The organism is Rheinheimera soli, from assembly GCF_021290985.1.
In the GTDB taxonomy this organism is placed as follows: domain Bacteria; phylum Pseudomonadota; class Gammaproteobacteria; order Enterobacterales; family Alteromonadaceae; genus Pararheinheimera; species Pararheinheimera soli.
Map to the genome: position 1 here is coordinate 57,672 of NZ_JAJOYU010000014.1, position 56,903 is coordinate 114,574.

At 46.5% G+C, this 56,903-nt stretch carries 54 protein-coding genes and 1 pseudogene (1 of these 55 only partly in view); 26 read left to right on the forward strand and 29 right to left on the reverse strand.

Annotated elements, in window-relative coordinates; all coding sequences use genetic code 11:
- Positions 1-425, forward strand: the 3' end of a protein-coding gene (locus LSG37_RS11405; protein WP_233079995.1) for a sigma-54-dependent transcriptional regulator. Its footprint begins 979 nt before the window's first position; only the last 425 of its 1,404 coding nucleotides appear in the window; its start codon lies off the left edge, out of view; its stop codon occupies positions 423-425.
- A 46-nt stretch (positions 426-471) separates the two neighbouring features.
- Positions 472-861 carry a hypothetical protein gene (locus LSG37_RS11410; RefSeq protein ID WP_233079996.1) on the forward strand — a complete coding sequence of 130 codons (390 nt, stop codon included), beginning with the start codon at positions 472-474 and terminating at the stop codon, positions 859-861.
- Between the two features lie 12 nt (positions 862-873).
- On the opposite strand, the gene LSG37_RS11415 is transcribed toward LSG37_RS11410, so the two are convergent.
- From LSG37_RS11415 to LSG37_RS11430, 4 genes are all read right to left on the reverse strand, one after another.
- Entirely contained in the window at positions 874-1,461 is a 588-nt protein-coding gene (locus tag LSG37_RS11415; protein WP_233079997.1) for a YkgJ family cysteine cluster protein, read from the reverse strand.
- 127 nt (positions 1,462-1,588) lie between these two features.
- Positions 1,589-4,471 (reverse strand): EAL domain-containing protein, encoded by a 2,883-nt coding sequence (locus tag LSG37_RS11420; protein WP_233079998.1) that lies wholly within the window; start codon positions 4,469-4,471, stop codon positions 1,589-1,591.
- Positions 4,468-4,779: a DUF3630 family protein gene (locus LSG37_RS11425; protein WP_233079999.1), complete on the reverse strand. Its 312-nt coding sequence runs from the start codon at positions 4,777-4,779 to the stop codon at positions 4,468-4,470. Before LSG37_RS11425 ends, LSG37_RS11420 begins: the two co-directional genes overlap by 4 nt.
- A gap of 10 nt (positions 4,780-4,789) precedes the next feature.
- Complete coding sequence (locus LSG37_RS11430; RefSeq protein ID WP_233080000.1) at positions 4,790-6,238, reverse strand: protein adenylyltransferase SelO; 1,449 nt, start codon at positions 6,236-6,238, stop codon at positions 4,790-4,792.
- Positions 6,239-6,427: 189 nt separating this feature from the next.
- Here LSG37_RS11430 and LSG37_RS11435 point away from each other — a divergent pair, with 189 nt between their 5' ends.
- Positions 6,428-6,736 (forward strand): c-type cytochrome, encoded by a 309-nt coding sequence (locus LSG37_RS11435; protein WP_233080001.1) that lies wholly within the window; start codon positions 6,428-6,430, stop codon positions 6,734-6,736.
- A gap of 51 nt (positions 6,737-6,787) precedes the next feature.
- Here LSG37_RS11435 and LSG37_RS11440 read toward each other — a convergent pair whose 3' ends face one another.
- Positions 6,788-7,045, reverse strand: coding sequence for a hypothetical protein (locus LSG37_RS11440; RefSeq protein ID WP_233080002.1), 258 nt, complete (start codon positions 7,043-7,045; stop codon positions 6,788-6,790).
- Positions 7,046-7,133: 88 nt separating this feature from the next.
- Positions 7,134-8,948, reverse strand: coding sequence for a DNA helicase RecQ (gene recQ / locus LSG37_RS11445; RefSeq protein ID WP_233080003.1), 1,815 nt, complete (start codon positions 8,946-8,948; stop codon positions 7,134-7,136).
- Positions 8,949-9,062: 114 nt separating this feature from the next.
- Here recQ and LSG37_RS11450 point away from each other — a divergent pair, with 114 nt between their 5' ends.
- Together LSG37_RS11450 and rarD are read left to right on the forward strand one after the other, a co-directional pair.
- Positions 9,063-9,515, forward strand: a complete 453-nt coding sequence (locus tag LSG37_RS11450; protein ID WP_233080004.1) for a thioesterase family protein — start codon at positions 9,063-9,065, stop codon at positions 9,513-9,515.
- A 128-nt stretch (positions 9,516-9,643) separates the two neighbouring features.
- Entirely contained in the window at positions 9,644-10,549 is a 906-nt protein-coding gene (gene rarD, locus LSG37_RS11455; protein WP_233080005.1) for an EamA family transporter RarD, read from the forward strand.
- A 110-nt stretch (positions 10,550-10,659) separates the two neighbouring features.
- On the opposite strand, the gene LSG37_RS11460 is transcribed toward rarD, so the two are convergent.
- The 9 genes from LSG37_RS11460 to gmk all read right to left on the reverse strand — a co-directional run bounded on the left by LSG37_RS11460 (position 10,660) and on the right by gmk (position 19,220).
- The gene (locus tag LSG37_RS11460; protein WP_233080006.1) at positions 10,660-11,073 is read right to left on the reverse strand and encodes a VOC family protein; all 414 of its coding nucleotides are present in this window, start codon (positions 11,071-11,073) and stop codon (positions 10,660-10,662) included.
- Between the two features lie 15 nt (positions 11,074-11,088).
- Complete coding sequence (locus tag LSG37_RS11465) at positions 11,089-11,763, reverse strand: hypothetical protein (RefSeq protein WP_233080007.1); 675 nt, start codon at positions 11,761-11,763, stop codon at positions 11,089-11,091.
- A 142-nt stretch (positions 11,764-11,905) separates the two neighbouring features.
- Positions 11,906-13,987 (reverse strand): ATP-dependent DNA helicase RecG, encoded by a 2,082-nt coding sequence (recG, locus tag LSG37_RS11470; RefSeq protein ID WP_233080008.1) that lies wholly within the window; start codon positions 13,985-13,987, stop codon positions 11,906-11,908.
- A gap of 65 nt (positions 13,988-14,052) precedes the next feature.
- Positions 14,053-14,799: a substrate-binding periplasmic protein gene (locus LSG37_RS11475; protein WP_233080009.1), complete on the reverse strand. Its 747-nt coding sequence runs from the start codon at positions 14,797-14,799 to the stop codon at positions 14,053-14,055.
- Positions 14,799-15,515, reverse strand: coding sequence for a substrate-binding periplasmic protein (locus LSG37_RS11480; RefSeq protein WP_269836566.1), 717 nt, complete (start codon positions 15,513-15,515; stop codon positions 14,799-14,801). Before LSG37_RS11480 ends, LSG37_RS11475 begins: the two co-directional genes overlap by 1 nt.
- Before the next feature lie 119 nt (positions 15,516-15,634).
- On the reverse strand, positions 15,635-16,027 hold the full coding sequence (locus LSG37_RS11485; RefSeq protein ID WP_233080011.1) for a RidA family protein: 393 nt from the start codon (positions 16,025-16,027) through the stop codon (positions 15,635-15,637).
- A 5-nt stretch (positions 16,028-16,032) separates the two neighbouring features.
- Positions 16,033-18,156 carry a bifunctional GTP diphosphokinase/guanosine-3',5'-bis pyrophosphate 3'-pyrophosphohydrolase gene (gene spoT, locus LSG37_RS11490; protein ID WP_233080012.1) on the reverse strand — a complete coding sequence of 708 codons (2,124 nt, stop codon included), beginning with the start codon at positions 18,154-18,156 and terminating at the stop codon, positions 16,033-16,035.
- A gap of 107 nt (positions 18,157-18,263) precedes the next feature.
- Positions 18,264-18,539, reverse strand: coding sequence for a DNA-directed RNA polymerase subunit omega (gene rpoZ, locus LSG37_RS11495; RefSeq protein ID WP_008900729.1), 276 nt, complete (start codon positions 18,537-18,539; stop codon positions 18,264-18,266).
- A gap of 48 nt (positions 18,540-18,587) precedes the next feature.
- Complete coding sequence (gene gmk / locus LSG37_RS11500; RefSeq protein WP_233080013.1) at positions 18,588-19,220, reverse strand: guanylate kinase; 633 nt, start codon at positions 19,218-19,220, stop codon at positions 18,588-18,590.
- Between the two features lie 193 nt (positions 19,221-19,413).
- On the opposite strand from gmk, the gene LSG37_RS11505 reads away from it, so the two are divergent.
- The gene (locus tag LSG37_RS11505) at positions 19,414-20,427 is read left to right on the forward strand and encodes an aldo/keto reductase (RefSeq protein ID WP_233080014.1); all 1,014 of its coding nucleotides are present in this window, start codon (positions 19,414-19,416) and stop codon (positions 20,425-20,427) included.
- 88 nt (positions 20,428-20,515) lie between these two features.
- Here LSG37_RS11505 and LSG37_RS11510 read toward each other — a convergent pair whose 3' ends face one another.
- The 3 genes from LSG37_RS11510 to LSG37_RS11520 all read right to left on the reverse strand — a co-directional run bounded on the left by LSG37_RS11510 (position 20,516) and on the right by LSG37_RS11520 (position 22,509).
- Positions 20,516-20,992 (reverse strand): PaaI family thioesterase, encoded by a 477-nt coding sequence (locus tag LSG37_RS11510; protein WP_233080015.1) that lies wholly within the window; start codon positions 20,990-20,992, stop codon positions 20,516-20,518.
- Positions 20,993-21,028: 36 nt separating this feature from the next.
- A complete protein-coding gene (locus LSG37_RS11515; protein ID WP_233080016.1) occupies positions 21,029-21,538 on the reverse strand; it encodes a hypothetical protein in 510 nt (169 codons plus the stop codon).
- Between the two features lie 62 nt (positions 21,539-21,600).
- A complete protein-coding gene (locus LSG37_RS11520; RefSeq protein ID WP_233080017.1) occupies positions 21,601-22,509 on the reverse strand; it encodes a LysR family transcriptional regulator in 909 nt (302 codons plus the stop codon).
- A gap of 136 nt (positions 22,510-22,645) precedes the next feature.
- Between LSG37_RS11520 and LSG37_RS11525 the strand changes: the two genes are divergently transcribed.
- The 6 genes from LSG37_RS11525 to LSG37_RS11550 all read left to right on the forward strand — a co-directional run bounded on the left by LSG37_RS11525 (position 22,646) and on the right by LSG37_RS11550 (position 31,778).
- Positions 22,646-23,383, forward strand: a complete 738-nt coding sequence (locus tag LSG37_RS11525) for an SDR family oxidoreductase (protein WP_233080018.1) — start codon at positions 22,646-22,648, stop codon at positions 23,381-23,383.
- 25 nt (positions 23,384-23,408) lie between these two features.
- Positions 23,409-23,933, forward strand: coding sequence for a DoxX family protein (locus LSG37_RS11530; protein ID WP_233080019.1), 525 nt, complete (start codon positions 23,409-23,411; stop codon positions 23,931-23,933).
- A gap of 40 nt (positions 23,934-23,973) precedes the next feature.
- Positions 23,974-24,453: a DUF1097 domain-containing protein gene (locus LSG37_RS11535; RefSeq protein WP_233080020.1), complete on the forward strand. Its 480-nt coding sequence runs from the start codon at positions 23,974-23,976 to the stop codon at positions 24,451-24,453.
- A 244-nt stretch (positions 24,454-24,697) separates the two neighbouring features.
- Positions 24,698-25,807 (forward strand): efflux RND transporter periplasmic adaptor subunit, encoded by a 1,110-nt coding sequence (locus tag LSG37_RS11540; RefSeq protein WP_233080021.1) that lies wholly within the window; start codon positions 24,698-24,700, stop codon positions 25,805-25,807.
- A gap of 2 nt (positions 25,808-25,809) precedes the next feature.
- Complete coding sequence (locus LSG37_RS11545) at positions 25,810-28,875, forward strand: multidrug efflux RND transporter permease subunit (RefSeq protein WP_233080022.1); 3,066 nt, start codon at positions 25,810-25,812, stop codon at positions 28,873-28,875.
- Positions 28,876-29,315: 440 nt separating this feature from the next.
- Complete coding sequence (locus LSG37_RS11550) at positions 29,316-31,778, forward strand: TonB-dependent receptor (RefSeq protein ID WP_233080023.1); 2,463 nt, start codon at positions 29,316-29,318, stop codon at positions 31,776-31,778.
- A gap of 463 nt (positions 31,779-32,241) precedes the next feature.
- Here LSG37_RS11550 and gntR read toward each other — a convergent pair whose 3' ends face one another.
- Positions 32,242-33,243: an HTH-type transcriptional regulator GntR gene (gene gntR, locus LSG37_RS11555; protein WP_233080024.1), complete on the reverse strand. Its 1,002-nt coding sequence runs from the start codon at positions 33,241-33,243 to the stop codon at positions 32,242-32,244.
- Between the two features lie 124 nt (positions 33,244-33,367).
- Between gntR and LSG37_RS11560 the strand changes: the two genes are divergently transcribed.
- From LSG37_RS11560 to LSG37_RS11580, 5 genes are all read left to right on the forward strand, one after another.
- On the forward strand, positions 33,368-33,952 hold the full coding sequence (locus LSG37_RS11560) for a gluconokinase (protein WP_233080025.1): 585 nt from the start codon (positions 33,368-33,370) through the stop codon (positions 33,950-33,952).
- Positions 33,953-34,038: 86 nt separating this feature from the next.
- The gene (locus LSG37_RS11565; RefSeq protein ID WP_233080026.1) at positions 34,039-35,436 is read left to right on the forward strand and encodes an MFS transporter; all 1,398 of its coding nucleotides are present in this window, start codon (positions 34,039-34,041) and stop codon (positions 35,434-35,436) included.
- 2 nt (positions 35,437-35,438) lie between these two features.
- Entirely contained in the window at positions 35,439-37,835 is a 2,397-nt protein-coding gene (locus tag LSG37_RS11570; protein WP_233080027.1) for a GH36-type glycosyl hydrolase domain-containing protein, read from the forward strand.
- A complete protein-coding gene (locus tag LSG37_RS11575) occupies positions 37,832-38,824 on the forward strand; it encodes a Gfo/Idh/MocA family protein (RefSeq protein WP_233080028.1) in 993 nt (330 codons plus the stop codon). The genes LSG37_RS11570 and LSG37_RS11575 overlap by 4 nt, the downstream gene beginning before the upstream one ends.
- 273 nt (positions 38,825-39,097) lie before the next feature.
- Positions 39,098-42,241 (forward strand): DEAD/DEAH box helicase, encoded by a 3,144-nt coding sequence (locus tag LSG37_RS11580; RefSeq protein WP_233080029.1) that lies wholly within the window; start codon positions 39,098-39,100, stop codon positions 42,239-42,241.
- A gap of 269 nt (positions 42,242-42,510) precedes the next feature.
- On the opposite strand, the gene LSG37_RS11585 is transcribed toward LSG37_RS11580, so the two are convergent.
- Entirely contained in the window at positions 42,511-43,932 is a 1,422-nt protein-coding gene (locus LSG37_RS11585; protein ID WP_233080030.1) for a Fic family protein, read from the reverse strand.
- A gap of 412 nt (positions 43,933-44,344) precedes the next feature.
- Complete coding sequence (locus LSG37_RS11590; RefSeq protein WP_233080031.1) at positions 44,345-44,521, reverse strand: acetyltransferase; 177 nt, start codon at positions 44,519-44,521, stop codon at positions 44,345-44,347.
- Positions 44,522-44,698: 177 nt separating this feature from the next.
- Between LSG37_RS11590 and LSG37_RS11595 the strand changes: the two genes are divergently transcribed.
- The 3 genes from LSG37_RS11595 to LSG37_RS11605 are packed head-to-tail and all read left to right on the forward strand — an operon-like array spanning position 44,699 to position 48,474.
- Positions 44,699-45,115, forward strand: coding sequence for an S-adenosylhomocysteine hydrolase (locus tag LSG37_RS11595; RefSeq protein ID WP_233080032.1), 417 nt, complete (start codon positions 44,699-44,701; stop codon positions 45,113-45,115).
- Positions 45,112-46,047 (forward strand): nucleotidyl transferase AbiEii/AbiGii toxin family protein, encoded by a 936-nt coding sequence (locus LSG37_RS11600; protein WP_233080033.1) that lies wholly within the window; start codon positions 45,112-45,114, stop codon positions 46,045-46,047. The genes LSG37_RS11595 and LSG37_RS11600 overlap by 4 nt, the downstream gene beginning before the upstream one ends.
- Positions 46,048-46,089: 42 nt before the next feature.
- A complete protein-coding gene (locus LSG37_RS11605) occupies positions 46,090-48,474 on the forward strand; it encodes a TOTE conflict system archaeo-eukaryotic primase domain-containing protein (protein WP_233080034.1) in 2,385 nt (794 codons plus the stop codon).
- On the opposite strand, the pseudogene LSG37_RS21405 reads toward LSG37_RS11605, so the two are convergent.
- The 5 genes and pseudogenes from LSG37_RS21405 to LSG37_RS11625 all read right to left on the reverse strand — a co-directional run.
- Positions 48,471-48,785, reverse strand: a pseudogene (locus LSG37_RS21405) (Fic family protein); the annotation flags it as partial. The gene LSG37_RS11605 and the pseudogene LSG37_RS21405 overlap by 4 nt on opposite strands.
- A gap of 105 nt (positions 48,786-48,890) precedes the next feature.
- The gene (locus LSG37_RS11610; RefSeq protein WP_233080035.1) at positions 48,891-49,064 is read right to left on the reverse strand and encodes a hypothetical protein; all 174 of its coding nucleotides are present in this window, start codon (positions 49,062-49,064) and stop codon (positions 48,891-48,893) included.
- Positions 49,054-49,212, reverse strand: a complete 159-nt coding sequence (locus LSG37_RS11615) for a hypothetical protein (RefSeq protein WP_233080036.1) — start codon at positions 49,210-49,212, stop codon at positions 49,054-49,056. The genes LSG37_RS11610 and LSG37_RS11615 overlap by 11 nt, the downstream gene beginning before the upstream one ends.
- A gap of 209 nt (positions 49,213-49,421) precedes the next feature.
- Positions 49,422-49,826: a DUF6088 family protein gene (locus LSG37_RS11620; protein ID WP_233080037.1), complete on the reverse strand. Its 405-nt coding sequence runs from the start codon at positions 49,824-49,826 to the stop codon at positions 49,422-49,424.
- 350 nt (positions 49,827-50,176) lie between these two features.
- The gene (locus LSG37_RS11625) at positions 50,177-51,037 is read right to left on the reverse strand and encodes a YicC/YloC family endoribonuclease (protein ID WP_008899995.1); all 861 of its coding nucleotides are present in this window, start codon (positions 51,035-51,037) and stop codon (positions 50,177-50,179) included.
- A gap of 367 nt (positions 51,038-51,404) precedes the next feature.
- On the opposite strand from LSG37_RS11625, the gene rph reads away from it, so the two are divergent.
- From rph to LSG37_RS11640, 3 genes are read left to right on the forward strand one after another with little or no spacing between them, the layout of a single operon-like run.
- Positions 51,405-52,118: a ribonuclease PH gene (gene rph / locus LSG37_RS11630; RefSeq protein ID WP_127019779.1), complete on the forward strand. Its 714-nt coding sequence runs from the start codon at positions 51,405-51,407 to the stop codon at positions 52,116-52,118.
- A gap of 33 nt (positions 52,119-52,151) precedes the next feature.
- Complete coding sequence (gene pyrE, locus LSG37_RS11635) at positions 52,152-52,796, forward strand: orotate phosphoribosyltransferase (RefSeq protein WP_127019781.1); 645 nt, start codon at positions 52,152-52,154, stop codon at positions 52,794-52,796.
- 17 nt (positions 52,797-52,813) lie between these two features.
- The gene (locus tag LSG37_RS11640) at positions 52,814-53,185 is read left to right on the forward strand and encodes a diacylglycerol kinase (RefSeq protein ID WP_046518825.1); all 372 of its coding nucleotides are present in this window, start codon (positions 52,814-52,816) and stop codon (positions 53,183-53,185) included.
- A gap of 72 nt (positions 53,186-53,257) precedes the next feature.
- Here the strand turns inward: LSG37_RS11640 and slmA are convergent, their stop codons facing one another.
- From slmA to coaBC, 3 genes are read right to left on the reverse strand one after another with little or no spacing between them, the layout of a single operon-like run.
- Positions 53,258-53,851, reverse strand: coding sequence for a nucleoid occlusion factor SlmA (slmA, locus tag LSG37_RS11645; protein ID WP_233080038.1), 594 nt, complete (start codon positions 53,849-53,851; stop codon positions 53,258-53,260).
- An 18-nt stretch (positions 53,852-53,869) separates the two neighbouring features.
- Entirely contained in the window at positions 53,870-54,328 is a 459-nt protein-coding gene (gene dut / locus LSG37_RS11650) for a dUTP diphosphatase (protein ID WP_233080039.1), read from the reverse strand.
- Entirely contained in the window at positions 54,312-55,535 is a 1,224-nt protein-coding gene (coaBC, locus tag LSG37_RS11655) for a bifunctional phosphopantothenoylcysteine decarboxylase/phosphopantothenate--cysteine ligase CoaBC (RefSeq protein ID WP_233080040.1), read from the reverse strand. Before coaBC ends, dut begins: the two co-directional genes overlap by 17 nt.
- Positions 55,536-55,617: 82 nt before the next feature.
- Here coaBC and radC point away from each other — a divergent pair, with 82 nt between their 5' ends.
- The 3 genes from radC to rpmG all read left to right on the forward strand — a co-directional run bounded on the left by radC (position 55,618) and on the right by rpmG (position 56,862).
- Positions 55,618-56,292, forward strand: a complete 675-nt coding sequence (radC, locus tag LSG37_RS11660) for a RadC family protein (RefSeq protein WP_233080041.1) — start codon at positions 55,618-55,620, stop codon at positions 56,290-56,292.
- Between the two features lie 166 nt (positions 56,293-56,458).
- The gene (gene rpmB, locus LSG37_RS11665) at positions 56,459-56,695 is read left to right on the forward strand and encodes a 50S ribosomal protein L28 (RefSeq protein ID WP_008899984.1); all 237 of its coding nucleotides are present in this window, start codon (positions 56,459-56,461) and stop codon (positions 56,693-56,695) included.
- A gap of 11 nt (positions 56,696-56,706) precedes the next feature.
- Positions 56,707-56,862 (forward strand): 50S ribosomal protein L33, encoded by a 156-nt coding sequence (gene rpmG, locus LSG37_RS11670; RefSeq protein WP_008219722.1) that lies wholly within the window; start codon positions 56,707-56,709, stop codon positions 56,860-56,862.
- Positions 56,863-56,903: the final 41 nt, after the last annotated feature.

The following is a 56,903-nucleotide window of genomic DNA, read 5'->3' on the forward strand; positions in this document are numbered from 1 at the left end:
ATATTCCTTTGCTGATCCAGTTTTTTCTGGAGCAACTTAGCCAGCAGTATGGCCAGAAGTTGCAATTGGAATCGGCGGCTATCAGCTGGTTTTTACAAAAACACTGGCCGGGTAATGTGCGGGAATTAAAGAATACGCTGGAAAGTGTCGCTGCTATAGCCCAACAAGGGGTGATCCGGGTTGCAGATATTCAACTGCTGCATCTGGAGCATCAAAGCACGCCAACAGACAGCGAACTCTTGCCAGGATCGGATTTAAGTAGTCTGGATGAACAGGTCAAAGCATTGGAGATCCGTTTAATTCAGCAGGCCATGGCCCAACATAAAGGCAATAAGAGTCAGGCGTCACGTGTTTTAGGTATTTCCCGTCAGGGCTTACTAAAAAAAATTGAGCGTTACGGCCTGACAGATTTGGGTGATGACTAACCCATCCTGTCTATACTGACTTAGTTAGTCAAAAGGAGTACCAGCTATGACCGATTTTATTGCCCATGGTAAATTCAGCGTCACACCTCAAGGCGAAGTTTTATTGTGTGAAATTCAGGGCGCCTGGAACAAAGAGGGTTCAGAGCAACTTATTGAGGATCTGAAAGCCCAGGTACAAGGATTTTCCGGTAAAAAATGGGCCAGGGTTATGGATATGCAAGGTTGGGAGCTGGCAACACCTGATGCGATCAGTGAGATGACAGCCTTCAGCGCCTGGGAAGATCAACACGGCTGCGTGCTGCGCTGTTTTATCGGTTTAAATACAGTTCAGCAACAGTTGCTGGAAATGAAATACCAGCACTCACATAAACCCCAACATTTTAGCCACACAGATACAGCGTTAAGCTACGCCAAACAATTTTTGCAGCGGCTTTAATCAACTGGTTAATCAGCCTGCCATGTCGGCATACCAGGCTTTGGTCAGTACTTTTTCCAGAGCTGCAGCGGCAGCTTCTTTAATTGGCATATTCTGTTTACTGAGTTCGTAGTCCAACTGAGCAATTTGGGCTTTATGATTCATCATCATAGGCGGAATTACACTGGTCAGGCTTTGTTCTGCTGCAATAACGGCAGCAGGTTCATCGGCACGTATCACTTTGCAAATCGACAGTAAGACTTCACCTTCACGGCCACGGTAACCTGCTGCACCAAACATGCGGCACACTGCAGGGCGATAGGGGTAAACACCACACTGACCACTTTTACGATCTTCTGAAGAGGCCTGATAAAAGAAACAGCTATCCAGCTCATGGTGTTGTAGGGCTTCGAGTGTACTTTCAGCTGTGCCTTGTTCGTACAAATGAAGCGCCAAAGGCAACATTTCAAGTACTGAGGCTTCAATGCCCGGATGCAGACAACATTCACCACAGCCACTACGGCAAAACAGCTTGCGATCGTTCTGGTAACTACTATAAGTATGAGCAATTTCGTCGTTGAGGATCATTAACGTCGAGGCTGTGTCGCGCAGCTGCTGCATAGGTTCTCCGAACAAACAGCAAAACCCCATCTGGGGCGGGGCGCTATTGTAATGACAGCGATTGAGACTCAGCAATAGGGCGCAAAAAATATACTTTGGCTGCTGAAAATGGGGGTAGTTGCCGGTTTTATTCCTGTTGATAAAGAGGGCGGGGTTTGGCTATGCCGTAGCCTTGAGCGAAGTCGATCCCCATCTCTGTCAGCTTGTGACAAATCTCCATGTTTTCAACGTATTCGGCTACGGTTTGGATTTTCATCGCCCTGGCTATATCGTGAATAGACTGCACTATGGCGCAATCAAATGGGTCGATCAGCAAGTCGCGGACAAAGCTGCCGTCAATTTTGACAAAGTCGATAGGGAAGTTTTTCAGATAACCATAGGAAGAAAACCCACTGCCAAAGTCATCCAAAGCAAACTTGCAGCCTAAAGTGCGGAAATGGGAGATAAAATCCAGCGTTTGATGCACATTTAAAATCGCCATACTTTCAGTGATTTCAAAACACACTTTGGCAAAAGGAATTCGGTATTCACGAAACAATGAGGCGACATAAGCTTTAAATAACGGATCTGTTAATGAAGCGCCGGATAAATTGATATTGGCTAAACTCAGTTCTGCCAGATGAGCAGGTTGTTGTGCCAGCCAACGGAAGTAGTTGCGGATCACCCAACGGTCTATTTGTGGCATCAAACCATAACGTTCTGCTGAGCTTAAGAAGCTGCCCGGTGCTATCAACCCTTGATCCGGCAAAGATAAACGCAATAATAGCTCATAATGCAAACCCGGCTGAGTCTGCTGTATTGCGGCTATAGGCTGCATAAAGAGCACAAAATTATCTTGTTCCAGTGCCTGACGTAAGGTTTTTAACCACTGAATTTCGGACTGATGCCGTTGCAGCTCTTCATCATCGGCGTTAAACATATGAATACGATTACGGCCCTTTTCTTTGGCGACAAAACAGGCGGAGTCGGCTTGTTTTAACCAATGTTCAGTACTCTTATTGCCGTCTGAATTTTCCGCCAGACCAATACTGACGCTGATACTGAACACGCTGTCCTGCCAGATAAAACGAAACTCTTTGACTGTGTCCAACAACTGACGGGCAATAGCAAAAGCCTCATTGCTGCTCAGATCGGGCAGCAAGACCACAAATTCGTCACTTTCCAGCCGGGCTAAAATACCTCTGTTATCCAGCACTCTTTGCATTTGATTACTGATTTGGCATAACAAGGCATCACCTGCTCTGTGGTCACAGGTGGTATTGATCAGTTTAAACTGGTCTATATCCAGATAAAGCAAAGTGGCTTTGTGCTCAGATCGCAACGCCAATTCCAGCTGCTCAATAAAATAATGCCGGTTGTATAAAGACGTCAGCGGGTCGTGGGTGGCCAGATAAGCCAGCTGTTCGGTATTTTGTTTATGGGCTGTGATATCGACTATAGAGCCATGCACATAAGCACTTTGCACGCCGTCCCCTTCTGCCAGCCTGGCCGACATTAAAGCCCAAAATGCTGAACCATCAGAACGCAAACCTCTGATTTCAAAATTCTTATTGTCACCCAACTGCAGTTGTTTCAGCATCTGCACTCTGTCTTCCGGATTGGCGTAATAACGCGCCATACTGGATTTCGCCACATCCTGCTGCATTTGCTGCAAATTTTGATAACCCAGCATAGTCAGTAATGCCTGATTGGCTGTAATTAATTGGCCCTGCAAAGTGCTGGTAAACATACCTTCAACAGCATTGTGATAAATATCGTAATACTGCTGCAAATGCGCATTCGCCAGGCGCTGATGATCCTGACTTTGTTGTTGAGTGCCTTTGATATTTTGCATCAAGCTGAAGCTCATCAGCGCCATGCTGCCCATCACAGCCATCAATAGCAGGTATTGCCAGGCCTGAGCTGTGGGTAAATAACCAATTTGCGATAAAGCCAGTACAACGATGCAACCAAAGAAAAATGCCCAGCCTAAGGCAAAAGTTTTGGCGGTGCGGTCGCCTTTAATGGCGTGCATCAAGGCAAACAGGGTGTTTACACCTAAACATAAAGTGGTGACTACCAATAAGCCCCAGAATCGTAATTGGTTATTGGCGTACAGTGGGCTAAAGAGTAATAACAAGGCGCTGATTAAACACAAATAAAAGCCAAAACGCCCCAGTATTCCGCCTTGCTGTTTACGGACATGCCAGCTAAACAGTGTCAGGCAAGTGTAGGTTGCCCCGGCGGCCACATACAAAATGGCCTGATTAATTTCCGGATAGTCGGGCCAAAGCATCGCAAAGGCCAGGCCATTTAAAATAGCCAGCACCAGAGCGCAGTTGATAAAAAAGCCTGAATAATACAAATAGAGCCGCTGTTGCACTGAAAAAAACAAAAACAGGTTATAGATCGCCATCAGCAATAAAACACCACATAGCAGGCCATCCAGAATGTTTTTATACAACTGGTCCAATACAAAGTTGTTGTGTTGCCATAAGGTCAACTGCACTGGCGCAACTGCTGCATCCTGAACTTTGATAAAGAGGTCAAGTTCCTGGCCTGGTTCAAAGTTGATTGGAAATGCGAAACTTCGATACGCCAGAGCGCGTTGATAAAAAGGCACCGAAGCACCAGTGCTGCTTAACAGCTGCAGATCATTTTTTTCCCTGTTGTAGCTGTACACCTGCACCAGATCGGCCAGCGGAAAGTCATAATGCAGTACAGTCTGAATAGGGGTTTGGCCTTTGTAGTGTAAACGGGCAAATAACCACAAGGACTGATCTACACTTTGCAGCGACTTTTTGTATTCTGTCACCAGACGAAAGGCATGGTGCCGCTCAGGATCAAAGATCAGCTCTTCCAGCGGCAAGGCTTTGTGGCTTTGTTGAAAATACAACGAAGGCCCTAATTCCTGACGGCTAAGCTGTTTATCAAAGTGATTCACCTGAGCATGAAAAGCAAAAACATTGCTGCAAAACACCAGCAGCATCAGCCACCATAGCTTTAATACATGCTGCAGTTTTGCCTTCATCCGATCCTCAAATTACTGAATTCTTTTGCTAATTCTGACAGTAACATAGCGCTGCCCGCACTGTCAGCCGTCACCCAAAAACTTTCGCTGTAGTCTTCATAACAAAAAGTAAAAGGGTGATCCGCGAAACTAAAACCCAGCTCCACCCTGTCTGCGCCGTAAGATAAAGTGCCGGTTCGGATTGAGCTTTGTGCAAACCATAGCTTGCACTGCTGCACTTGTTCAAACCGCATCGGCCATAAAGGGGTCAGCAGCAGCTGTTTTGGCTCAACTTGGACAATAAAACTGTTTATAGCACTTTGGTTCATAAGGCTTCCGTTAACTGCTGCAGGAGATATCCATTCCTTTGCCCCAATCTGGTGGCGGGGCGGCAAAGGCTTCTTTGCCTGGTTGTGGCTGGTAAGGATTCTGCAGTACCTGCATCAGTTCATGTAAAGGTGCTGTGTTCCCTTGTTCTGCAGCTTCAATGGCTTGTTGAGCTAAGTAGTTTCTCAATATATACAATGGGTTGACGCTATTCATCAGGTTTTTACGTTCAAGTTGTGTGCCTGGCTCCAGCATCAGACGAGCACGATACAATTCTGCCCATTGGTCAAAAGCGGCGAGATCCAGCATATGATCCCGCACAGAAGAACCTGTTGCGTCATCCGCAAAATCAGCCAGACGGCGGAAACTTAAACTGTAGTCTTGTTGCTGTTGCTGCAATATAGCCAGCCATTGGCCTATTAAAGCGCGGTCTGTTGGCTGTTGTGTGCTAAGACCCAGCTTCTTGCCCATCAATGTCATGTAGTGATCCACCAAGGTCGGTTCATACAAGCCAAGTGCCGAGCGTAAATCTTCGACTTCAATCAAAGGGGACAACGCATGCGCCAGCGCATTGAGATTCCACAACCCTATACCTGGTTGTTCATCAAAGGCATAACGGCCACTGTGATCCGAATGATTGCAGATATAACCCGGCTGATAATCATCTAAAAAAGCATAAGGGCCGTAATCAAAGCTAATCCCTAAAATCGACATATTGTCTGTGTTCATCACACCATGATTAAAACCTACGGCCTGCCACTGGCTAATCAGTTCTGCGGTACGCACTACGACTTGTTGCAACATAGCCAAAGCGGGATTTGCGGCATTCAGGCAGTCGGGGAAATGCTGCTGCACTGTAAAATCGACCAGCCGTTGTAGCTGGTTCTTATCGCCAGTGTAAAAACAATGTTCAAAGTGACCAAAACGGATATGGCTTGGGCAAACGCGGATCACCATAGCCCCTTGCTCTATAGTTTCGCGTTGCACCGGCTCGGTGCTTCCGACCAGACTTAATGCTCTGCTGGTAGCTATACCTAAATGATGCATAGCTTCGGAGGCTAAAAACTCACGGATGCTGGAGCGTAATACAGCACGACCATCACCAAAACGTGAATAAGGGGTGCGGCCAGCCCCTTTCAAATGTAAATCGTAACGCAGGCCATCGCGGCCCTGAATATCCCCCAACAGCAAACCACGACCATCGCCTAGTTCTGGGTTGTATTGACCAAACTGGTGGCCCGCGTACTTTTGCGCTACTGGCTTGCTGCCGGCAAACAGCTTTTTACCACTTAAATAGTCAGCGGCATCTGTTTGGCTAAAAAACGCGGTGGGGAGTTGCAACAAAGCTGCTGTATCAGCACTAAAGGCTAAAAGTTTGGGCTCTGCAAATGGAGTCACAGCGACAGCGCTGACTAAATCAGGCAAATGCGTAGCATAAGTGGAACTTAAAATAAGTGACATAACCAATCCCAAAACTGCGATGGCCTATTGTGGTTGCTGTATCTGCTTAGCTCAAGCGCTTTCTGGTGTTGAGGCTGCACTTTGGATGTATTTTGCGCTCTGACTTGTATAAACAAGTGCTTAGGTCTTTAATGGACAAAAGATCTAAAAAAATAAACCCAAAGTCCATATTTAGGGAGAATACCAATAATGCGATTTATGCCGTTGATAGTATTAGTTTTAATCGGGTTCTCTGTACCAGCTATGGCACAAGACCCTGTCGCTGGAAAAACCAAAGCTGCGGTCTGCGCTGCTTGCCATGGTGCAGAAGGGGTGTCTGTTATTCCGGATTACCCGAACTTAGCAGGGCAAAAAGTGAAGTATCTGGAGAGCTCTATTAAAGCTTACCGTGATGGTCAGCGTAAACATGCGGTGATGTCGCCTATGGCGGCAGGTTTGTCTGATGCGGATATTTTGGATTTAGCGGCCTATTTTGCGGCCTTGCCTGCAAATAAATAGTGATGGGTTGTAACAGGGCGGCCGCTGGAAGCTGCCGCCAAATGCGGAAAATCAGTTTTTATCTGCGGGCTCTTCTGGGGAAACCAGCCACTGCAAACCCACATTTAAAACGCCGTTTATTACATCTGGCAGCAAAGAAGAATCCGGCTTTTGGTGTTGCTGTTCTGCATTTTGGCGATTGGTTGCTGCATTGGAAGTGGCACCTTCGATAAAGTCTTCAGCCACACGCTGGTGATTGTAGCTACTGCATCCAGTCATTAATGCTGCACTTGCCAGAATGGCAATAAAACCAAATCCATGTTTTTGCATAAGCTTTTCCTTTACTGCTTGGTGATGGGTCTAAAGCTGCAGTTGAGGCGACAGGTTAATCTGAATGCTTTTTAGTGTCAATGTAACGTTAATCACCTGCTAAATAATCGCTGATTAAATCAAGGAAATCTGCGCCATAGCGGCCCAGTTTAGTCTGGCCTACACCGCTGATGGCTAAGAACTCCACGCTATTGGTGGGGCAGGCTTGCGCCATTTCTATCAGCGTTGCGTCTGAGAACACCACAAAAGGTGGCACGTCGTCGCGTTCAGCTATGGCTTTACGCAGCACTTTTAAGCGGGCGAACAGCTTACGGTCATAGTTTTGTGGCGCTGTGGTTTTGCTACTGCTGCTTGCTTTGGTTTGCACCAGGCGTGGCACAGCCAGTTGCAGGCTTTGTTCGGCCCGGAGTACAGCCCGTGCAGCTTCCTGTAGTTTTAATACCGAGTGCTGGCTGATGTCCTGCTGCAATAAACCACAATGCACCAACTGGCGCAAAATACTCAGCCAATAATCGTGTGACTGATCTTTGCCTATGGCAAAGGTGGATAACTTATCGTGACCCAGTTCGTGAATGCGGCTGGTTTGGCTGCCACGTAATACGTCGATGACATGGTTCATGCCAAAACTTTGGTTCACTCTGTAGACACAGGACAAGGCTTTTCGCGCCAGTTCAGTGGCATCAAACTGTTTGGGTGGGTCTATACAGATATCGCAGTTGCCACAAGGTTTCTGACTGGATTCACCAAAATAGTTCAGCAGCACTAGACGCCGGCAGGTTTGAGCCTGAGCAAAAGCTGCCATCTGGTTAAAGCGCTGCAACGCGACTTCGGTTCTGCTGTTGTTTTCGTCTTTTTCTATCCAGCTGCGCATCCGGGCTATATCGGCGGGGTCGACCAGCATTAAAGCTTCAGCGGGCACACCGTCACGGCCGGCGCGGCCTGTTTCCTGATAATAAGCTTCTATGGTGCGGGGTAATTCAAAGTGGATCACAAACCGAATATTGGATTTATTGACGCCCATACCAAAAGCTACAGTGGCGATAATCAGCTGAATTTGGTCTTTTTTAAAGGCTTCCTGCACCGAGTTGCGTTGCTCGTTAGTTAAGCCAGCGTGATAAGCCGCCACCTGAAAACCTTTGCCCGCCAGTTGTTCGGTCAGCTCGTCGACTTTGCGACGTGAAGCACAATAAATAATGCCACTTTGTTGTTCCTGCAGTTTCAGGTAATTCACCACCTGTTCCAGCGGGCGGAATTTTTCCTGCACTGTGTAGCGGATATTAGGCCGGTCAAAGCTGCCGACTGAGACATAAGGTTGTTGCAAGTTCAACTGACGGCTGATGTCTTTTTGCGTGGCTGGATCGGCTGTGGCTGTCAGAGCCATCATAGGCACATGCGGGAAATACTGCTTGAGCTGCGCCAGTTCAGTGTAATGAGGCCTGAAGTCGTGACCCCACTGCGAAATACAGTGCGCTTCGTCTATGGCAAACAAACTAACACCCACTTCCGCCAGGCGCGACATAAAATCAGCTTGCAACAAACGCTCTGGCGCCAGATACAGCAGTTTGAGTTGCTGATTGCGTAAACGCCGGATCACATCCTGAATTTCTTCTCTGCTTTGGCTGCTGTTTATAAACTCAGCGGCAATACCGTTGGCCTGCAACGCGTCGACCTGATCTTTCATCAGCGACATTAAAGGCGAGACCACCACGGTGACATAAGGCAGCAGCAGAGCAGGTAACTGATAACACAGTGATTTTCCGCCACCTGTTGGCATCAGGACAAAAGTGTCCTGACCACTCAGGCAAGCCTGGATCACCTCCAGTTGTCCATGACGGAACTGACTGTAACCAAAAGCTTGTTTTAAGGTGTCGAACAATAGTTGTGGCAAAGGACAAGGCTGCATTATGAAAAATCTGGCGCATTGTAATCAAAAGCAGCGGAACTGTCTTGGGCATTGTGTCATTGGCTCTGCTGGGATAGATTGTTCACTGCTCCTACCAGTAAAGTTGAGAACCTTATGCACGCCGATCAGTTACTGCCTTTTATCGCCAATACCTTTGACCAGATGCCTTTTAACCGTTTGTTATGTTTAAAAGTCACCCGTTTTGATGAACAACAAGCAGAAGTGCGTTTTGACTGGGCAGGTCAGCTGGTGGGGAACCCGGTGCAGCAGATTTTACATGGTGGTGTGATAGCTTCTGTGCTTGATGTGGTCGGAGGCCTGATGGCCGTGTCCAGCGCTTTAAGCCGTTTCGGTGATATAGCAGACGCTGAACTGGCGGAAAAACTCGGCAAAATGAGCACCATAGATATTCGTACTGACTATTTACGTCCTGGTCGTGGTCAGCAGTTTATTGCGACAGCACAAGTGATCCGCACTGGCAATAAGGTCTGTGTTTGCCGCATGGAGTTACACAACGAACAAGGTATTCATATTGCCTTGGGTACTGGTACTTATTTAGTCGGTTGATCCGCTTTTAGCCAGATTTATCTGATATTGCGCCAGTTTTAATACCGTTGTCTTACCTTTGTGACACTGGTCACGTACAATGCGCGCCTTAAGTCGACAGAGGTCGGCGGCTGCAGGTGGTGGTAACTATGTCGTTAAGTCCGGCGCAAAAAATAGGTGGTGCCTTTGCCGCCAGTGCTTATACCTTGTGGGGTATAGCTCCGCTTTATTTTAAACAAATTGATTTTGTACCTGCGCAGGAAATTCTGATCCACAGAGTCGTCTGGTCTTTTGTGTTGCTGATGCTGATTGTATTTGCGATGCAGCAATGGAGCAAAGTGCAGCAGATTTTAAGCCAACCTAAAATGGTATTGGCTTTGTTGGGCACCTCGCTGATTTTAGGCGGCAACTGGGGTTTGTTTATCTGGGCTGTGAATAATCATCATATGCTGGATGCCAGTTTAGGCTATTACATCAACCCTTTATTGAATGTGCTGCTGGGTATGTTTTTTCTCGGCGAGCGTTTGCGTAAGTTTCAGTGGCTTGCTTTATCGCTGGCTGCAACAGGTGTGTTGATCCAGTTGGTTACTTTTGGTTCTGTACCCTGGATAGCATTAACGCTGGCCTGTACTTTTGCTCTTTATGGTTTATTCCGGAAAAAGCTGGCTATTGATGCCATTACCGGACTCTTTATTGAATCCCTGCTGTTATTGCCTTTGGCCTTGTATTACTGGTGGCAGTTTGCAGACAGCAGCGCAGCTGATTTCAGTCAAAACAGCTGGAGTTTAAATCTGTGGCTGATGGCTGCAGGTTTTGTCACTACAGTGCCTTTGCTGTTTTTTATTGCTGGTGCAAAACGCTTACAGTTATCGACCATGGGCTTTTTCCAGTATATAGGCCCTAGTTTTATGTTTGTATTTGGGGTCTGGTTGTACAACGAAACCTTAACCACAGCAAAGCTGGTAACCTTTGGTTTTATCTGGCTGGCACTGCTTGTTTATTCACTGGATGCTTATTTGGCGTTACGGAAAAAACCAGCAGTTCAGGTCCTTTAAATTACCCAAATTAATTAAAGCAGCAGCTAGGCGACAAGCGATGGCGACCCCAAGAGCATAGTGGTCTTATGCGACTGGGGCGACAGAGAGTAGTCAACAACGCTGCGGGTTTAAGTAAGAAGGGTGGGTGGCCCTTTAATTTCGACTGTATTGCCTTCAGGGTCCTGAATATAAATCGACGGGCCCTGACCTTCAGCGCCATAACGCGATTCAACAGGGCCTGTGGTCACGCCTTTGCCTTGAAAATATAACTGCAAAGCTTTGGGTTCAAAAGGCTCAATGCGTAAACATAAGTGATCCATGTTGTGCCCTTCGAGGCCTGGTGCCTTGCCACCTTGTTGCCCCAAAGCTTGATCCACTGGTACTAAATCAATCAGGCTAGTGCCGGCCCTTAATTGATACAAACCTAAATCGGTTTCTTCGCGCTCTAAGCTACAACCCAGCACTTGCTGATAAAACTCCAGCATCAGTTGCAGGTTCTTCACCCGCAATACCACGTGGTCAATCTGAATTATTCGGAACATTGTTGCTTCATTTCATCAGCCTTGTGGATGGAAGATTAACAGAGCTGCTATACGAGCCGCCAGTTCAAGCTGGGTTTGGGCCGTTAAACCCGGTCTGAGCCAAACCCTGCCGTTTTCTAACACTTCAACCTGTGCTATGGCTCCTTGTTCATCGGTCAGCAAGTAGCCTGCAGGTGCCAGTGTTGGGTAAGCCGTTTCTGCCAGAATATGCAGTGATCGAATTTTGATCGAACGGTCTGATAACTGACTATAGCCTACAAATTGGTTATCCCATTCCGGGTTCAGGTAGAAAGTTAAATCTGCTATTCCTTTAATGCCACAAGCCATAGCAGGTTTCTGCCCTCTGTTGGATCGTGCGGGCCAGCGAGCCATCGTTGTTAATTGACTACGATCCACACATTCCAGATATTGCCACTGCTGACCATCTGTGACTGTTAACTTGTAGGCTGATAGTTGAGGATCTGAGGGTAAACCTAACAGTGCTAAACCAAAACCAGAGACGGGATTTTTACTTGGGTTTGTTGTATGCCATGGGCCAAAGCTTAATGAACTGTCCCACTGCCTGGCTGCTGTGGAGGTCACCTGATAAGGATCTACTTGTTGAAATGCTTTAATGCTGTCGATTTGCTTCGCATGGAGAGTGAAAATTGTCGCTAAAGCAAGAATGGTGATTGCGCCGGATAGCCGCATTTTGGGTTCCTTCTGTGAGGTTTCGTCAAATAGCTGTTGTCCCTGTGCTCAAAGTATTCATCCTGATTATTTAGCATCCTAAGTATAGGCGACACAAATCAGCCGTTTCTGTAACCCAAAGTAGAAAATTGTCATGAAAATGTCAGGCTTGAGCGTAGATCTCTTTAAAACCTAACCAGCGGCGAATTAAAGGCGGGCAGTTTTGGTTGTATTGCTGCCACAGAAGCGCAGCGGTTTGTTGAGCCGCCGGAATGAGCTGTGCATCCCGGCTTAAATCCGCAATGCGGTAGCTGATTTGGCCTGTTTGCTTGGTGCCAAGCAGTTCACCCGGGCCTCTAATTTCCAAATCACGTTGCGCTATGACAAAACCATCATTGCTTTCCCTAAGCACAGCTAAACGAGCCTGAGCTGTGGGCGACAAGGGTGCGTGATACAAAAGCACACAATGAGATACTGCGCTGCCACGACCAACCCGGCCACGCAACTGATGCAACTGAGCCAAACCCAAGCGTTCCGGGTTTTCAATAATCATTAAACTGGCGTTAGGGACATCAACCCCGACTTCAATCACAGTAGTTGCGACTAATAAATCCAGCTCACCGGCTTTAAAAGCCGCCATCACTTGTTGTTTTTCCGCAGCTTTTAAGCGGCCATGCACTAAACCTATCCGCAAATCCGGTAAAGCGGCAGTCAGTTCGACCGCCGTCATTTCTGCCGCCTGGCATTGCAGCTGCTCTGACTCTTCAATCAAAGTGCAAACCCAATAGGCTTGCCTGCCCTGATTCTGCACCACCTGACGTACCCGCTCTGTGACTTCGCCACGCCGGCTATCTGGCAAGACTACAGTGGTGACCGGAGTTCGACCTGGCGGCAGTTCGTCGATCACAGAGGTATCTAAATCGGCATAGGCTGTCATGGCTAAAGTGCGGGGTATAGGTGTGGCTGTCATCACCAGTTGATGGGGGTAAAAGCCAGTATCGGCGCCTTTTTCACGCAACTCCAGCCGTTGGTGCACACCAAATCTGTGCTGCTCGTCGATAATCACTAAAGCTAGTTGTTGAAACTGCACTTGTTGCTGAAACAACGCATGAGTGCCGATCACCATTTTCGCTTCACCAGTTTGAATCGCATTCAACTGTAACTGCTTTTGTTTGGCGGAAGCTTTACCTGCTAGCCAGGCAATCTGATATCCCAAAGGCTCGAGCCAGGCTTTAAAAGTGTTGGCGTGCTGTTCTGCTAACAGCTCTGTTGGCGCCATCAAGGCCACCTGAGATCCACGGCTTAAAACAGTTAAAGCTGATAAAGCAGCAACTAGCGTTTTACCAGAGCCGACATCCCCTTGTACTAAACGCAACATGGGTTCGGTCTGCGCTAAATCATGACGGATTTCATTGATCACCCGCTGCTGCGCGCCAGTTGGAGCAAAAGGCAAAGCCGCTAAAAACTCTTGGTTCTGAGTTTCATCCACTATAAAACTGCGACTTTGCTGCACACGGCATTGCTGGCGTAATTGCAGCATCGACAGTTGCTGCGCGACCAGCTCTTCAAAAATAAGCCGCTGCTGTGCCGGATGTTGGCCTTGTTCCAGCAGCTGCAAGGACGCATCTGGTGGTGGCCTGTGCAGATAAAACAGCGCATCAGACAAAGACCAGCTGTTTTGGTCGAGCACTGGTGCTAAGTATTCGGTGGGACTGCTGCGCTGCAGTAATTGCAAAGCGGCGTCAGTTAAATTACGCCAGCTGTTTTGTTTTAAACCTTCAGTGCTTGGGTAAACAGGGGTCAGGGTTTCAGCCACATCCTGATCAAAGCCGTCTTTTAAAACTTTGTATTCCGGATGCATCATTTCAAAACCACGCATGCCCCGTTTCACTTCACCAAAGACTCTTAAGGTGACGCCTGGAGTGACGGCATTCTTTTGTGCTGCGTTAAAGTGGAAAAAGCGCAAGGTTAAGTGGCCTGAACCATCGCGGATAGACACCAGCCAGCTGCGTCTTTTACCGAAGGTAATTTCGCTGCTGATCACTTCACCTTGCACTGTCGCCGTTTGTTGTGGCCATAAGTCGGCGATGGGGTAGAGACGGGTACGATCTTCGTAACGTAAAGGCAGATGGAACAACAAATCCTGCACGCTCTGAATGCCCAGCTTATGCAGCAGTTCACTGACTTTGGCGCCAACACCTTTCAACTGGCTGATTGAGATGCTATCCAGTGCTGTTACTGTCAAAAGGAAGACCAGGTTAAGTGGCTGATAACAGACAGTTTACCTTGTGATTCCCCAGCAAGGTAGCTTTAGTCTTTTGTTAAGTGGCTATTGTGGTGAAAATGTTCAATTAAGCCGTCTTTAACCATGCTTTGCAGCGCTGTTTCGATCTGCTGTTTCTGATCGTCAGAGACAGTTTTTTTGGACAATCCGAGATAAACAAATCGGTCGGTGGCCGGTGTAAACTGCAGCACCGCGGGTTGAAACTTGTTTTTGTAGCGAGGATTCGAGTCGATGACGTTGAGTGCCTGTTGGGCTGGAGCAATCAGCGCCCCAATACGGCCTGTCAACAACATAGCAAAACCTATATCCAGACTACTGACTTCAACCTGATTCTGCACTGTCAGTTTTCCAAGCAAAGCTGCATTGTAAACATAGCCCCGTACCATTCCTAATGGCAGATTGCTTAGTTCAGTCCAGCTATTGAGCTGGACCGCGCCTTTACGTTGATACAGCACTTCCACTCTGGCTTTGTCGTAAGGCAACAGATACATAAATTCTGCTCTGGCAGCTGAGTAGTTCAGGCTTGTCATCAAATCACTTTTACCTTGTTTCAGATTCTGCAGGCAACGAGGAAAGGGTGTGTTGGTGCTAAATGTCAGTGTAAAACCTGCGCGCTTTGACAGCTCTTGCATCAGCTCCACAGTGGGACCATGAGGCTGACCGTTATCTGGATAAAAATGCCGGTGTGGGAAGTGATCAAGACACCATTCCAGCGTTGAAGATGAGGCAAACCCGCTCAGTAGGCTGATACAACAGAGCAGGATAAACTTCATTAGGGTTTCACTGCAGATGGATCGGCCAGATAGGTAGGGCCGTGTTTTAATGGGTCAAAGGCATAGAGTTTTTTCACAGTACCATCCGCTACCATAGACTGCACCGCTTGTTCGATGCGACTTTTCAAATCCAGATGTCTGCTCTTTTTAGACAAGCCAATATTGATATAGCGTTTTTCGACCACTGAAAAATCAACAGGAGCTCGTTTGAACTGGTAGTGAAGTTCAGGTTTGTCTGAAATGACATCTAAAGAACTTTGAGTTGGAACGACCAATGAGTCCACTCGGCCACGTTGCAGCATTTCAAAACCTGTTTCTATGCTATCGATTTCAACATGACGCTTTGAGGTTTTGATCAGTTGCATCAAGGTTGGGTGGTAGGTGTAGTTACGCACTGTCGCTAGTGTTAAAGCTGCCAGCTGACTAAAGTTAGTAATGGAGCGTTGGTCGCCAGCTTTTAAATACAGGGATTCCGGAATGCGTTCGTTATAAGGCATCAGATAAATAAATTCAGCCCGCTCGTCAGTGAAATTCAGATTACTCATTAAATCCGCTTCACCAGTTTGCATCTGACGCAAACAACGAGCCGAAGGCGTCTTAGGGCTGAATTGCAACTGAAAACCAGCGCGTTTAGCCAGTTCCTGCATTAAATCTACAGAAGGGCCGTACGGAGCTTTGCCTGTTTCATAGGAATGAAAACGCGAGAAATGATCCAGACACTAGGTCAGTACTGGTGTCTCTGCAGCAGCTGTAATACGAGGTAGTATCAGCAGCAAAACACAACACAGGATCTTATTCACTCAGTTCGCCTTACAGGACCTAAGCAGCGCTTGCTCTAGTTAGTAGAAGGGACTTCCATCACGCCATCAATCTCAACCTGAGCACCACGAGGTAAAGCGCTGACCTGAACTGCAGCTCGAGCCGGATAAGGGGCACTGAAGTGTTTGCTCATGATTTCATTGACGGTCGCGAAGTTGGATAAGTCAGTCAGGAAAATATTCACTTTGACCATATCATTTAAACTGCCGCCAGCTGCGTGGCAAACTGCAGCCAGGTTCTCAAACACCTGCTGGGTTTGTTCAGCGAAATTTTCAGACACCATTTGCATAGTCTCTGGCACTAAAGGGATCTGACCAGATAAGTACACAGTGGTGCCAATTTTGACGGCCTGACTGTAAGTACCAATAGCGGCAGGGGCTTTATCTGTACTGATGATCACTTTTGACATAAAAATTATTTCCTTCTGTAAACTTTAAGTACTTCAGGCAGAACACGAATTTTGCGCATGACGTTGGCTAAATTAATACGGTCACGCACAGACAAGGTGATTTTAATCACGTATTCGCCTGTGTCTCTGTCGTCGGTCGACAAGTCCTGAATATTGGAATCCTGTGACGCTATCACAGTCGTTAGTTTGGCCAACACACCAGGTTGGTTGACAATAAAGACCCGGATATCACATAAAAACTGTTTATCGCCGGTTTTATCCCATTTCACCGGGAAGTACTTACCCGGCTCTTTTTCCCAGCCACGAATATTACGGCATTCCACACGATGCACGTTCAGGCCTTTGCCTGGTGTCGCGTTGGCGGCAATTTCGTCACCCGGAATAGGGCGGCAACATTTGGCGAAGGTGAGTAACATACCTTCAGAGCCAATAATAAAAGCTTTGGTTTTTTGATTGGCAGGGTTTTCTGCTGGCAAAGCTTCTTCGCCAGAATCAAAACCACCCATTAAACGACGGGCTACAGCTATAGGCAACTGATTGCCTAAACCAATTTCAACCAGCAGCTCATCCAGCGACTTTTGCGTGGTGCTTTGCAGTACCTGCTCTATACGTTCTGGCGGAATAGCCTCAAGTTTTACATCACCCAAAGCTGAGGTCAGTAAACGCCGGCCCAAACCTACAGCTTCACTCAATTGCTGTTTTTTCAGATAGTTACGAATACCTAGAATAGCCCGGCTGGTGACCACATGGTTTAGCCAGTTAGCATTAGGTTTACCACCAGGGCTGGTAATGATTTCTACCGTCTGGCCTGTTTCTAAAGGTTTGTTCAGTGGGTAAGGTTTACGATCGACCCTTGCGCCCACACATCTGTTGCCTATGTCGGTATGCACTGTGTAGGCAAAATCGACTGCATTGGCGCCAATAGGTAATTCAACAATCTGACCTTTGGGGCTGAATACATACAACTCATCCGGATAGAGCTCAGATTTAACGTTTTCAACAAATTCGTAGGTGTTGCCCGAGCTTTGTTGCAGCTCAAGTAAACTTTGCATCCAGCGCTGGGCACGGATTTGTGCCGTGGTATTTTTGTTTTCGCCTGCACCTTTGTACGACCAGTGCGCTGCAATACCTTTATCGGCCATTTCATCCATTTCACGGGTGCGCATCTGAATTTCCACCGGAATACCGTGTGGACCAATCAGGGAGGTATGCAAAGACTGATAACCGTTTTGTTTTGGAATGGCGATATAGTCTTTAAAGCGGCTTTCAATAGGCTTAAACAGGTTATGTACTACACCTAAAACGCGGTAGCAGTTGTCGATGCTGTTAATCAGCACCCGGAAACCGTAAATATCCATCACATCGTTAAACATCAGCTCTTTGCTTTTCATCTTGCGATAGATGCTATACAGATGTTTTTCACGGCCTGCCACTTCAGCTTCAATACCTGCGGCTTTAATACGCTGTTCGATTTCCGACTGAATGCGTTCAATAATTTCTTTGCGGTTACCGCGAGCCTGTTTGACTGCAGTTTCCAAAGCCCGATAACGCATTGGGTATAAAGCGCGGAAGCCCCAGTTTTCCAACTCGTTTTTAATATTATGAATACCCAAACGGTTGGCGATAGGGGCATAGAGTTCTAAAGTTTCACGGGCAATACGACGGCGTTTTTCTGGTTTGAGAGCACCTATGGTGCGCATATTATGAGTGCGGTCGGCCAGTTTAATTAAAATAACGCGGATATCCTGCGTCATCGCCATAAACATTTTTTGCAGGTTAGTAACTTCGAACTCTTTGATATCTTTAAATTTAACTTTATCGAGTTTACTGACACCCTGCACCAGCTCGGCCACAGTTTCACCAAACAGACGGGTTAAATCTTCTTTGCTGACCGGCGTGTCTTCAATGACATCATGCAGTAACGCTGCCATTAAGGTTTCATAATCCATGCGCATTTCGGCGAGGATACTAGCAACTGCAACAGGATGAGTAATATAAGGTTCGCCACTGGAGCGAATTTGTGGCGCGTGCGCGTCGCGGGCTACAACATAAGCCTGTTGTACCAGAACGACCTGCTCAGCTGGCAGGTAAGCACTGATTTGATTTTTCAGGCCTTCAAACAGATACATCCGAAACTCCCCAATACGCACAACGCTTTGGCGTGTTCCTTTGAATATACGTGGATTTCGAGTTATTGCCAACGGCCGGATACCGTTGGCAGAGGGTGCAGCTCAGATTATTCGTCAGAACCGATAATTGCAGCGACGGCAGCCATTTCTGACGCTTCTTGCTGTAACTGTTCACGACGTTCTTGCTGGTCCAGAATACCGTTGGTGATAAAACCTTTTTCGATTTCACGTAAGGCAACCACAGTAGACTTATCGTTTTCCGGGTCAACCATTGGCTCTTTGCCTTCAACAGCTAACTGACGGGCACGACGTGAGGCCACCAGAATTAAATCAAAGCGGTTACCAATTTTATTTACTGCATCTTCAACTGTTACGCGAGCCATCTGCCACTCCGGTTAATCTGGGTCTGAATAAAGACCGCATAGTCTACTCTATTTCGTTTCGTTCGCCAACAGGCCAGAAATTAACTTCTGTTGCCGTATCGCCTGCTTTTGCTGTTTTAAGCGCTGAGTTTGAATAATGCCGGAAAATTGCTGCAGCGCCAGTTCCAAATCGTCATTCACCACCCAATAATCGTATTCATCGGCATGGCTGATTTCATCACGGGCTTTGGCCATACGGCCTGCAATGACTTCTGCACTATCCTGACCCCGTTGATTCAGCCGTTGCTCTAAAGCTTCAACGCTTGGCGGCAGAATAAAAATGCTGGTGACAAAAGGCAGTTGCTGTTTGATTTGGCGGGCACCTTGCCAGTCGATATCTAAAAACACATCTATACCCTGCGCCAGTTTATCAGCCAGGGCGGCTTTGGATGTGCCGTAATAATTGCCAAAAACTTCAGCCCATTCAATAAACTGCTGTTGTGCAATCAGCTGCTTAAAGGCTGGAATATCAGTGAAATGGTATTGCACGCCATTGCTTTCGCCAGGGCGTGGTGAGCGGGTGGTATGAGATACACTCAACTGCATATCGGCATGTTGCTTTAACAGAGCATTGATCAGCGTGGATTTTCCCGCTCCGCTTGGCGCTGAAATAATAAATAAGTTACCTAATAAGTCCTGCATGCCTGCCACCTTCTACAATCAAAAGGCGATTTTAGCCGCATCACTGCTGCGCTGCCAACAGCTGATAGGTTTTTTCACTGTGATCGTGCCCGACGATTATCATCAATAGGTCATAGTTGTGCTGGCATACTGCCTGTATTGAATTTTAATTGTTCAAAGAGATTGAGTCTGTTCGAAGACAAAGGAGCAAAAAATGGCACTAAAAGATATTCTTCCAGGCAAGCTTGGTTTTGGTACAGCGCCGCTGGGTAACATGTTCCGCGATATTCCTGAGCAGGAAGCGCGGGCTACTGTAGATGCAGCCTGGAATGACGGCATCCGTTATTTTGATAACGCACCTTTTTATGGCGCAGGTCTGGCAGAACTTCGTATGGGCGATGCGCTGGCAGACAAGCCGCGGCAGGACTATGTGATTAGCACCAAAGTGGGCCGGCTGGTGCTGGATGAAGTTGAAGATATCAGCGCCCGTGATTTAGGTGAAAAAGGCGAAGTCTTTAAATATGGCCGGCCCAATAAAATCGTTAACGACTATTCAGCAGATGCCACAATGCGCTCTATTGAAGACAGTCTGAAAAGGCTGAAAACCGATCATATTGAAATTGTCTGGGTGCATGATGTAGCACAGGATTTTTTTGGTGATGAGTGGCTTGGCATGTTTGAAAGTGCGCGCAAAGGCGCCTTTAAAACGCTGGATAAACTGCGTGATGAAGGGGTGATTAAAGCCTGGGGTTTAGGCGTTAATAAAGTCGAGCCTATAGAGCTGCTGATGGATTTGGAAGAACCTCGTCCTGATGGTTTTTTACTGGCTGGACGTTACACCTTGCTGGACCATGAAAGGGCCTTACAGCGGGTGATGCCAAAAGTCACAGAACGTGGTTTGGGTATAGTAGTAGGTGGTCCTTACAGCTCTGGCGCTTTAGTCGGCGGCCCGAACTTTGAATACGCACCGGCTTCGAAGGCTATCTTAAACAAAGTGGCGAAGATCAAAGTATTGGCAGACAGATACGGCATCAGTATGAAAGCTGCTGGTTTACAATTTGCTTTGGCTAACCCAGCTGTTGCAGCTGTGATCCCTGGCGCCAGTAAACCAGGTCGTATTGTTGAAGACAGCTCAGCGTTAAAAGAGATGGTGCCAGCTGACTTTTGGCGTGAACTGCGTCACGCAGGCTTGGTGCATCCAGACGCGCCACTGCCGATCAAAGACTAATTCAGGCTTGATGAGCGTCGCTTTTTAAAAGTTAAAAATCCACAGACAAACTGTGGATTTTTACTTTATGCGCTAGAGCGAAGATCTATCAGCGGCTTTTGGCTTTCACCGACAGAGTTAAAGTGAATTTCGCCATTAGCTCGTCGCCATGCAACGAAGGGCAGGTGACATCAATAGTGACTGACTGATTGATACGCTCTCCTGTATCCAGCGATTGTTGGATCATCTGGTCTATTAAAGCGCCGTCGTTGCTGATGAAATGCACTGCAGCTTCAGGGCGTTTTAAAAACTCGCCCTGCACGTCTTTAAAGGCAAAATGGATATTCAGCTTTTTCTGCCGTGCTTTGTAAAAGACTAAAAAAGCACCGGCTAAATCTGCACCTATGGCCAGAGCACCAAAATAAATGCTGCCCAGATGGTTTTTGGTATGGCGATGATGCGGCATCCGGATCACAGTGCGTGCGTCTGTTAATTCCAGAATTTTTGGCTTACAAAAACCAATCAGCGGAATATAACGAAATCCAAACCACCAGAGTTGTAAGTTGGCTTTAGTTAAGGCGTTCATAAAAAGAGGCTCCAGAATTCAACTGGTCGGAGCTTATCATTCTGGTTGCGATAGTGCGAATTTTTGCTGCCATTGTCGCTCAAAATTCGCTTTGGCTTGCTGGCGCTGCTCCACACACCAGACCATTTGCCTGCTGTCCCGTACACCAAAACATTGTTTGGGTTCGGTGTAATACTGCAGCCATGCCTGTAGTTTTTTGCCCTGATAAGGCGCTTTTACTGAAACTGAGCTGACATAAAGCTGTGGGCCTTTGGCTATATCGACCAATGGATCTGGGGCATTTTTAGTTTTGGCGGTCTTTTTGATTTTTGGTTTTTGCGGATCAGTAGCTAAGACGGGCTTCTGGCAAAACTGATCCAGCTGTTTCTCGAGCAGGCGTTGATCCAGGCTTAATTGCTCTGCTTCTTTGAGGCTGTAACCTGAACTGATCTTTTGTTCCAGTTGCTGCAGTTTTTTTGCTGCTTTCACGCAATCAGCTTCCGGCCATTGGCTTTGAGCCAACAGTGTAAAACTGCAAAAAAACAACAGACACAAAAGCGGTTTCATCCTGAACTCCGCCTGTTAATAAATGGTTAAATAACTATAGGCGGTTTTGTCTGCTTTGCTGCTTATTTTTCGGTGGAAAATTTCTGTTTATATAAAGCGCTCACCCATTCAACAAATACCTTTACCCGTGGCGACAATTGGTTATGTTGCGGATAGAGCACATGCACAGGCAAAGCCGGGCTTTGCAGATGACTTAGAATTTGCACTAAATCGCCAGACTCCAGATAGCGTTTGATCCGAAACTTGGGCACCTGAATAATGCCACAGCCCGCTAAAGCAGCGGCAGTGTAAGATTCGGCGTCATTGACAGACAACCAGCCTTTAGCCGGAAAATCCTGCTCTACACCTGCTATCAAAAAGCTAAAGGGGTAGCTGACATTGTGATCACTGGAGAAAAAGCCTACCGCCTGATGTTGACTCAGTTGTTCCGGTTGCATAGGCACACCATGCTGTTGCAGATAAGCCGGGCTGGCACAGACTACCTGTGGCAAAGCAGCCAGCTTTTTACCCACTAAAGTGGAGTCTTTGGGCACACCTATCCGCACCACCAGATCAATACTTTCGCGTACCAAATCTACCAGTCTGTCACCTGTGCTGATGGCGATATCCAGCTGTGGATACAGTGCTCTGAATTGTGGCAGAGCCGGAATAATAATTTGCGCTGCATGCACCCCATGCAAACCCAAACGTAATAAGCCAGCCGGGTTGGCTGCAACAGTATTCAGGCTGGCTTCGGCGTCGTCTAATTCGGATAAAATACGAATACAGCGCTGATAAAACGCCTGACCGTCCAAAGTGGGTTTAACCTGACGGGTGGTGCGTTCCAATAGGCGACTGTTCAGGCGCTGCTCCAATTGCTGCATGGCATAAGTTGCAGTAGCACGTGGGATTTGTAATACACCGGCGGCCTGAGTAAAACTGCCTAATTCGACGATTTTACAATACAGCTTTAAGCTATCGAACTTGTCCATTCTCTGCCCTTTTGGGGTTATTGTTCGCTCTGGTTGAATTATGTTATCAATTTTCGTGTATTTATCCAGTTATCCTGCAAATCTAAAGTAACTCCCATTCAGGCACCGCAGGGGTGACTCAATCGGGAGAACAGCTATGAAGACTTCAATCAAAACCGCAGTAGTAACAGGTGCTTCCAGAGGCATAGGTAAAGCCATTGCCTTGCGTTTAGCAGAGGATGGGTTTGCTGTAGTTGTGAATTATGCCGCAGGACAGGAAAAAGCCGAGCAGGTGGTGGCACAAATTCAGCAAGCCGGAGGCCACGCCATTGCTGTGCAAGCTGATGTAGCAGATGCCGCAGCGGTAGAGCAGTTATTTACTACCGCAAAATCACATTTTGGCCGGGTGGATGTAGTGGTCAATAGCGCTGGAATTATGACCAATGTGCCTATCGCAGAGTGCAGCACAGACCAATTTGAACAGCTGGTTCGCACCAACTTAACAGGTGCCTTTTGTGTGCTGGGCAGCGCCGCACGCCATATCAGCCAAGGCGGTCGTATTATTGCGTTGTCTACCAGCGTGATAGCAAAAGCCTTGCCAAGTTACGGTCCTTATAGCGCCACCAAAGCTGCAGTCGAAGCTTTGGTTCATGTGCTGGCTAACGAGTTACGTGGTTTGAACATTACGGTGAATGCTGTGGCGCCTGGCCCTGTGGCTACAGAACTGTTTTTCAATGGCAAGTCGGACGAATTAATCCAACAGATGGCCAAACTGGCTCCGCTGGAACGCTTGGGCACGCCTGAAGATATTTCAGCTGTGGTGTCTGTGTTAGCTGGCCCAGATGGGGGTTGGATTAATTCGCAGGTGATCCGTGTGAATGGCGGCATGGTGTAAAGCAACAGCTTCAGGAGCAAAACGAATGACTCTATTCAAAACCAACTCAGCGGTCTTTGTTGACGACAAGGTTGACGATAAGGCCGGCGTTCAGGAAGGTTTGATTTTTCCTTTTTTGGGTGTCTTTTACAGCAAACTTGAACCTGTTTTTTATGCGTTATTGCGCTTTGTTTTCGGCATTGTGATCTTCACTCACGGTCTGCCCAAGGCATTGGGGATCTCCCATGGCTCCATGGCCGACCCTATGGCTGGCTCCACCCATTTGATCCAAAATGTAATGGGATTACCTTTTGCTCCACAGTTAGCCTTTCTGGTTATGCTGCTCGAAACCCTCGGCGCATTGATGCTCACTATTGGCCTCTGGTCACGTCTTGTTGCTTTGGCCATCACTATTCAAATGATCGGAATTTGTTATGCGCTAGGCCCTACCTGGCCCTGGATTGACCGGGGCATTGAATATCCGGCGCTGATGGCTTTCCTGGCTTTGTATATCGCAGTGCGTGGCAGTGGCAGTTTTTCTGTAGACCAAAAACTCAGGGTTTCAATTTGATCCCTGCACTATTCAGTTATTAACAAGTAGGAGGTGAAGTATGACGAGTTTAAATCAGAAATTAACGGCTTTAGTGCGGGAGGCCTGTATAGCCACTGCAGCAGCCACTTTGTGTGCGCTGGTATTGCAAGTACCTGTCTGGGCTATGTTTATCGGCTGGATTGCATTTTTTACCCGTGGCATGACAGCAAAAGATGGTGTGATTAACTTGCTAACGGTCTGGATAGGAATAGCCATTGGTATAGCTGCAGGTCAACTGACCAGTGTTTTAACTCCGCTGTCAGGAGAGGCGACTTTAAGCCTGGTGGTTTTTGTGGTGGCGCTTGTGGTGTTGTCTTTGCGTTATATGCCAGTCGTTAATAATTTATTGGGGTTGTTTTTAGGCTTGGTTAGCTTTTTTGCATCGCACCAGCCGCCAAACTTCGAGACCTTTTTCACTTTAGCTTTGGCTGCAACTGTTGGAATAGTGGCTGCGACCAGCTTGAGACTGATGCAACTAAAAACAGCAGTGACACATTAAATGAAAAGAAAATAGCTCAGCTGAAGTGAAAATACAGATCGGAGAATGGATCCTCTGGTCTGTTTTTTTTTGCCGCTGAACGCATTCCCTGATCCTTTGCAGAACCTAAATCGTTTAGCTTGTCGGATATAGTACAAAATACTGAATAAATTAAAGAAATAGCCTGCTACTTCCGAATAGCACTGGCTATGCTAAGTTGGCTGCACAGGCTGTTTATTGTCACTGAATCAAACGGAGTTTTTGCATGAAATTGGTAAAGCTAGTTATGCTGTCCGGCCTATGGCTGAGCTGTACTGCTGCGGCGCAACAAAGCCCGGCTGTACCTGTCAAAACAGCTGTGGTGCAACAGCAGGCTGTGCCGGTTTGGATCCGAGCCATAGGTCAGGTGAAAGCCCAACAAAGTGTTGAAATACGTCCGCAGGTCGATGGTGTATTGCAGCGCATTCTGGTGGAAGAGGGCCAGTTGGTGAAGGCTGGAGATCTACTGGCTGTGATTGACGATCGCAGCATTAAAGCAGCGCTTGAACAAGCTAAAGCTCAGCTTTCTGTGGTTCAGGCGCAGCTAGATGTGGCACGACTGGATTTAAAACGTTATCAGAATTTGCGCAAAGATCAGGCGGTATCGGCACAAATGGCCGATCAACAGCAGGCCACAGTGCAACAGTTAGAAGCAGAACTGCGTAGTGTGCAGGCTACTATCAATGCCCAGCAAGTCGAGTTGTCTTTTACTCAAATTCTGTCGCCTATTGCAGGTCAGGTCGGTATTCGTAATGTGGATGCTGGTAACTATGTGCGAACCAGTGATGCAACCAGTTTGTTTTCTGTGGTCCAGTTGGACCCTATCAGTATTGAAATTGCGTTACCTCAGTCGCGTTTAGCCGAGTTACAGCTCTTGATGCAACAAATCAGACAAAAACAAACTGTGCCAGTGCTGGCTTATTTAAAAGAAGGGGCGGATCCCTTAGCTCAGGGCCAACTGACGGTAGTGGACAACAGGGTGGCTTCTGCCAGTGGTACTATCAGAGTGAAAGCTGATTTTGCTAATCCGGATTCGGCCTTATGGCCAAGCCAGTCTGTGGTGATAGCACTGCAAAGTAAGGTATTAGAAAACGCCTTAACTATCCCGGCTAAAGCCTTACAGCAAGGACCTGAAGGCACTTTTGTCTGGATTGATGAGCAAGGCAAAGCAGCTACTGCTGCTGTTGAAGTGGTATTACAGGATAAAAATCAAGTGGTGGTGACTGGAGTTGCTGCAGGTCAGCAGGTGGTCGTGGATGGACAGAGCCGATTACGCAGAGGGTCGGAGCTGAAAGTTCTGATTGATGCAGCTCAAACAGCAGCTACGGAGCACTAAGCATGAAAAGCCGCAGTCTGTATGCCTGGTGTATGGATCACCCTATAGGCACAGTGTTACTGACATTCGCTTTAGTGTTGTTAGGTATATTGGCCTTTCCACGGTTATCTATAGCGCCTTTACCTGAAGCTGATTTTCCTACTATTCAGGTGGATGCCCGCTTGCCCGGCGCTAGCGCTGAAACCATGGCATCCTCAGTCGCAACGCCTTTGGAAGTGGCGTTAAGTTCAGTGCCTGGTATTACTGAAATGACATCCAGTAGCGCTTTAGGCTCAGTCAATATCACTTTGCAGTTTGTACTGGAAAAAAACATTGATACTGCAGCTCAGGAAGTGCAAGCCGCACTGAATCAGGCCGCTGGGCGTTTGCCTGATATGCCTAACTTACCGACCTGGCGTAAGGTGAACCCAGCCGATAGTCCTATTTTAATTATTGGTGTGACCTCAGAAACCTTATCCCGCACTGAAATCAGTGATTTGGCTGAAACCGTGTTGGCGCGCCAGATGACTCAGATTAATGGCGTAGGTGAAGTTTTTATTGGCGGTCAGCAAAAACCTGCTATTCGTATTCAGGCTAGGCCAGAAGTTTTAGCTGCTGCGGGTTTAACCCTGGCAGATATCCGCACCGCAGTGCAAAGAGCCAGCGTGAATTTACCTAAAGGCGCTTTGTTTGGTGACAACAGAGTGTCCACTCTGGCGGTCAATGATCAAATTTTTTCTGCCGACGAATACGCCGATCTGATCATCAGTTATACCGATGGTTCTCCTGTGTATTTGCGTGATGTGGCCACAGTGAAACTGGGTGCTGAAAACGATTTTGTGCAGATTTGGCCTAATGGCGAATCAGGTGTGGCGCTCATTATCCGTCGTCAGCCTGGCGCTAATATAGTAGCAACAGCGGATCGCATCAGAGCCGCTTTACCCCAGCTGACCAGCGCTTTGCCTGCCGATGTAAAAGTCGAAGTCTTTAACGACAGAACCCGGACTATTCGCTCTTCTTTGCATGAAGTAGAGCTGACACTGGCGATAGCCGTGGTGCTGGTGATTGCAGTGATGGCGGCGTTTTTACGGCAATGGTCGGCCACCCTGATTGTCTCTGCTGTGCTTGGGGTATCCTTGATTGGCACCTGTGCATTTATGTATCTGGTTGGCTTTAGTCTGAATAACCTAACGCTGGTGGCTATTGTCATAGCCGTTGGTTTTATTGTTGATGATGCCATAGTAGTGATTGAAAACATTCACCGGCACTTAGAGGCGGGCGAAACCAAAAGAGTAGCGGCGCTTAAAGGGGCAGAAGAAATTGGTTTCACTGTGGTGTCGATCAGCGTGTCTTTGGTGGCAGCTTTTATTCCGCTGCTGTTTATGGGCGGCATTATCGGCAAGTTGTTTCTGGAGTTTTCTTTAACAGCGGCAGCGGCCATTCTGATTTCGGTGGTGGTATGTTTAACCTTGGCACCGACTTTAGCTTCGCTTTTTATGGACAAAGCGCCAGCGCATGACCCGAATAACCCCGGCTTTTTTGACCGCTTAGTAAAACGTTATGACACAGTGCTGACCTGGGCTTTGGACCATCAGAAAATTATGCTTGGGGTGTTTTTTCTGACAGTGGCAGGCAGTGTCGCCAGTTTTATGGCCATTCCTAAAGGCTTTTTTCCGCTGCAGGACACAGGTTTTGTTATAGGTGTGACTCAGGCTGCCTCAGATATTCCTTACGAAGATATGATTGCTAAACATAAGCAGCTGGAGCAGATCTTAAAAAATGATCCGGATATCACAGGCTTTAACCATGCAGTAGGCGGCAATAACTCAACTGGCTCAGGCCGGGTCTGGGTGGTATTAAGCGATCCAGATGATCGGGATGCCAGCGCCAGTGAAATTATTGACCGCTTACGACCACAGTTTGCGCAAATTCCTGGTTTTCAGGTGTTTTTACGGGCCGCTCAGGATATTAATCTGGGGGCAGGGCCTGGTCGTGCCCAGTACAGTTATGTACTCAAAGCCTTAAGCAGTGAAGAGTTGGCTACCTGGACTCAGGCGTTAACGGCTAAATTACGGCAAAACCCGATATTTACTGACTTATCCAACGACTTGCAGTGGGACGCTAATATTATCAAGCTGGAACTAGACCGACAGGAAGCAGCGCGTTTAGGTTTTGCTGCTGCTGATTTGGATCAGGCCTTGTACGACGCCTTTGGTCAGCGTCAGATCAACGAATATCAAACCGAAACTAACCAATATAACGTGATATTGGAGCTGGACCCGGCACAACGTGGCACAGCAGAAAGCCTTAATTATTTCCACTTACGTTCTCCCACTACCGGAGAAATGGTGCCTTTATTGGCTTTTGCTAAAGTATTGCCAGCCACCAGTGGCCCTGTGGTGATTGCACACAATGGCATGCAACCAGCAGCTACTTTATCCTTTAACCTGGCTGCAGGTATTTCATTGGGTGAGGCTGTTGAAGTTCTGGAACAAGCTCGTACCGAATTACAAATGCCTGGCTCGGTGTCTGGTTCTTTCCAGGGCGCAGCTCAGGCTTTTCAGGATTCTTTGGCCACTCAGCCCTTGCTGATTTTCACGGCTTTATTAGCTGTGTATATCATTTTGGGCGTGTTGTACGAGAGTTTTGTTCACCCTCTCACTATTTTGTCCACTCTGCCATCTGCTGCTATAGGAGCCATTTTGTTGCTCTGGATCTGGCAGCTGGATTTCTCCATCATGGCGCTGATCGGCATTATCTTGTTGATAGGTATAGTGAAGAAAAACGGCATTCTGATGGTCGACTTTGCGTTGCAAGCCCAGCGTGAGCAAGGTTTGTCGGCGAAAGAGGCGATTCATCAGGCCTGCTTAGTCAGGTTCCGCCCTATTATGATGACCACCTTAGCAGCTATTTTAGGTGCAGTGCCTTTAATGATGGGCTTTGGTACTGGTGCTGAACTGCGCGTGCCTTTAGGTGTGGCTGTAGTGGGCGGCTTGGCTTTTAGTCAGGTACTGACTTTATTAACCACACCAGTGGTATTCCTCGCCTTGGATAAAGCCTTTCTGCAGAAAAAGCAAATAGCCAAATAAATACTTCGGTCAGAGTGAAATGAAGCAATCAGCCTTCACTTTACTCTGACCGAAATTCTTTCCCGCACAAAATTGATAGCGCTATCATTTCTATTTTTCTGCTTTGTTGTACTTTGTTCTGATGAAAATAAATACAAAACCTGCCTGTTAATTCAACTACGACCTTAGTCGTATTCTGTCGTAAAAGATCTGGCTCCCAGCTTGTTTTCACAAAAAAGATCTAAATAATGGTTGCGCAATCATTCTTCTGAGGCTAATTTATCGCCCTAGCTTAGGCTTGGTATTACCAGTAAGCGAACGAGATCAATCCAAACAGCAATCAAATCAGGATATGCCCCGGATTTTTAATCGTTTGAACAGGTACCACATAAAAAAAATCAACAGGTGTTAGCGCTGTCATGCTGACAAAAAGAATAAACAGACAGGATAGGGGAATCAAAGTGAAAGTCTTAAAATTAAAACCGTCGTACTTACTCACTACCTTGGCGCTGTGCAGCGCTTTTGGTGTGGCAGCACAAGTTGCAGAAACCACAAATACCGGTGAAGGCAAAGATGATGAAGGCCGTGCTATTGAAGTAATTCAGATCAGCGCGACTAAAAGGGTAACCACCTTACGTGAAACTCCGCTTGCAGTTACAGCCTTTGACCAGAAGACTCTGGACAAAAACCATGTGGCCCAGCTGGATGATTTACAGGGCATAGTGCCTAGTTTACAAATTGCTCAAAACGGCACCCAAAATACCCCTATGGTGTATGTGCGTGGTATTGGCTCTTCTGACCAAACTGAAAGTGGCGACCCTGCTGTCGCTTTCCACATTGACGGTGTGTATTCAGCCCGCTCTCAGGGCGCTTCTGCGCTGATGTTTGATTTAGAAGGTGCTGAAATTTTACGTGGCCCACAAGGCACCTTATTTGGCCGTAACGCCACTGGTGGTGTAGTGAACTTACACACCGCCAAAGCCCGTCTGGATGGTTTTGATGCCAACGCTGAAATCACTTTAGGCAACTACGACCGCCGTGCTATGCGTGGTATGGTCAATATTCCGGTCAGCGATACCTTAGCTGTGCGTGTTGCCGCTGCAGTGGATCAATCAGAAGGTGTAGTGGATTTCCTGCCGGGCTCAGCCATGGGTGAAAAATACGGTTCAACTGATCTGGCCGCTTCTCGTTTCAGTGCTTTTTATCAGCCATCAGACAAGTTTGATTTAACCTTATCTTATGAAAACTTCACTGATAATGGCACGGGCAATATCCCGACTATTACCGGTGGTTCAGATCGTAGCTCTTACGTGCAGGAACCTGGTTTTAACCATGCGACCAGCGACAGTTTCCGCACCAGAGCCAATTACAATTTCGATTCAGGCCTGCAACTTTCGTACATAGGGGGTTATACAGATACGTCTCGTGAATCTGTATGGGACAGAACCTGGAGTCTGACCAAGTACGAATGGGGCGGTTGTGTGGAATGTGATCACCAAGCCACTCAGCATGAATTGCAGTTAAAAAATGATGACTCAGAGCGTTTTCAGTGGATGGTGGGTTATTTCTACTTCAAAGAAAACAACAACACTATTTTTGACATAGTGCACCCAGACGTGGATTACGAAGGTGGTAATACTCCTAACCCAAATCTGTGGTCTACCTACCGTCAGCCTGATCGTGGTTTGGAGTCGAACAGTATTTATGCTCAGTCTACCTATAAACTGACAGACGATTGGCGTATCAGTGCCGGTTTACGTTACACCGAAGATAAACGCTGGGACAAAGGTGGTCGTAACATCATGTGTCCTGACGAAAAACGTACAGAAGTTAGGGATCCAAATCAGGATTACATAGGTGCATTAGACCCGGATGGTTTGCTGAATGGTCTGGCTCCGAATAAGTTCCTGGTGCAACCTGGTCAGTGTTGGGTCGATACCTACAACGACACTAGTCCAGAGTGGAGCAAAACCACAGGTATGGCTCGTCTGGAATGGGATATGACGGACAATGTGATGTTCTACAGCTCCTACGCCACTGGCTTTAAATCCGGCACTATTCAGGATGGTGGCACCTATAAAGGCACTGGTCCTTTCACGCAGGCTGATCTGGACGCTATTATCGCTGGTAACAACAATGAAGCCGCAGGCACTGCTGCTTATGTAGCACCGGAAGAAAACACCAGTATCGAACTGGGTATGAAAGGTTTATTCCTGGACGGTACTTTGCAGTTATTTGCAGCGCTGTTCACCACTGAATACACCGATTTACAAGTCACCAGCAACGTAGTCACCAACACTGGTGCTGACTTGTTGCGTAAAACCAACGCAGGTAAAGCCACCATCAATGGTCTGGAATTGGAAGGCCGCTGGTTAGTGACTGAAAACGGCGAGTTAAGTGGCTCTGTGTCTATTCTGGATGCAACCTACGATGAATTCCTGACGACAGACTCAAAATACGGCAGCGATGGTTTAGTTTTTAACCCATCTGCAGGTAACCCTGCATTGCCTAACTTGCTGGATTTCAGTGGTAATCATTTAGTGATGGCACCGGAATTTTCTGTTTCTGTGAACTACGAACATTTTGTTGGTCTGGAAAGCGGCGCTACGTTAAAACCAAGAGTTCGTGTCGGTTACACCAGCGAAGTATGGTTTGACCCGGCCAACCGTGGTGACAGACCTGATGGCTTCAGAAATCTGCCTTATGCTGCTGATATTGACCGTCAGGATGCCTATGCCAAAGTGGATTTAAGCCTGGCCTATGAACCTTCAGAGGGCAGCTGGTCAGCCGAAGCTTTTGTGAATAACGTCACTGACCGCGATATTAAGAGCGATCAAGGCCGAACTCACGGTGACGCAGTACCTAACTTTATGTGGCAATCACCACGTACCTTCGGTGTGCGTTTTAACGTCGCTTTTGAATAATTGATGCTGTAGCGGCGGCCTTTATGGTCGCCCGTCTCTGTCCTGAATTGATCATGAGCTTTGTTGATAGCATCAACAAAGCTGCAGCTTCAGGAACGAAAGTAAATCATGTTTTACCCTTGTCTCCTGGACTGTGCGAGTCCGGGTTCTCCCGGTTATTGGGGTATCAGTACCAGCTTCGGCTGGTACTTTTTTATTCGCCGCCATCCATGGCGCTCACCCTAAAGGGCCATTGTCGCTGCGCTCCAATGTTCACAAAACGGCAGGATAGCCGTTTTGCACAGCTTTAGCTGCCGAAGGCGAACATCATGGACGATGTGAGTGAAAAACATTCCAGATGTTTTTGTATTCGCCGCCATCCATGGCGCTCACCCTGTCGGGCCAACGCTTCGCATTGTTCAAAAACATTCCAGATGTTTTTGTTATGTTTGAGGAAACAAATATCTAGGTTGACCTTGAGGATTTAAGTCGAAGCTCGTTCCACTATGCGATAACCCACGTCTATAGGTGGTTTATGGGTTTTGTCTTCGCCTGACGCTGTCATCAGTAATTCAACTGCTTGTTGGCCCATCTCAAAGCGGGGGGAGGCGACGCTGGTTATGGCGGGTTCGACCAAAGCTGAAGCTTCTAAATCGTTAAAACCACAAATGGCGATATCAGCTGGTACTTTCAGGTTCATCCGTTTGGTTTCAAACAAAGCACCCAAGGCTAAATCGTCGTTACAGCAGAACACTGCATCACACTGGCCCTGAGATTCTGCCATCACGGCTTGCAACAATTGACCACCTAAGCGGATTGACGAAGACTGAGTGGTGGTAACGACATAACTTTGGCAAGGCTGCTTAAAGTCCGCTATAGCCTTTTTAAAACCCGCTAAACGCTGCTGAGTACGGGTGTCCATACGGGCGCCCAAAAAGCCCAGTTTGCGATAACCTTTTTGCAGCAAATGGTTGGTGATATCCACCCCGGCATTAAAGTGCGAAAAGCCAATATTCATATCAATAGGGCAGTCGCTTAACTCCATCAACTGCACTATAGGAATACCGGATTGCTGCAGCAATTTACGGGCGTAATCGGTTTGATCTGTGCCTGTTAAAATAAAACCTTCAGGCGACTGGCTGAGTAAAGTGGCGATCAGTTTTTCTTCTTCCAGTGGCGAATAATGGCAATCCCCTAATACCACCTGCAAATGATGTTGTTTCACAGCGCTGTATATACCCTGCAGCACATCATTAAAAACTATGTTAGATAATGATGGAATGATAACCGCAATCACACCTGAGCGACGCGAAGCCAAAGCACTGGCAGCATGGTTACGGATATAACCAATTTCATGCACAGCCTGTTCAACTTTTGTCCGCAGTTTTTCTGAGACTTTATCGGGATTGCTTAGCACGCGCGACACTGTGATGGCACTGACACCAGCTACTTTTGCCACATCTTTCAGGTTAGGTTTTTTATTCATCGCGCCATTCTCATTATTTTTAAAAAACAATAACTGAAAGCTTAGTTTGAGTCAAAATGGTTGCGCTATCATTTTATCTGAATTAAGCTGAGGCCACATTTTATGGAAGGTGTGATCGTATCTGATGCAACAGGATCCAACAGGGCAGCAGGCAAGCAATTCAGGCAATGAAGAGAAGGTTAGCCATGCTCCTCATTTAAAAAGCTGCCAAAGTCTGATCATTATGGGCGTGGCCGGCAGCGGCAAATCTACGCTGGCTTTGCGCCTCGCAGAGCAACTGGGTTGGCACTATCTCGAAGGGGATGATTTTCATAGCCATGAGGCCAAGCAAATGATGGCATCAGGCACGCCTATAAGCAGTGATATGCGTGACCAGTGGGTTGGCCGTTTATGCGCAGCTTTGCAAGACTGCGCCGCAAAACAACAGGCTGTGGTATTGAGTTATTCAGGTTTAATCCGCAAGCACCGTGAGCGTATTCGCCAGGCGGCGCTCCGGCCACAGTTTATTTATTTACAAGGCAGTGCTGAATTACTGGCTGAGCGGCTGGCACAACGACAAAATCATTTTATGCCGGTGTCTATGCTGCAAAGCCAGCTGGCGACTATGGAATCGGTAGAACAAGAGCCTGATGTGCTGTGCCTGGATATCAGCCAGAGCGTCAACGAACTGATGCTACAGGTCGTATTAAAAACAGAACAACGATTATAACAAGCGGTCACGACTGGCCATTAGTGGCTGGCGCATGATCAATAAATCTGCGAATCAAAACAACAGAACAACGACAGGGTGACAAAGTGACAACAGAAACTGCGGTACCTCAAGACAGGCTAAAGCTGCGCGAAAAAGTCGGTTATGGCCTGGGCGATATGGGTTTTAACTTCTATTGGGCCAATATCTCTGCCTTTTTATTAATTTTCTATACCGATGTGTTTGGTATTTCAGCGGCTGCCGCCGGCACCATGATGCTGATCACTAAAATCATCGATGCTTTTACCGACCCTATGATGGGCGCTATAGCAGACAGAACCAAAAGCCGTTTTGGTAAGTTCCGGCCTTATTTATTGTGGTTAGCTTTGCCTTTAGCTGGTGCTGGTGTGTTGACCTACAGCACACCAGACTTAGGCCCTGGCGGCAAACTGGTATGGGCGTATTGCACGTACAGCCTGCTGATGCTGACTTACACCGCAATTAACATTCCTTATTCAGCCTTGTCTGGTGTGATGACCCGTAACAGCCAAGAGCGTACGACTTTAGTTAGCTTCCGTTTTATTGGCGGTTTTACCGGCGGTATTCTGGTGACTTACCTAACCCCTAAACTGGTGGTGTTATTAGGTCAGGGTGATGAAATCTTAGGCTGGCAGCTGACCATGGGCGTCTTTGGTATAGCTGCGGCTTTGCTCTTTATGTTCACTTTTGCCAGCACCAAAGAACGTATTCAGCCGGTCAGCGAAAACAACAGCGCTGTGATGCAGGATTTACTCGATTTAAAAAACAACAAACCCTGGCTGGTGCTGTTTAGCCTGGCGCTGATCATTATGATCACTATCACTATGCGCGCCAGCAGCGGCGTGTATTACTTTAAATACTATGTGGAGCGGCCTGAGCTGGTCGGCGAGTTTTTATCCTCTTATATGTTTGCTTTGGCTTTAGGTGCGGCATCTACGCCTTTAATGACTAAGTTTATGGATAAAAAGCCGCTGATGATGCTGCTGATGAGCCTGGCCGGTGTGTTTTCTATCAGCCTGTTTTTTGTCCCAGCCGACGAGGTGGGTTTAATTTTTGCCATCAACCTGGCTATAGGTTTTGTGTTAGGGCCTAAGTCGCCACTGGCGTTTTCTATGTATGCCGACACTGCAGATTACAACGAATGGCGCACTGGCCGTCGTGCTACAGCTATGACCTTTTCAGCAGCTACCTTTTCGCAAAAACTCGGCGGTGCTATTGCCTCTGCTGTGATTGGCTGGTTATTGGCGCTGATAGGTTATGTCGCCAACACTGAACAAAGTGCGGGCTCACAGATGGGTATTTTGTTAATGGTGTCGGTGATCCCTGGCTTAGTGGCCTTTTTGGCTGCCTTTGTGATGCGCTTTTACCATTTAGATGAAAAACAATTGCTGACCATTCAGCAGGAACTGGATCAGCGTAAATCAACACCCTTTGTAAAAAATGAAGTAGTCGGAGTGTCGGAGTAACTATGAAGAAGTTGATGCAAGCCACAGAAAACGGCCAGCGTTATGAATTGTACAGCGCCACTGCGATGCCACAGGCTGCGGCTTTTTTATGGAACAAGGTGATGATGATCCAGCAAAACTGCCGTGGTTATGCCACAGCGCAGTTTATGCAGCCAGAACCAGCCAAATATGCCCATGCGCCGAACTTAGAAGCTAAAACTTTTATGCAGCCGGAGCAGCCCTATTACGCTCATCATCCGGGCCGTTTTGTGTATATCAAAGATGAAAACAGCGGTGAAATTTGGTCTGTGCCTTACGAGCCGGTACGCAAAGAAGCCCAAAACTTTGTGTTTTCAGCGGGCCAGTCGGATATCCGCTGGCAGCTGACGCTGGACTCCGGTTTAACTGTCGAATGGTTATTAACCTTAACTCCGGATCAACCGCTGGAGTTATGGCAGCTGACAGTACGCAATGATTCAGCACAAAACCGGTCGTTAAGTTTATATCCGTATTTCCCGGTCGGTTATATGTCCTGGATGAACCAGTCTGGCCGTTATGATGCGGATTTAAACGCTATTATCTGCTCATCAGTCACGCCTTATCAAAAGTATCCGGATTACTTTAAAAACAAGTTCTTAAAAGACAAAACCTTCTTGTTGGCCGAACGCACACCGGATTTCTGGGAAGTGAACCAGCAGCAGTTTGAAGGTCAGGGCGGCTTGCATGCACCTTCTGCAGTGCAACAGCCGTTTTTAGGCTGTGGTGATTCAGACTACGAAACGCCAGCTTGTGTGATGCAGTACAGAGTATCTTTAGCCACAGGCCAAACCGAGCAATATCGTTTTGTGTTTGGTCCAGCTTATGACAAGGCGGAAGTTGCGCAAATTCGTCAGCAGGTGTTTGGCACACCAGAGAGTTTTGATCAAATCCAGCAGGCGTATGCGGCTTATGTAGCCCAGGCTGTGCCTTGCTTAGAAATCGATACGCCGGATCAAGAGCTGAATAACTATGTCAACCACTGGCTGGCGCGCCAGGTGTATTACCACGGCGATGTGAAACGTTTAACCACAGATCCACAAACCCGTAATTATCTGCAGGACAATATGGGCATGAGCTATCTGGCTCCTGCTGTGGCCCGTCAGGCTTTTTTAACAGCTTTGTCGCAGCAGCATCTGTCGGGTGAAATGCCAGACGGTATCTTGTTGCACAAAGACGCTGAACTGAAATACATCAACCAGGTGCCTCATACCGATCAATGTGTCTGGTTACCTGTCTGTCTCAGTGCTTATCTGGCTGAAACCAATGATTACGCACTGTTAAGCGAAAAAGTAGCCTACAAAGATTCAACCGAGCAACACACTGTGGCTGAACATATCCACCGCGCTATGGGTTGGTTATGGCTGAAAAAAGACGAACGTTGCTTAAGTTACATTGAGCAGGGCGACTGGTGTGACCCAATGAATATGGTGGGTTACAAAGGCAAAGGTGTATCGGGTTGGTTGAGCTTAGCAGCAGCTTATGCGCTGAATGTTTGGGCGCAAATTTGCCGTGATTTAAATTTTGACGAACAAGCCGCTTTGTATCAGCAACAGGCCAGTGAATTTAATGCCGCAGTGAATGAGTATTTATGGGATGGCAACTGGTATGGCCGTGGTATCACAGACGATAACGTCGTCTTTGGTATCAGCAAAGATACCGAAGGCCGTATTTATCTGAACCCACAAAGCTGGGCTTTATTAAGCGGTGCTGCCAACAGCGAACAACAGCAGCAACTGTTAAAAGCTGTAGAGCAGCAATTGCATACGCCTTACGGTGTGCAAATGCTGGCACCTGCTTATACAGCCATGCGTGAAGACGTAGGCCGTGTGACCCAAAAATATCCGGGTTCGGCAGAAAATGGCTCAGTCTATAACCACGCGGCGGCTTTTTATCTGTTTGCTTTGTATCAGGTGAATGAAGCCGACAAAGCCTATCAGGTATTAAAACAAATGCTGCCGTCGGACGATCCACAGGATCAGTTACAACGGGGTCAGTTGCCGGTATTTATTCCAAATTATTACCGTGGCGCTTACCAGACATTACCGCGCACTGCAGGTCGCTCCAGCCAGCTGTTTAATACAGGCACTGTGCATTGGGTATACCGCTGCTTAGTCGAGGGGTTGTTTGGCGTGAAGGGCGACCAACAAGGTTTAACTTTGGCGCCCCAACTGCCGGCCAGTTGGAACAAAGCCTCAGTGTTACGCCGTTTCCGTGGCGCAGACTTCCATATCCGGTTTGAACGTGTTGCTGCTGTCACAGCGCCAACACTCTGGCTGGACGGTGTTCAGCAGGCAGAGTTAGTGGTGCGTACTATCACAGCAGGCCAAAGCTATCAGCTACTGCTGCAATTGCCGGTTATAACTTCAGAGGGAACAGTATGATCCGTATAGGTTTATTAGGCGCAGCCCGTATTGCCGACCGGGCCATTATTCAGCCAGCAGCAAAGCGTTCTGATGTGGTGATAGCAGCAGTGGCGGCATCGAATCTTGAAAAAGCTCAGGCTTTTGTGCAGCAGTTTGGTATAGAGCACGCATTTGGCAGTTATGACGAGCTTATTGCCCGCGATGATATCGATTTAATTTATAACGCCTTACCGCCATCTTTGCATGCAAAGTGGTCAATCAGAGCTTTATTGCATGGTAAACACGTTTTGTGTGAAAAGCCTTTTGCGATGGATGTTGCTGAAGCCAAAGACATGGTGGCTACTGCGAAGATCAGTGACCGTTTACTGATCGAAGGGTATCACTACCGCTTTCATCCGGTGTTTGCTGAAGTAGAGCGGTTAGTAAAAAGTGGCGAGCTCGGTACTATCCACACAGTGCGAAGCAATTTTTCAGTGCGTATTGCCGAAACACCAGGTTCTTTGCGCCATAACGCGCCTTTAGGTGGCGGCGCTTTAATGGATTTAGGCTGCTACCCACTGCACTGGTTACGCACTTTATTTGGCGGCACACCAGAGATTTTATGGGCTGACGCCATTTGCCCTAAACCCCAACTCGATAGCAGCTTCGAGCTTCGTCTGCAGTTCCCGAACGGCCCGCTTTGTTATGTCGGCTGCGCTATGAGCGAACATTTAAGCCGCCACCACGATGCGTCTTTGTATCTTGAAGGCGATAAAGCCCAACTAGAAGTTCTGAACCTGGTCGCGCCACATCAAGGCCACAAGTTGTGCCTCACCAAACGCGGCGAACCCCATGAGTATCAAATCAACGGCGACTCCACCTACGACCACCAATTGGCTCACGTAGTCGCCTGCATCAAAGGCGAAACCAAGCCGCTGACAGGTGGCAAAGATGCTATAGATCAGATGCAACTAATTGATGATGCGTATAAAGCAGCTGGGTTATTGCCCAGAGGGCTTTGTAGGTAGTTTTGGGTTGATGCTGAATTTGGAAGCCGCCATCGATGGTGCTTATTCAATCAGCTCTATTTATTCGAATGGGACTATATTCCTACTAAACCATAGTTTTGTGGGAATATAGTCCCATTTTTGGTCTTTCGGTTAAGTCTTTTTTATGTCGCATCAGTCGCTATTATTTTACGGTACAGCCGCTAGTACGATATCCTGGAACAACTTGTTAAACCTCAAGGTTTTTATACAGAACGATCATTGAGTCACAGCCTGAATGAAAAGGATTTTTTAATGCAGCAAATCGGCCTTTATGAGCAATTGATCACTCAGTTGGTTGAACGGAACTTGGATCGAACACGATTTTACGTCGGTGAACGAGAGCTGTCTTCTAATGAGGCCTCAGTTTGGTTATCCCGCTTTCTCAGTAAAATTATGGAATTTGCTGTAGCCTCAGTTCCAACGGGTGACGATCGGTTAAAGCTGCAAATTGAGCTCGCTAACCAGATGCTTATGTGGCTGAAGGATAAAATTCAAGATGATGGTTTTATTGAAGAAAATTTACTAAGTAGCAGAGGAAAAATTCTAACAGCGTTGTACACGCTGGATAATTCGATAGCTGCTGATTTAAAGAAATACGTTGAGGATATTTTTCCACTTACAGGTTTAACTGAAAGCGAGTTGTTTTGCGGCAGCAATGCCGGTTTGTCGCTTGAGTCTGAGCTAAAGCGTGAAATTTTATCAGCAGATAAAATTTACTGGCTGGTGTCTTTTATCAAGTGGACTGGTATTCGGGTATTTCGTAACGAGTTGGAGTCCTTTACTCGCAGTGGCCGTGAGTTGAAAATTATTACCACGTCTTACATGGGAGCTACAGATGCTAAGGCTGTTGAGTATCTGGCAAGCTTACCTAACACTGAAGTAAAATTGAGCTACAACACTGAACGTGAGCGGCTACATGCCAAAAGCTATCTATTTTTACGTCATACAGGTTTCCACACAGGATACATTGGTTCATCCAATTTATCGCACTCTGCACTGACGAATGGCCTTGAGTGGAATCTGAAAATCACATCGCAGGAAATTCCACATATTATTGATAAGTCACTGAACACTTTTGAAACCTATTGGCAATCCAGCGAGTTTGAACTATTCGATGGTCAAGTCGAGAGTCGTGAGAAGCTCAAGTTAGCTTTAAAGGCTGCCCGAGGTAATGTTAGCGAGGATCATCAGCATTATTTCGATCTAAAGCCCTTTCCACACCAACTCGAGATTTTGGAACAACTTAGTATCGAGCGACAAATCCATAATCGCTTCCGTAATTTAGTGGTCGCAGCAACTGGCACAGGCAAGACTTTAATTTCCGCATTTGATTTCGCCCGTTTTATCAAGGAAAAACCAGACGCCAAGTTTTTGTTTATTGCGCATAAAGAAGAGATCTTAATACAAGCTCGAATGGCTTATCGTGGTGTATTGAAACGCAGTCAGTTTGGTGAATTGTGGGTGGGTGGCTATAGGCCTGAGCATCACCATCAGCTATTTGTGTCGATCCAGACGCTGAACAATCAATTAGCCACTATGAAATTGTCGGCAGACTTTTATGACTATGTGGTTATTGATGAAGTACATCATATTACTGCTGCCAGTTACCGTGCTGCACTTGACTACTTCCAGCCTAAAATTCTATTAGGTTTAACTGCAACGCCAGAGCGTCATGACGGCGGCGATATCTTAGAGGATTTTTGTGGTGTCATCGCTGCTGAGATGAGATTGCCGGAAGCGATCAATCGCCGACACCTTTGTCCGTTCCAGTATTTTGGTATTGACGATGATACTGACCTTCGAGGCATTAGCTGGAATCGTGGACGGTATGATATTTCGCTGCTAAGCAATCTTTATACTCATAATCAAAGTCGCGTAAATAAGATTTTGCAAAGCATGCAGCAAATCATCACAGATATCGGCTGCATGAAAGCTCTCGCCTTTTGTGTGAGTCGTGAGCACGCCACGTATATGTGTAGCCAATTTTTACTAAAAGGTATCAAAAGTGACGTATTGATCAGTGATAACAGCCACGAGCGGCAGCAAAAGCAGCAGGCGATCCGATCAGGAGCGATCAATGTGCTGTTTGTGGTGGATATCTTTAATGAAGGGGTAGATATCCCTGAAATTGATACATTGTTATTGTTACGCCCTACTGAAAGTTTGACTATTTTCCTGCAACAACTGGGACGTGGCTTACGACTAGCTGATGGCAAAGAATGTTGTACTGTGCTGGATTTTGTTGGTAATTCACGTGCTGAATATGATTTTTCCAATAAATTCCGTGCGCTGATTGGTAAAACGAATAAAGCGATTAGCGACGAAATTAAACAAGGTTTCCCGCACGCACCGCTTGGGTGTCGCATTGAGCTATCGAAGATCACGCAAGAGATAGTCCTGAACAATATTCGTCAGGCGACACTGACGAGTAACAGGTTAGTCGGGCTTATCAGGCAATACCCTCATAATTTCGAATTGCCATTAACTCTTGGTAATTTTCTTAAATTACATCCCCATGTTGGAATTCGTGACTTGTACAAACGAGGTGGGTGGAGCAAATTAGTCTCGCGTTCATTTGATGAAGTCAGAGAAAAAGATACCGATGATGAGTTGGTTGAAATATACGAGCGGGCTATCAAACTCAAGATCTTGGCCTGTGACGATTACCACTATTTGGTATTCCTGAAAAAGCTCGTCTCGCACCATTTTGTTGTTGAAGTCTCTCAGAACCCACGGTTGGCGCTAATGTGTCATTATGACTTTTGGCAAAAGCCGGGTCCTGCAGTAGGTTTTGAAACACTTGAGCAAAGTTTAAAGGCTTTAAACAGCCTCTCTCTTAGAAATGAGTTGCTCGACGTTTTGGACTGGCAAATCGCGCGGACTAAGCATGAACAGTTAGCTTTGGCAGGTTTATCAGACGTGCCACTACGACTTCATGCCCGCTATACGCGTGAGCAAATATTAACTGGTTTTGGAGCCATAACTTTCGAGCGGCAACCTCCTGCAATGGAAGGGGTTTATGTTATTCAAAATCAAAATATTGAGTTGTTATTTGTCACCTTAAATAAGAGCGAAAAACAATTTTCTCCAACGACCATGTATCACGATTACGCCATTAATGAATCGCTGTTTCATTGGCAGTCACAAAATAGCGCACGCCCAGATCGTGGTCGAGGTTTGGATTATCTAAAGCATAAAATGACGGGCAAGAGGATTTTCTTGTTTGTTCGTGAGCAAACAGACGATGAATATGGCCGTACTATGGGCTTTGTAAATTACGGTGAAGTTGAGTATGTATCACATACAGGCTCACAACCCATGAGCATTACCTGGAAGCTTCAGTCGCCTATGCCGAGCTTTATGTGGCAACAAGCGGCGAAGTTAGCTGTAGGGTAAAAGAAGATAACCGCTATAAAAAATAAAGCCTTGGATTTATCTAAATACAGGGCTTTTTTGTTTAAAGTAATTTATTTTATTCAATATTCTGGATCTGTCGTGAGGGCGGCTGGTTTAATTCCTTATCTTTCAAAATGTTACGTTGCTTTTATCTCATCGAAACCACCACTTAGGTCACCAGCATGACAAGTTGCGGTTACCGTTTTCCTCATTTACTCAATATTCATTTGAGTACAAAACCAATTGAATTGACACAGTAAAATCAGCTTTTAACGCTGCTGCTTCCAGTCCGTAAACATCTTCTCTGTAATACCCAGTCCAATGATTGAACCAGTGTGGAGTTGTTCTAAATCACTCAGTGCCATGCTTACAAATTTGTCAGCAGAGGGAATGCTATTGTCTGCACAGTACTGTTCGAGATACTGAGTCGCTGAGCGCTCATCGAGGTTTTGACGAATAATATGGCCCATAGCAAACTTTCGTGCCGCTCTGTGCTGCACTCTGTATGCATCAATTTCTCCAAGTGATTCTTTGACAACATCGTACTGCTGACATGAGCGTAAATAAGCCCACTCAAAGAGTTCTAATGCCGGTTGCAGCTCATTTGTCTCATAGAAAAACAGTAATGACTTAAAATAATCTTCCTGTGGTACATCAATAAAACTTAATGGGCACAAGTTGTGCTGAATAAATGGGATATTGCAGCAGAGGCGAGCTGTTCGCTTATTCACATCCTCAAAAGCTTGCAGATAGGATAAATGGATCAATAAGAAAAAGCTCTGTTCAAACGGATCACTAATTTGTGCTGCTTTTCGCAGCAGTAGCGCTAAATATTCTTCCAGTTGATGTGGGTTATTTAGCGGCAAATAAGCTGATTTTCCAATAGTGACTTCAATCCGCCTGACATTGCCACAGGCAGCAGCGTTGGCTAATAGGTCTTGTGAAAGGAGGGCATGAATATTTCGGATTGTAAAAGTGTTGAGAGCAATTTCTTCGGCATTCTCGATCAAGAACCCGATAGCTTCTTTGTGATTCATAATCATCACGGTTTCTTCGTGCACTTTGCCTTCGGCTGATAGCCCTTGTTCAATCAATCGCTGAGTATCAAGCTTTGAGTAGGTGTTACCCTCTAGTCGGCTAGAGTTGTAAGACAGATCAATTAACAGTCTTTGACTAATATTTTTTGCATAAGTCCCGGCAGCTACTTTGTGATCAAACCGCTTTCCTGCCTCAAGAAGCCGCGCCCGCATTGGTTTTGGGACATAGTGGCTTTGATTAGGAATGTAGTCATCAACCAGGGCGAACTGATAGCTAGACTTCTTACGCGCATAAGAAGGGGAGTCTAAATAACTAAGTTGAGACATAGCGGCACTTGAAAATATGGGATGCGAGTCTTTGTTTTCGTTATTTGTCTGTATACCCTGGCTGGCGCTGTCCTTATCTGAGGCTTTAGAGACATTTTTTAAAACGTTTTTGTCCTTATTTACATAGTATTTGGTATTTCTTTTTTCACCTTCAATGCTCACGTAACCGTCAGCCTGCAAGTCTTTCATTCGACGTTGCAGAGTTTTTTTATTTATTGATATAGATAGCTTTTTTTCTATCTCCCCTAAGCTCGCAGGCGAGCTTAATTGCTCTAGAAACAATAAAATGCATGCTTTTTCTTGCTGTATTAAGCTTTCTTTACTCATGTAAATAAGGACAAAAATAGAATAATTGTCTCTAAACTTAATCGCTATAAGGACATAAATCAAGCTGATAAGGACATTTTTAGTGGTTTGTCTCTATTTCCTTTTGAATAAGGACACTTGAGCATGGAAGCTGGGGCTACGAAGTAAAACATTTTGCGATGGACTGCCAGAAAGGGTCTTTGCTTGAGCTAAGATCAAGCAAAGACTTTAATCAGCTTTATGAGCATGGATTTTAATTTATTGATTTTGTTCAATATTTTGTATTTCCTTGTAGGTTTTCAAATTATTTCCAATCTAAATCATATAGATATATTTGTTTTTGTTGGTGTTTTTACACATTTACCCGCCACTTTACCCACCGTTTTTCAGTTGCTTGAATTGTCGTTCAAATAACAGGAAACATCTATTGCTACTACAGGCATGCCAAACGTTTAAAGGTGCTTTTATGTATCTGCATAATTCGTTTTGCTTCGATCAGAACGATTAGCCTCCCCTCAGGCGTATCCAAGTCGAGCTGCTTAACGGGTTTGATGTTTGGCCGTTGAACAGGTTCGGTAATGCCATATTTTGCAAGTGGATTTTCTTTCATCTTAAAGCTCTGGCTGATTCTTTGGCTGCTTAGCGGTTTGATTTTATCCTACAAATTACGGTGCTTACTATGTGCAAAGGGCTTGGCTTATGAAGTTCTGAGCAAAGTGTCGTATTTTTGCTTGGGAGTGTGTCGTATTTTTGCTAAGCTTAGTCAGTGTTATACCGGAGGTGCCTTGTGCCAAAGTTAAGTTTAAAGCAACAAGTTGAGCAGCAAATTAGTCGTACTAAGCAGGATGTTTTTCTGCGCGCTGATTTTGACCAATTGGGTGGCTATGATCAGGTAGGGCGGGCGCTTCGAGAGTTAGTTGCTGAGGGTAAGTTACTAAAAATTGGTTACGGCTTATATGCCAAAGCTCGGATCAGCAGCATCACGGGTAAACCTATGCTGGCGTCTAATGGTGGTTTTAAGGCAGTATCAGAGCAAGCACTGGAGCGATTAGGGGTAGCCTGGCAGCCATCAGATGAACTGATGCGCTACAACAAAGGTGAAACCACTCAGGTTCCTGTGAATGCTAAAGTTATCGTGAAAAAACGTTTTAACCGCAAAATTTCTCTGCGTAATATGCAGCTTCAGGTCGAGCAGCGTTCATGATGCTGCCCGCCCCCGAACTTTTTGCTGAAGTCGCAGATTTTCTTAACATCACAAACCCTGCGATTGTTGAAAAAGATTACTTCCTGATACAACTTCTACGCCTGCTCAGTACCACCGACACCGAGGGATACCAGCTAGTATTCGCTGGTGGTACCTGTTTGGCTAAGGTATATAAACATACACACCGGATGTCTGAGGACATAGATTTAAAGTTGGTGCCTGATGCTGCGACAAAGCTGTTAAGTAATTCTGCCCAACGTACACTTAGAAAACGCTTCCACCTCAATATCACGAATCAAATACTTGATAGTGGGCTTTTTACTCAGAGCCAGGAGCCGGTTGTCCGAAATGAACGTCGTTTTTTGCAGTTGCTGCTCAATTACCCGAATGCATTCCCCTCCAGTGACGCACTACGGACGCATATTCAATTAGAACTAACAGAGTCTGAGCTATTACAGCCTGCCACTTATCATCCAGTCAGCTCGTTATATGCTGATGTCATAAATAAGGTGTCAGAGGTTGAGCAGTTTGCTTGCGTTTCTCTTGTCTCAACCGCTGCAGAGAAACTGGTTTCGCTGCTACGCCGAACGGCAGTTGCAACCCGTTATACGGAGCGGAAGGATGACGATCAGTTAATTCGTCATGCTTACGATCTTTATCAGATTCAAACTGAGTTAGCGAGTAAAGCAGAATTTAAGCAATTAATCGATGCAGTGATCGAGACTGACGTGACTCAATTTGGTGAACAACATCCGGAGTTCAAAGCCGATCCCCGCAAAGAACTACTATTTGGCCTGGCCCAGTTAGAGGAATCTAAATATGCGGAACGTTATAAACGATTTATCGGGCCATTGGTTTATAACCCTCAGCCTGTAGCTTGGCTTGATGCCCTCAAAACTGTTCAATTGCTAACAAAGCAGAATATCGGCTGAAATTGCGTGCTTATGCCTGAGTATTATGGGGAGTGGGTTGTCATGTCTACAAATCCTGTTGGTCCTAAAGACTTCGAAAGCATTGCTAATATTGATGCCAGACTGGCAGAAATTGAGAATGAAAAACGTGCTTTATTGGCTCGTAAGGAAGCTTTACTCAGGTTAACTCCAACCGACGATAGTAGTTCAAATTTAACCCCAAAGCAGAAGATTGCCATTTTTCGTAATCTATTCCGTGGCCGTCAGGATATTTTCGCCAATCGTTGGCAAAACCAACAAGGCCGGGCAGGTTACTCTGTTGCTTGTAATAACGAGTGGGTGCAGGGAATTTGTAATAAGCCGCGCATTAAATGCATGGACTGCCAACACCGTCAATTCAGTGAGTTGAATGACAAGGTTATTTATCGCCATCTGGCAGGTCAACAAGTGGTTGGTTTGTATCCGTTACTCCAAGACAACACATGCTATTTGCTGGCGGTCGATTTTGATGAAGGCCATTGGCAAGACGAAGTTAAGGCAATCGCAAAAGTCAGCGTTGATTTGGAAATCCCCCACGTAATCGAAATATCCCGCTCCGGGCAGGGAGCACACCTTTGGATCTTTTTTGAAGATAGAGTTCCAGCCAGTGAAGCTAGATTACTTGGGTTTGCGCTGCTTGATAAAGCTATGGAGATCTTTCCTAACCTGTCATTTGACTCTTACGACAGATTATTTCCCAATCAGGATGTTTTACCAGATGGGGGCTTTGGCAATCTAATTGCATTACCGCTGCAGCGTGAAGCCAGACAAGCAGGCAATAGCTCATTTGTTGATAAAGAGCTAAAATTGATAGCAGATCAGTGGCAGCACCTTGCGCAAATAAGGCGGCTTAAACAACAAGAATTAACCAAATTACTCAGCCAGCTATCCTCAAATACGCTGCTGCAAAAAGAGCAAGAAGTGCCTGATAGCCGCCCGCCTTGGGAAGCTAGCGCAAAGCCTGGTCCATTGCTCCTGGCTAATCCGCCAACACAGTTGACGGTTACGCTGGCTGACAGAGTTTACTTTGAGCTGAATACGCTACCCAATTTATTGGCAGCACGACTAAAACGCTTTGCCAGCTTTTCTAACCCAGTGTTTTTTAAAACTCAAGCACTGCGTTTTTCAACTAATGGTATCCCAAGATTTATTTCGTGTGCACGCATTGAGCAGGGCTATCTATCACTGCCAAGAGGCTGTCTGGATGAAACGGTTACTTTGCTCAATGAGAGCAAAATTGCCGTGCTTATTGATGATAAGCGTACAGTAGGTGAAAAGCTTGTGGGTCTAAAACCGTTGATGACACTCAGGCCAAACCAGAAAGTCGCAGTGAAGGAGATGACCAAGCACGATACCGGCACTTTGCATGCTCCCACAGCATTTGGTAAAACGGTAACGGCGATTGGTATTATTGTGAAGCGTAAGGTCAATACGTTAATTTTGGTACATAGCCGCCAGTTGCTGGAGCAGTGGCAGGAGCGCCTGCGCTCATTTTTACCTGACATCGAAATAGGTGTGATCGCTGGTGGCAAAAGAAAGCCTACAGGCGTTATTGATATTGCAACCTATCAAAGCTTAATCAACTTGAAAGACAACACCGTTCTGCCGCTGGTACAGAATTATGGCCACGTTATAGTGGACGAATGCCATCATGTTTCAGCCCCGCGTTTTGAAATGGTGTTAAATGAGGTTCGAGCGAAATATGTGCTGGGTCTAACGGCAACGCCAGACCGACAAGATGGTCATCAGAAAATCATATTCATGGCTGCAGGTCCTATCAGACACAAAGTCAAATCACAGACGGATGAGCAATTTGAGCAGCAGGTTCAGGTGCATCAGCTGCAAGATGCTGAGTCGCGGTCCGTGACACTGACCGAAGATCGACCAAAAGTAGCCGACGTGTATCGGCTGATTATGGAAAATGAAGTGCGCACCAATCGAATTGTGGCAGATGTTGTGCGAAGCGTTAACCAAAGTAGGCATCCACTGGTGTTAACTGAGCGACGCGAACATGCGCAACAGATTAACAGACTGCTGCAAGAGCAAGGTGTTGATTCAGTGATGCTTACTGGCGCGATGAAGGCCGCTGAGCGCAAAAACGCAAACGAGCGTTTGGCTACAGCAAAGGTGGTGGTGGCAACCGGCAAGTATGTTGGCGAAGGCTTTGACTTACCGAGATTAGACACCTTGTTTCTTGCTATGCCTATCGCCTGGAAGGGAGCTTTAGCGCAGTATGCCGGCAGGATCCATCGTGAAGTTGATGGTAAAACCCTGGTGACAATCCATGATTACGTTGATAGTTATATTCCAATGCTACAGCGTATGTTTGCCAAACGAGAAAAAAGTTACAGGGCGATGGGGTATAAAATTGAAGTTGTAGTTGAGTGTGGTATTACGGCTTTGTTCTAACGCCTGATGATTGCTTGAGAGAATATTGCTTTTAGTGGTTCAAGATTAAGAGCATAGCCAGCGATATTGGCGTCAATCCATGTTTCTTTGCAAATTTGTGGCCATCGTAATTCATAGCCAAGTGTAAAAAGTAGTTCCTCAAAAAAGAACCGTTGAACACGGCCATTGCCTTCCCTGAATGGATGCAAAATATTCATTTCGCAGTATAGATCGGCCACTTTGGTAGTTAAATCAAGCTCATTATTAAGGTTAGCCAGGGCAGGGATTGTGGCAAATAGCTTTCTTGCCTCAGGTTCGATTCGAGTACAAGTGCAAAACCTGGTAGCTCCTTTTTAGATATCAACTTCTCTTACTTTACCCGCCCATTCGTACAAGTCTTGAAAAAGATGGTGATGCAGATGCTGTAAATGTTCGAATTAGAAGTCTTGCGGTGAAAGTTGCCGGGATTCGTAGGTTCTGTAGCGCTCTGCAGTAAACTCGGTTTCTGCTTCGGCAAGTTCTTGCGAATTTTTGATATTTAACAGGTTAATTAAGACATCTGAACCTGGGTAGCAATAGCTGTCGTGTTCTACGCCATACTTATCGCGCATATTGACGTTTTAGGTCTGCAATAGATTTATGTTCGCTACTTTTTTTCAAAGACAGCCCTTCGTAACTCAGGCTAACCTTATAATTTTCCATATTAGGGGAAAATTTAGCCTTGCGTTCATCGGTAGTTTTGGTCGCTGTTTTTGACATAGATTACCCCCTGACTTTAGTTGGATTCTAACGTATCAATGCCGGAATTTCCATCTGGAAGCTGTCAAAGCTAAGTTAGTTATATTCATCTAACGCAACAAGCGCCGTTTCAACAGAAAAGGTTGCACTCATTGCAATAGCTGGCGCTACCAACTGTTTTGCGGCACTTGCCAAGCCCCAAAGCATTTGCAACATCGACAAAGAGTGAGCTATCGAACTTCGTTAACACGCTGTTTCCCTACCGCAATCTTGCGGGTAAACCGCGAACTCTTAGGAATAATCTTAACGTTTGCGGGAATTTGAGTGCTTTCGCCTGATAAATTTTTCAGAGACAGGTCATCAAGTTGATAATCAACACCTAACCTTCCCATGGCCACAATCATTACCCCATCGTTACCTGCAGGGTTGTCAGGCATTAGCTGGCCAGTAACACGATTGATTCTGGCGCGTACATACAGGCCGTAGCCAATTTTCAACAACAAGCCTTCGCGTACCAGGCTTCTGAGCCCACGGCCAACCTGATCATAATCAGCGATATCAGTAAAATCAGAACGCAGGAAAACAGAACGCTTAGAGCGTTTCACTCTGGTTTGTATTCTGTCTTGTATCGTCATCTGATACCTCCCGTTTATCATGGTTATAGCATAAGCAAAAATACGACAATTAAATGAAGTTTTATCCAGTATTAATATGTGCTTCAGAGGAGTACTTAATTCTAATTTTTTGTAAATAGTTGATTAGTGGAGAGGATAAAACATTGCTTGAAATAACCCTAACTTCGTAGAGACTAATAAGATGAATTATATCTGTGACAGATGTTTGAGGTGGAAAACTCAACGGTATGTTGAGGGTATGACATAAAGCATTTTTCAATGTACTGCCAGAGCGGGTCTTTGCTTGAGCTAAGATCAAGCAAAGACTTTAACCAGCTTTATGAGTAGAGGTTTATTTTAAGTTACTGATTTTATTCGATATTTTGAATTTGTTCCCGCATCTGTTCGATTAAAACTTTAAGCTCCACCGCTGTATTGGTGATCTCGGTTGAGATTGCTTTTGAGGACAAAGTGTTCGCTTCGCGGTTGAATTCTTGCATCATAAAATCGAGGCGGCGGCCTATGGCTCCGCCTTGTTTCAGGCTGTGGCGGGTTTCTTTGATATGAGCGTCTAAACGGTCCAGCTCTTCTGCCACATCAGATTTTTGGGCTAAAAAGGCCATTTCCTGCTCAAGGCGGTTTTGGTCCAGTTCGGCTTTTACTTCTTGCAGGCGGTTGAGCATTTTGTCGCGTTGCCATTGCAGTGCTTGTGGTAAATGTGTGCGTAAGGTGCTGACATGAGTGCCAATTTGATCCAGACGGTCGCGGATCATTTGCTCTATCGCAACACCTTCACGGCCACGGCCTGCAACAAAGTCGACTAAGGCGGCATCAAAAGCGGCCATCAGTTCGGCTTGTAAGCTGTCGATGTCTTCTTCCTGAGTTTCCATCACACCAGGCCAGCGCAGAATATCAACTACGTTAAGCTGAGCTTTGCCGCTTTGCTCGGCTAATACGCTGGCACTTTGCATCAGTTGTTTGGCTAAAGCTTCGTTAATTTTTAACTCGCCAGCAGTGTTTGATGCGCTGTATTTCAGGTTGATTTCCAGTTTGCCGCGGTGCAGTTTCTGCCGTAGTTTGTCGCGTAATAAACCTTCTAAGCAACGAAACTGTTCTGGCAGGCGGAAATAGCTTTCCAGATAACGTTGGTTAACGGAGCGGATTTCCCAAACGGCATTGCCCCAGCTGGCACGAATTTCGTGGCGGGCATAAGCGGTCATACTGTGGATCATAATGAAGTCCTGAAATACAAAATAATTCCGAGTATACCCGTCTTAATTGAAGCTGCAACTTTGTTGACTGAGTTCTCTCGCCCCAATCACATAGTCGCCTATGCTCATGGGGACTCGTTCATCAGTCGTCGCGTTGCAACTCCACTTACTTTGGGTAAAACCTAGTTCAGGCATGATTCGTCTAATCTGGCTGTCGCATCTGAAGCGGCAACTTTGTAGCCTGCGCTCTGCGATGAAATGTGCGATGAAATCCTGCCACCGCTTTGATGCAAAAAACGCCTTGCCGCATTTACTTAGCGTATAGATGGCACAGCAAGGGTGAAATCCCTATAATGAAGCACTTTTAATATCAGGTTGAGGCTTCACCATGCGTCCTAGCGGCAGAACAGCGAGTCAAATTCGTCCTATTACTTTCACCCGTCAATTTACGGCTCATGCTGAAGGTTCAGTATTGGTTGAGTTTGGTAACACCAAAGTTATTTGTACTGCCAGCGTGATTGAAGGTGTGCCACGTTTTATGAAAGGCCAGGGCAAAGGCTGGATCACAGCTGAATATGGCATGTTGCCACGTGCAACTCATACCCGTAACGACCGTGAAGCGGCTCGTGGTAAACAGGGTGGCCGTACTATGGAAATTCAGCGTCTGATTGGCCGCGCTTTGCGTACTGCTGTGGATTTAAAGCTGTTGGGTGAAAACACTATTACTATCGACTGTGACGTGATCCAGGCCGATGGTGGCACCCGCACGGCCTCTATTACTGGTGCTTGTGTAGCTTTAGTGGATGCGCTGAATTTTATGCGCGCTAAAGGTATGATCAAAACCAACCCGTTGAATTTTATGGTCGCTGCAGTTTCTGTTGGTGTTTATAAAGGCACTGCTGTGGCCGATTTAGATTACGCCGAAGATTCAAACGCTGAAACCGATATGAACATTGTCATGACTGAAACCGGCAAAATCATCGAAATTCAGGGCACGGCTGAAGAAGCGCCATTTAGCTTTGAAGAAATGCAGCAGATGATGGAATTAGGCAAACACGCCATCCGTGAAATTATCGACGAACAAAAACGCGTTTTAGCTTAAGTTTTGCTTAAGGCTTTGAGGTCACACTAAGTTATGAAACAGTTTCAAAAAGACTTTATTGAATTTGCATTGTCGCGTCAGGTACTAAAGTTTGGCAGTTTTACGTTGAAATCCGGCCGTACCAGCCCGTACTTTTTTAACGCAGGTTTATTTAATACAGGTGGCGATTTAGCCCGTTTAGGTCGGTTTTATGCGGCTGCTTTAGAAGACGCTGGCGTAGAGTTTGACCTGTTGTTTGGCCCTGCCTACAAAGGTATTCCTATAGCAACTACTACAGCTGTGGCTTTGTTTGATCAGTATGGTAAAGATGTGCCTTATTGCTTCAACCGCAAAGAAGCGAAAACCCATGGTGAAGGTGGCAACTTAGTGGGTTCGCCTTTACAGGGCAAAGTGATGCTGGTGGATGATGTGATCACGGCCGGTACTGCAATTCGTGAATCGATGCAGCTTATTCAGGCGCAGGGCGCCAGTTTAAGTGGTGTACTGATTGCGCTCGACCGTCAGGAAAAAGGCCAGGGCGAACTTTCAGCTATTCAGGAAGTCGAACGCGACTTTGGCACTCAAGTGGTTTCTATCATTTGTTTAAACGACTTAATCAACTACCTGCAAGGCAAACCTGAGCTGGCCCAGTATCTAGAAGCTGTGTCTGCTTATCGTGCCCAGTACGGTGTGAGTTAGGGTTTTAAGGATCTGAAATGAGCAAGCCAAATGGCACAGGTTTTGGGCGTATTATTAAAGCTGCAGATTGCAGCCGTAAAGGTTTCGCCGCAGCCTGGGTGAACGAAGCCGCCTTTCGTCAGGAAGCCGGGCTTACTTTAGCTGCTATTCCTTTTGCCTGGTACTTAGCTGCTGATTTTGGCCATTTTGCTATTTTGATGGGGGTGTGGTTACTGGTGATTATTGTGGAGTTACTCAACTCTGCCATTGAAGCTTTAACCGACCGTGTCAGTTTAGAGCGGCATGAATTATCAGGCCGGGCTAAAGATATGGGCTCAGCTGCGGTAACGTCCGCGCTAGTCTTTGTTGCTTTAGTTTGGGCAGCAGCTATCTGGCAGAAATTCTCATAAAGTCGTTAGAAAACAAAAACCGGTCAGCTTCAAATTGACCGGTTTTTTTATCTCTCGCTTAAACAGTCATCTTTAAACCGCAAAGATGGTTTTTTGCAGTAAAGCCCATTGGTTCGGCCATTGAGCTGTTGGCAAGCGGGCAAAGCCTGAGCGAACAAACTGCTGCATTTTACCTTCACAAATGCCCAGCAACAGGTTGGCTAAATCACCTTCATCTACAGTAAAACTTTTGCCTTCACGTAACTTACGTTCGCGTAGACATTGTTTTAACTGAGTTTCCAGCTTTTCATACAAGGCGCTGATGCGCTCCTGCAAACGCTCCTGTTCACCTTGTAAGGCATCACCGGTCAGAATACGGCAGATACCAGGGTTACGCTCGGCGAAGATCAGCAACAGCTGCATAATGAGTTCAATGCGCTGCTCGGTTTGTTTGTGCTCCTGCACTATCGCATTAATACGCGACAACAAGGTGTCTTCAATAAAGTCGATTAGCCCTTCAAACATCCGGGCTTTGCTAGGGAAATGCCGGTACAAAGCCGCTTCGGATACACCCACCTGAGCAGCCAAAGCTGCTGTGGTGATACGCTGACCCGCATGGCTTTGCAGCATAGCGGCCAGAGCCTGCAAAATATCTTCTTTGCGGTTGGGACGTTTTGTCGTTGCCATGGATATCCTTGTCACTAATTACTGACGGCCTGAGTGACCAAATCCACCTTCGCCTCGGTCTGAAGCGTCAAAATCTTCAACAATAGTAAATTCTGCCTGTACTACTGGCATAAACACCAACTGCGCGATGCGATCGCCCGGGTTAATAGTGAAGTGTTCCTGCGAACGGTTCCACATAGACACCATTAACTGGCCCTGATAATCCGAGTCGATTAAACCCACTAAGTTACCCAGCACTATGCCGTGTTTATGACCTAAACCAGAACGCGGCAGTATAGTGGCGCATAAATTCGCATCACCAATATGAATAGCCAAACCTGTTGGGATCAGCGTGGTTTGGCCAGGCGCCAATTGTACTTCTGCATCCAGACAAGCCCGTAAATCTAAACCAGCGCTGCCCGGTGTGGCATAAGCCGGTAATGGGAATTCAGTGCCGATACGTGGGTCGAGAATTTTTAAATCAATGGCTTTTTTCATGCAGATAACGCTCGTTAATCAATAAAAGAAGTTGGTGTGCCAGCTCTGTTTTGGCTTGTAAGCCAAACTGCTGTTCGCCGTCCGCCCAAAATACAGTGAGAGCATTTTGTTCGCTGTTAAAGCCCTGGTTTGATAGAGATACGTCGTTGGCGCAAATCAGATCCAGTTTTTTCTTCGCCAGTTTCTGGCGGGCATAATTGGCAACATCCTGAGTTTCAGCGGCAAAACCTACAGTAAAAGGACGCTGTGACTTTAATGCAGCCACTGCGGCAATAATGTCCGGGTTTTTCACTAAGGTAAGACTGGTGCTGTCGTCGCTGGTTTTTTTCAGTTTCTGTGTCGCTACCTGAGCCACTTTATAATCTGCTACAGCAGCGCAGCCAATAAAGATGCTTGCGCTGGTCGCCTGCTCTAATGCGACCTGATACATCTCGTCAGCTGTGACCACATCAATACGCTTTACCTGATCAGGAGTCTTAAGCTGCACTGGTCCTGCAATTAATGTCACGTCCGCACCTAAGCGCGCAGCAGCGTCAGCTAAAGCAAAACCCATTTTGCCCGAACTGTGATTGGAGATATAACGCACAGGATCTATCGGCTCGCGGGTAGGGCCCGCAGTAATCACCAGCGATACACCAGTTAAAGGCTGAACTCGCGGCGCAAAATGCTCAAGTACTAAGTCCACCAGTTGCAAAGGTTCTAACATCCGGCCCATACCGACATCACCACAGGCTTGTTCGCCTGCTGCCGGGCCCCAGATGTAAAAATTACGTGTCTTTAATGTGTCTATATTGTGTTTGGTGGCTATATTTTTATACATCTGCTGATTCATTGCAGGAGCCACTGCCACTGGGGCATCCGTTGCCAGCACACAAGTGCTTAATAAATCGTTGGCCAGGCCATGGGCTAAGCGGGCAATTAAATCAGCCGAAGCTGGGGCTATCAGTAATAAATCGGCCCATTTAGCCAGCTCAATATGGCCCATAGCAGCTTCAGCAGCAGGGTCGAGCAAGCTGTTGGCCACCGGATGACCGGATAAGGCCTGCAAAGTTAAAGGCGTAATAAATTCGCGCGCTGCGTCGGTTTGAATGACCCGTACTTCAGCGCCACGTTCTTTCAGACGGCGAATTAAGTCGGCACTTTTGTAAGCGGCAATACCGCCGCTAATGCCTAATAAAATGCGTTTTCCTGCCAGTAGTAGTGCCATGTCTGTCGCAGCAAAAAGTGGTTAAGTTGGCGTTAAGATAACACGGAAAGATGAAGGAAAACAAAAACTCAAGGAGGCGAAGATGAGTATCAAAAGCTGGCCTGAAGGTGAAAGGCCAAGAGAAAAACTGCTGGCGCATGGCGCAGAGCATTTATCGGACGGCGAATTGTTGGCTATTTTTTTACGTACTGGTGTGGCCGGTATGGATGCGGTGGAATTGTCCCGCACTTTATTACATCAGTTTGGTGGCTTACGGCCTTTATTAGCAGCCAGTCAGGCTGACTTTTGCAAAGGCCACGGTTTAGGTCAGGCAAAATATGTTCAATTACAAGCGGTTATGGAGCTAAGTAAGCGTTATCTGGTGCAAAGCCTACAACGCGATACTGTCTTTACTGAACCCGCTATGGTGAAGCGTTATTTGCAACAAAGTTTAGCTTCGCAAAAGCGTGAAGTTTTTATGTTGTTGTATTTAGACAGCCAACATCGGTTAATTTGCGCCGAGCCGTTATTTTTCGGCACTATTGATGCATCTCCAGTGTATCCGCGTATTGTAGTTCAGAGTGCTTTAGCGCATAATGCCGCCGCCGTTATTTTGGCTCACAATCATCCATCCGGAGTTGCAGAGCCTAGCCGTGCCGATCGGGTTATAACGGAACGCCTGACTCAAGCCATGTCTCTGGTCGACATTAAGTTGCTGGATCATTTTGTGGTAGGTGATGCAGAGGTTATTTCCTTTGCCGAACGCGGCTGGCTATAAAGGTCTGAAGTTTGGATGTGCAAACGATCGCCTGAACCGTACAGATTTGCTTGAATTTGATCAGGCTTTCGTGTATAAATTGCGCCCTTTCAGAAATCCGGGGCATTCTTCTTGGCCAGAAGGATGAACGAAGCTCGAGCTGAAGTAATTTTGGAGAAACATTGACATGTCTAGAGTGTGCCAAATCACTGGTAAGGGTCCGATGGTAGGTAACCGTCGTTCACACGCCAACAACGCAACTAAGCGCCGTTTCCTGCCTAACCTGCAAACTCACCGTTTCTGGGTTGAAAGCGAAAACCGTTTTGTGACTTTACGTATCTCCACTCGTGGTATGCGTATTATCGACAAAAATGGCATCGATACTGTTTTAGCCGATCTGCGTGCTAAAGGTCAGAAGGTTTAAGGAATTAAATTATGCGCGATAAAATTCGTTTAGTTTCTTCTGCTGGTACTGGCTTCTTCTATACAACTACGAAGAACAAACGCACCATGCCGGAAAAAATGGAAATTAAAAAGTTCGATCCTAAAGTGCGTAAGCACGTGATTTTCAAAGAAGCGAAAATCAAGTAATTGAACTTAAAAAACCCGACGCAAGTCGGGTTTTTGTTTTT

Excerpts from the sequence above, each read along its gene's own strand:
- LSG37_RS11410 (WP_233079996.1), top strand. The coding sequence starts at position 472 with ATGACCGATTTTATTGCCCATGGTAAATTCAGCGTCACACCTCAAGGC.
- LSG37_RS11415 (WP_233079997.1), bottom strand. The coding sequence starts at position 1,461 with ATGCAGCAGCTGCGCGACACAGCCTCGACGTTAATGATCCTCAACGAC.
- LSG37_RS11420 (WP_233079998.1), bottom strand. The coding sequence starts at position 4,471 with ATGAAGGCAAAACTGCAGCATGTATTAAAGCTATGGTGGCTGATGCTG.
- LSG37_RS11425 (WP_233079999.1), bottom strand. The coding sequence starts at position 4,779 with ATGAACCAAAGTGCTATAAACAGTTTTATTGTCCAAGTTGAGCCAAAA.
- LSG37_RS11430 (WP_233080000.1), bottom strand. The coding sequence starts at position 6,238 with ATGTCACTTATTTTAAGTTCCACTTATGCTACGCATTTGCCTGATTTA.
- LSG37_RS11435 (WP_233080001.1), top strand. The coding sequence starts at position 6,428 with ATGCGATTTATGCCGTTGATAGTATTAGTTTTAATCGGGTTCTCTGTA.
- LSG37_RS11440 (WP_233080002.1), bottom strand. The coding sequence starts at position 7,045 with ATGCAAAAACATGGATTTGGTTTTATTGCCATTCTGGCAAGTGCAGCA.
- recQ (WP_233080003.1), bottom strand. The coding sequence starts at position 8,948 with ATGCAGCCTTGTCCTTTGCCACAACTATTGTTCGACACCTTAAAACAA.
- LSG37_RS11450 (WP_233080004.1), top strand. The coding sequence starts at position 9,063 with ATGCACGCCGATCAGTTACTGCCTTTTATCGCCAATACCTTTGACCAG.
- rarD (WP_233080005.1), top strand. The coding sequence starts at position 9,644 with ATGTCGTTAAGTCCGGCGCAAAAAATAGGTGGTGCCTTTGCCGCCAGT.
- LSG37_RS11460 (WP_233080006.1), bottom strand. The coding sequence starts at position 11,073 with ATGTTCCGAATAATTCAGATTGACCACGTGGTATTGCGGGTGAAGAAC.
- LSG37_RS11465 (WP_233080007.1), bottom strand. The coding sequence starts at position 11,763 with ATGCGGCTATCCGGCGCAATCACCATTCTTGCTTTAGCGACAATTTTC.
- LSG37_RS11475 (WP_233080009.1), bottom strand. The coding sequence starts at position 14,799 with ATGAAGTTTATCCTGCTCTGTTGTATCAGCCTACTGAGCGGGTTTGCC.
- LSG37_RS11485 (WP_233080011.1), bottom strand. The coding sequence starts at position 16,027 with ATGTCAAAAGTGATCATCAGTACAGATAAAGCCCCTGCCGCTATTGGT.
- spoT (WP_233080012.1), bottom strand. The coding sequence starts at position 18,156 with ATGTATCTGTTTGAAGGCCTGAAAAATCAAATCAGTGCTTACCTGCCA.
- rpoZ (WP_008900729.1), bottom strand. The coding sequence starts at position 18,539 with ATGGCTCGCGTAACAGTTGAAGATGCAGTAAATAAAATTGGTAACCGC.
- gmk (WP_233080013.1), bottom strand. The coding sequence starts at position 19,220 with ATGCAGGACTTATTAGGTAACTTATTTATTATTTCAGCGCCAAGCGGA.
- LSG37_RS11505 (WP_233080014.1), top strand. The coding sequence starts at position 19,414 with ATGGCACTAAAAGATATTCTTCCAGGCAAGCTTGGTTTTGGTACAGCG.
- LSG37_RS11510 (WP_233080015.1), bottom strand. The coding sequence starts at position 20,992 with ATGAACGCCTTAACTAAAGCCAACTTACAACTCTGGTGGTTTGGATTT.
- LSG37_RS11515 (WP_233080016.1), bottom strand. The coding sequence starts at position 21,538 with ATGAAACCGCTTTTGTGTCTGTTGTTTTTTTGCAGTTTTACACTGTTG.
- LSG37_RS11520 (WP_233080017.1), bottom strand. The coding sequence starts at position 22,509 with ATGGACAAGTTCGATAGCTTAAAGCTGTATTGTAAAATCGTCGAATTA.
- LSG37_RS11525 (WP_233080018.1), top strand. The coding sequence starts at position 22,646 with ATGAAGACTTCAATCAAAACCGCAGTAGTAACAGGTGCTTCCAGAGGC.
- LSG37_RS11530 (WP_233080019.1), top strand. The coding sequence starts at position 23,409 with ATGACTCTATTCAAAACCAACTCAGCGGTCTTTGTTGACGACAAGGTT.
- LSG37_RS11535 (WP_233080020.1), top strand. The coding sequence starts at position 23,974 with ATGACGAGTTTAAATCAGAAATTAACGGCTTTAGTGCGGGAGGCCTGT.
- LSG37_RS11540 (WP_233080021.1), top strand. The coding sequence starts at position 24,698 with ATGAAATTGGTAAAGCTAGTTATGCTGTCCGGCCTATGGCTGAGCTGT.
- LSG37_RS11545 (WP_233080022.1), top strand. The coding sequence starts at position 25,810 with ATGAAAAGCCGCAGTCTGTATGCCTGGTGTATGGATCACCCTATAGGC.
- gntR (WP_233080024.1), bottom strand. The coding sequence starts at position 33,243 with ATGAATAAAAAACCTAACCTGAAAGATGTGGCAAAAGTAGCTGGTGTC.
- LSG37_RS11560 (WP_233080025.1), top strand. The coding sequence starts at position 33,368 with ATGCAACAGGATCCAACAGGGCAGCAGGCAAGCAATTCAGGCAATGAA.
- LSG37_RS11570 (WP_233080027.1), top strand. The coding sequence starts at position 35,439 with ATGAAGAAGTTGATGCAAGCCACAGAAAACGGCCAGCGTTATGAATTG.
- LSG37_RS11575 (WP_233080028.1), top strand. The coding sequence starts at position 37,832 with ATGATCCGTATAGGTTTATTAGGCGCAGCCCGTATTGCCGACCGGGCC.
- LSG37_RS11580 (WP_233080029.1), top strand. The coding sequence starts at position 39,098 with ATGCAGCAAATCGGCCTTTATGAGCAATTGATCACTCAGTTGGTTGAA.
- LSG37_RS11585 (WP_233080030.1), bottom strand. The coding sequence starts at position 43,932 with ATGAGTAAAGAAAGCTTAATACAGCAAGAAAAAGCATGCATTTTATTG.
- LSG37_RS11590 (WP_233080031.1), bottom strand. The coding sequence starts at position 44,521 with ATGAAAGAAAATCCACTTGCAAAATATGGCATTACCGAACCTGTTCAA.
- LSG37_RS11600 (WP_233080033.1), top strand. The coding sequence starts at position 45,112 with ATGATGCTGCCCGCCCCCGAACTTTTTGCTGAAGTCGCAGATTTTCTT.
- LSG37_RS11605 (WP_233080034.1), top strand. The coding sequence starts at position 46,090 with ATGTCTACAAATCCTGTTGGTCCTAAAGACTTCGAAAGCATTGCTAAT.
- LSG37_RS11610 (WP_233080035.1), bottom strand. The coding sequence starts at position 49,064 with ATGCGCGATAAGTATGGCGTAGAACACGACAGCTATTGCTACCCAGGT.
- LSG37_RS11615 (WP_233080036.1), bottom strand. The coding sequence starts at position 49,212 with ATGTCAAAAACAGCGACCAAAACTACCGATGAACGCAAGGCTAAATTT.
- LSG37_RS11620 (WP_233080037.1), bottom strand. The coding sequence starts at position 49,826 with ATGACGATACAAGACAGAATACAAACCAGAGTGAAACGCTCTAAGCGT.
- LSG37_RS11625 (WP_008899995.1), bottom strand. The coding sequence starts at position 51,037 with ATGATCCACAGTATGACCGCTTATGCCCGCCACGAAATTCGTGCCAGC.
- rph (WP_127019779.1), top strand. The coding sequence starts at position 51,405 with ATGCGTCCTAGCGGCAGAACAGCGAGTCAAATTCGTCCTATTACTTTC.
- pyrE (WP_127019781.1), top strand. The coding sequence starts at position 52,152 with ATGAAACAGTTTCAAAAAGACTTTATTGAATTTGCATTGTCGCGTCAG.
- LSG37_RS11640 (WP_046518825.1), top strand. The coding sequence starts at position 52,814 with ATGAGCAAGCCAAATGGCACAGGTTTTGGGCGTATTATTAAAGCTGCA.
- slmA (WP_233080038.1), bottom strand. The coding sequence starts at position 53,851 with ATGGCAACGACAAAACGTCCCAACCGCAAAGAAGATATTTTGCAGGCT.
- dut (WP_233080039.1), bottom strand. The coding sequence starts at position 54,328 with ATGAAAAAAGCCATTGATTTAAAAATTCTCGACCCACGTATCGGCACT.
- coaBC (WP_233080040.1), bottom strand. The coding sequence starts at position 55,535 with ATGGCACTACTACTGGCAGGAAAACGCATTTTATTAGGCATTAGCGGC.
- radC (WP_233080041.1), top strand. The coding sequence starts at position 55,618 with ATGAGTATCAAAAGCTGGCCTGAAGGTGAAAGGCCAAGAGAAAAACTG.
- rpmB (WP_008899984.1), top strand. The coding sequence starts at position 56,459 with ATGTCTAGAGTGTGCCAAATCACTGGTAAGGGTCCGATGGTAGGTAAC.
- rpmG (WP_008219722.1), top strand. The coding sequence starts at position 56,707 with ATGCGCGATAAAATTCGTTTAGTTTCTTCTGCTGGTACTGGCTTCTTC.